Below are 57671 nucleotides of genomic sequence, written 5' to 3'. Positions count from 1 at the left end.
TGGTCGACGCCCGACGGCTGCTCTTCCTGCCGTCCGGCGCTCAACTACTACCTGCTCTGCGCGCTGCCCGGCGAATATGTGGACGACCAGCAGAGCCGCTTCGTCAACGAGCGCATGCACGCCAATATCCAGAAGGACGGCACCTATTCGGTGGTCCCGCGCATGTGGGGCGGCCTTACCAACCCGCGCGAACTGCGCGCGATTGCCGACGTGGTGGAGAAGTACGACGCGCCGATGGTGAAAGTGACCGGCGGCCAGCGGCTCGACATCTTCGGCATCAAGAAGGAAGACTTGCCCGCCGTCTGGGCCGATCTCAACGCGGCCGGAATGGTCTCGGGCCATGCCTATGGCAAGTCGCTGCGCACGGTGAAGACCTGCGTAGGCTCCGAATGGTGCCGCTTCGGCACGCAGGACTCTACTGGGCTGGGCGTGAAGACCGAGCGGATGACCTGGGGATCGTGGATGCCGCACAAGTTCAAGATTGCGGTCTCGGGCTGCCCGCGCAATTGCGCAGAGGCGACGATCAAGGACTTCGGCGTGGTCTGCGTGGACTCGGGCTACGAACTCCATGTCGGCGGCAACGGCGGCATTCACGTGCGCGCCACCGACTTCCTCTGCAAGGTCGCGACCGAGCAGGAGGCGCTCGATTACTGCGCCGCCTTCACCCAGCTCTACCGAGAGGAAGCGCGTTATCTTGAGCGCACCGCGCCGTGGATCGAGCGCGTCGGCGTGGAATACATCAGGCAGCGGATCGTCGAGGACGACACCGGCCGCGAAGAACTGCGCGCCCGCTTCCTCTACTCGCAGAGCTTCAGCCAGGAAGACCCTTGGGCCGAACGCGCGGCGGGTCACAAGGCCGAACTGCATCAGCACCTTGAACCTTTGGCACCCCAGGAACTGGCGGCAGCGGAGTAACGCATATGAACGACTGGATCGACATCGGCACCCTGTCCGACATTCCCCTGCGCGGGGCGCGCACCGTGCAGATCGCGGGCGAGAAGGAAATCGCGGTTTTCCGCACCGGCGACGACAAGGTCTTCGCGCTCGTCAACGAATGCCCGCACAAGAAGGGGCCGCTCAGCCAGGGCATCGTCCATGGCCACTCGGTAGCCTGCCCGCTCCACAACTGGAACATCGCACTCGCCAGCGGGGAGGCCCAGGGCGAGGACAAGGGCTGCACGCCGACGATTGCCGTGCGCCTTGAAGGTGAGCGCATCCTGATCGCGCACCCGGAAAGCTTGCGGGTGGCGGCCTGATGGCGGGCGATCCCATGGGGGGCAATCCCGTTAGGGCCCATCTGATCGAGAGGGGCGAGGTCTGGCTCGTCGGGGCCGGGCCGGGGGATCCGGACCTGCTCACGCGCAAGGCCCAGAAGCTGATCGAGGCGGCGGACGTGGTCTTCGTCGACGCCCTCGTCGGGCCCGGCGTGCTGGACCTGATCCCGGCCGGAACCGAGCGGGTGAGCGTGGGCAAGCGATCGGGCCGGCACAGCAAGGCGCAAGGCTCGATCAACGATCTGCTGCTGGAGGCGGCGCAGGCCGGCAAGCGCGTGTTGCGGCTGAAGGGCGGAGATCCCTCGATATTCGGGCGCTCGGCCGAGGAGATGGATCACCTCGTGGCAGCGGGCATTCCGGTGCGCATCTGTCCCGGCATCACCACCGCCAGCGCGGCGGCGGCGAGCGGGCTGGCCTCGCTCACCTTGCGCGGCGTGGCGCGCGGGCTGACGCTGGTGACGGCGCACCTCAAGGCGGGCGAGCCCCTGAAACTCGATTGGGAAACGCTGGCCCGGCCGGGCGGCACCCTGGGCGTCTACATGGGCCGCGCGGCGGCGGGTGAGATCAGCCGCTCGCTGATCGCCGCAGGGCGCCATCCGGATACGCCGGTGATGATCGCGGTCAATGTCTCGCTGCCAAACGAACGCATGATCCGCGGCAAGCTCTCGGCGCTGGCCTTCCTTGTCGCCGCGATCAGCGATGACGATCCGACTCTGCTGCTCATCGGCGAGGCCGTGGCGGCGCGCGATGTGCCTTTGCAGGTGGTAAGGGAAAGGATCGGCGCGATGCAGTGACCGCGCCGACCCTTTTCATGCTCAGTCCAGATAGGCCGCGCGCAGCTTGGCGATCTGCGGCTTGTCGAGACCCATTTCGTCCTTGAGGTAGCCCATGGCGCCGCCCCGATGGGCGTCGAGCGCCTTGAACGCCGCTTCGAAATAGGCCCGGTCGGCTTTCATGAAGGCGGCTTGCACGGCCGGTGGCAGCGACAGGAAGGCCTGCCCCGTGGCAGCGCTGGCGCCGGTCTTGGCCTTGGCAAGCGCGGCAGGAAGATATTGGTTGGTGAGCAGGTAGTCCTGGATCACCGTTTCGCGCGGCACGCCGAGCGCGGTAAGCAGGAGAGCGGACGATACGCCGGTGCGGTCCTTGCCTGCCGAGCAGTTGAACGCCAGCGGGGCATTGCCCGCCAGGAGCTGCGCGAACATCCGCTTGAACTGCGGTGCGAAAGTCTTGAGCATCGCCGGGTAAGTTTTGGTCATGACAGCCGTGGCCGCTTCCGGTGTGATCTTGCTCATGTCCTTGGGCATCAGGCCGACCGCCATGCCGTCGTAGTCGTCGGCGAAGATAGTGGGGCCAGTGCCGTCGGCCCAGGGCATCGGCTCGGCCTTGCGCTCGCCCCGGTCGCGGTAGTCGCAGATGGTTCGGATGCCCAGCTTGTTCAGATAGCCCAGATCCTGCGCCGTCAGGTCCACCATCGAACCCGAGCGGAACAGCAGGCCCCACTTCACGGTGTGGCCATCGGCGGTGCGATAGCCGCCGAGGTCGCGGAAGTTGCGGCCGCCTTCCAGCGGCAGGAGCCGCTGGTGCGCCGTTTCAGCGGCAGGAGCGTGCGCTGCGACTTTCGCCGCTGCATGGAGTGCCGGCTGAGCGAACAGGCCGAGCGCGATCAGGGCGCCGGCGGGGAAACGCCAGTTCATATTCTTTTCCAATGTCCTGAGCTTAGTACTTGACGGTCGCGGAGACGCCGACGGTGCGCGGATCGTTGAAGATCCCGTAGTAGCCGAGCGAGGAACCGCCATTGGCCTTCACGAACGTATAGGCCTCGTTGAACAGGTTGCGCGCCCAGACCGAGAGTTCCAGGTTCGGTCCGCTCGCCATGCGGATGTCGGCAAGGGCGACGCGGCCGTTGACGATGAAGGACGATCCGGTCTTGGTGGGATCGCTGGCCATCGAGTACTGACCGGTGGCGTAGTTGCCGTCGAGGTGGAAGCGCAGCATGGCGTCGGCCACCGGCAGTTCGTAGTCGATCGCGGCGCTGGCGGCATGGCTCGGCGTGTAGACGGCATAGACTCGGGTCAGTGCGTCACCGTTGAAGGGGTTCGGCGCCGGCGGCAGGTGGACGTCGGTATAGGCATAGGAGCCGGTGAGCGTCAGGCCCTGGAACGGCGTGATCGTGAGGTCGGCCTCGATGCCCTTGATCCGGCCATTGCCGCTGGCGTTGGTGGTTTCCAGCGTCGTGCGGGTGGTGTTCAGGACCGGCGCGATGAAGTCGATCTGCATGTCCTTGTAGGCGGACGTGTAGGCCGCGACGTTGAAGCGGGCATGATTGTCGAAGAACTCGGTCTTCGCGCCGATCTCGAACGTGGAGACCGATTCCGGATCGAACTTGCGATAAGTGAGCGAACGGCTGTTCGCGCCGCCTGCCTTGTAGCCGGTGCTCCACTTGCCGTAGACGTGCACGTCCTGGGTCACGTCGAAGGCGAGGTTCACCATCGGGTCGAAGCGATCCCAGGAGCCGTCCAGCGTGTAGTTCGTGGCGACGCCGTTCACTTCGTCGAGAGCACCGGTCTTCTTGTCATGCGTGAAGCGTCCGCCGGCCGTGAGGTGGACGCGGTCGTCCAGCATGGCCGGCGTATACGTCGCCTGGCCGAAGACGCCGATGCTCTCCGTGACTGCGTGGCTGGCGCGATCGGGGAAGGGGATCGAGGACGTCGGCGTGGGGAGGATGGTGTAGCTGGTGCCGTCCGCGTTCCACTTGTTGGTGTAAGGCGTCCAGGCGTTATCGCTCACCTTCTCGTGATAGTAGAAACCGCCGACCACGAAGTTCAGCTGCTCCATGGTGCCGATAAGCTGCACTTCCTGGCTATACTGCTTCTGCCAGACGTCGGCGAGGCTGAAGCGGGCGAAATTGGTGTTGTTGCTATAGCCCGGGATGAAGACGCCGAGGTTGCTGGAACCGTTGTCGTTCTGGGTCTGGGTGAGCTGGCGATAGGAACTGATCGACTTGATTTCGAGTTCGGGTGAAACCGTCCAGTCGAGCGTGAGCAAGTGGCCATGCGTCTTGCCGAGCGCCCAGGGCTGCGGCACGCCGATATTGGCGGTCTTGGCGCGGTCAGACTGCATCTGGAGCAGGGGGCCGGTGGTGCGGGTCAGCAGCTGCAGATAGTAAGGCGTGGTTTCGTCGCGCGAGATGTCGAAGGAATAGAGCGCGTTGAAGCTGCTGGAGGGCTCCCACAGCACGGCGGCGTGCAGGCCCTTCTTGTTGTAGGCGTTGAAATCGTGCTCGCCGGCCAGCGGATTGTCGACCGTGCCGCCGCGAGTGGTGATGAGGCCGTCCAGCTTGACGGAGATGTTGGCGAAGCTCGGCAGGTCGAGGTGCAGGCCGGCCTCGCGCGAATCGTAGCTGCCGACGCCGACCGTGGCGCGCACACCGAATTCGCCGCTGGGCTTCTTGGTGACGATGCTGATGGCGCCGCCTTCGGTGTTGCGGCCGAAGAGCGTGCCTTGCGGGCCCTTGAGAACCTCGATGCGCTCGACATCGTAGAGTGCCGAGCCAAGGCCCTGTGCACGGCCCATGAACACGCCGTCGATGTAGACGCCGACACCCTGGTCGCGGGCAGGCTGGTTGGCGTCACCCAAGGTGCCGACGCCGCGCATACCCACGGTGAGGGCCGAACTGCGCGAGAACATCGGCGCGATGCGCAGCGAGGGAATGGAACCGTCTGCCAGGGATTCGAGCGAAACGACGTGGCGGTTCTGGAGATCCTCGGCGCCCAGCACCGCGATCGAGATCGGCGTGGTCTGAAGGCTCGTCTCACGCTTCTGGGCCGAGACGATGATGTCGGTGAGGCCGGAACCGGCTTCGGCGCTTTCGGCAGCCGCATCGGCTGCGGCATCGGCGACTTCGGCGGCGTGAGCGGAACCGGCCGCGAGCAGCGCGCCGAGCGCGCTGCCGGCCAGGGCTATGGAACGGAAGGTGGAAGAGCGGCGGACGGACATGAAACGACCCTCATGGTGATGACGAGGCGTCGGCTAGAACGTCTGTATGTCAACTGTGTTACGCTTGTTGGGAATCGTGACAGGCGCTGGAACGGTTCGCTTGTCTGCGCATTCAGGCTTATGGCAAAGTCATCGAGTCCACGCCCGCGCCTGGCGTAGATCCTGGAACAAGGCTGTCGGCAAGACGTGATAGATCATGAAATTCAAGAGTTTTCGTCGCAAGAGAAGCTGATCCGGGCTGCCTTGGACGTCTGGGCGAATCAGGGCCATTCCGCGATGTCCGCGCGCACTTTGTCACGCGCGACTGGCCTGCCGACCTCCAGCATCTATCATCACTTCGGTTCGATGGAACAGTTGTTGCAATCGGCTCAGGCCTATGCGCGCGATGCTGCGCAGACATGGTGCGCCGATCGGCTGGACGATCTTGCGGGTTGGCCGGAAGGCCTCGGAGCGCAATCGATTGCCCGGGCGCTTGCGGTGCTGGTGGACGATTGGACGAGCGAGCGGAGAGAACTGGCCTTCGCGGCAAACCAGTGCCATCTGCTTGCCCAGCGCGATGAAGCCTATCTCGTCGCCATCAATTCGTGGCGTGACCTCTGGGCGGATTTCTGGCGCGAGGTCTGCGGGCGCGCAGGGCTCGGCCAATATGCCGCGTTGACGGCACATGTCTTTGAAGCGACGGTGCAGTTCCATCTCATTCGCTGGAACCGCACCATCGACCGCGCGGCGCTCGATGAATTCTGCACCGGCTGGGGGGAATGGCTGTCGGGCAAACTTGCCGAGGAAGGCCCGTGGCGCCGACACGCGCGTGAGATCGCCCTGGCCTCAGCGCCCGAAGTGCCGGCGCAGAACGGCGTTGCGGCCCGGATTTCGGACGCAGCGGCCGATATCGTCGAGGAAGGCGGCGTAAGCGCGCTGACTCACCGCGCGGTGGCGGCGCGCGCCGAAGTGACGCTGGGGGTGGCCTCCTACAATTTCCGCACGAGCGCGGATCTGGTGCGGGCGGCCTTCAACACGATCTATCGCCGGCTTACCGAAGTCTCGCGCGAGGGGCCGGTGGAGCAAGTGGAACGGAGCGAATGGACCGCGGCCTGGCGGGATTTCTCCTCGCAGCCGCGCCGGCTCGCCGCGATGGAGGAACTGATGCTGGCGGTTGCCCGCGATCCGGAGCTTCGCGATTTCGCACCGCAGCTTCGCTACTTGCGCGGCCGGAGCAGCGGGCTGCAGCTTCAGGCGCAGCTGGAGCCGGGTGCCCGGATTTCTCCGCTGGATGCCGCGCTCTATTCCAGCATGATTTCCGGGCAGCGGCGCGCGCTGATCGGCAGGCCGGAGGCGGAAATGCACGACAGTCTGGACCAGGCCGCGCGGATCGTCGCCGGGTTGCGCCGGGACGGATAGAGGCAAAGGTCGACGCCCGGGCGGCATGGCCGCGCCGGGCGTCTTTCCGAAGGCTCAGGTCAGGTCGAGATCAGAAGCTCGCGCCGACCGAGAACAGCACGGTCGAGCCGGCGATCTGCGAACCGTTCTTGGTCGAAGAGAAATTCGGCTGCAGATAGGCGCTCTGCGACTTCGAGATATCGGTGTCGACATAGGCGACACCCAGCGTGACCGGGCCGAGCGCGAGGTCGGCGCCGAGCATCCAGTCGAGATATTCGCCGGTGGGGGCTACGCTGGTGCCGTTCGGGCCAAGGCCCGAGTTGCCGTTCGAATAACCGAAGTGCCCCTTCACGGTGAGCGGGGTGTCCGGAATGGCGGTGTTGCCGTCCACCCAGAGGTAGATGTTGTCGGTCTTGGCACCGAAGTTGCCGATGCCGTCCGCATAGTCGGCGCCGCTGGCGTAGACTTTGCCGAGGGCCTGCTGCTTGGGGGCGTAGGCCACGCCGACGAGGAGGTTGGCCGGGCCGACGGCACCCGACAGCTTGACATAAGGCTCGGCAAAGTCGGTATCGTCCGCGCCGCCCGGATACATGTACCAGGTGAGGCCGACGTCCAGCTTCACGCCGCTGGTGATCTCGGTGGCGTAACCGGCCACGAGGTCGAGTTCCATGTTGGAGCCGCCGAAGGTGCCCCAGCCCGACAGGTTCGAGGCCCAGGTGCCGACGTAGATGCCGCTTTCATGCGATACGGTGAGGCCGCCCTGAACGGCCATTTCCTTGTCGCTCTGCGAAACGCCGCGGAAGCGATAGTCGGACACGAGCCCGACAGTGCCGGAAACGGTGATTTCGCTGGGAACCTCTTCTTGCGCCATGGCCGGTGCGGCGAAAGCAAGGCCGGAGGCAGCAAGGCCAAGCAGGCCTGCGGCAAGACGGATTTTCATATGGAACGCCCTCATGATTGTTGTCGCGTTCCATCCTGCGGCCTGCAGCCGAACTCTACTTACATGGCGAGTTCGTTTCATGCAGACAGGACCACCGATACGTCCAATCATTGTCCTTAGCGTGTCGCATCGGTGACAAAGTGTTTCTCGAACGAAGCGGCGCCATTTGCGCAAAAAGAAACCAGACGGTCCGCGGGGAACCGTCCGGCAAGGAGAGGGACGCGGACGTGAGGAGGTCCGCGTCTTACGAGATGTGAAACGTCGTCATGCCGCGACAGGCAGCGGCCGCAGGATCAGCTCGGGGCCGGTCACGCGGTCCGCATGGCCGCTCTGGCGGCGGCGGTTGAGCCATTCGCTGATGGTCTCGGCAGTGGTGTGGTCCATGACCTTCAGCTGGCCGAGGTCAAGGTGGACCGGGCGGCCATGCGGCAGCTTTTCCAGGACCTTGTTGAGGCGGGTGAGGCCGAGGAACGTCGCGCCGCCGCCGAGGGCGAGGCGGGTCGATTCGCCGGTATCGTGCTCTTCCACGTTCAGGCGCAGGTTCTTGAAGTGCGGAGCCAGCTCCAGCACGGTCAGAGCCAGGCCGACGAGGACGCCGGTGAGCAGGTCGGTAGTGACGACCAGCACGAAAGTCACGGCCCAGATCACGGCGGGGAAGGCGCCATAGGCATGGAACAGGTGACGGACGTGGCTGAGGCTTACCAGGCGGAAGCCGGTCACGACCAGGACGCCGCCAAGAGCCGCCATCGGCACTTCGCGCAGCAGCCAGGGCAGCAGCGCGATGAACGCGAGGATCCAGGCGCCGTGGAAGATCGTCGAAAGACGGGTCCGGGCACCGGCCTGGACGTTGGCAGAGCTGCGAACAATCACGCCGGTCATCGGCAGGGCGCCGAAGACGCCGCAGAGCAGGTTGCCGATGCCCTGTGCGCGCAGTTCCTTGTCGTACTTGGTGCGTACGCCGTCATGCATGCGGTCCACCGCAGCGGCCGAAAGCAGCGTCTCGGCACTGGCGATGAAGGCGATGGCAAGCGCCGCCACGATCAGGGCCGGATTGGCGAGCGGGGCGAACCAGCCGGTGCTGGTCGGCAGGGCGAAGGCCGCGCCGATCGATTCCGGCACGGCGATGCGTGCCACGTCGAGACCCATGGTCCAGGCCACGGCCGTTGCCGCCACGACGCCGAGAAGCGCGCCGGGGACGAGGCCCATGTTCTTCGGACGAACCTTTTCCCAGCCGATCATGACGATCATCGTCAGGACGCCGAGCATGACGGCCATTTCGGTGGAGGCCATGTTGGTGGGGTCCAGGCCGAGGACGCGGGCGGGCATCATCGCCATGTTCTGGAGCCCGCTCGACATCGGCTTCTCGTCGAAGAGGATGTGGAACTGGCCGATCACGATCAGCGCGCCGATGCCGGCGAGCATGCCGTGGACGACGGCCGGGCTGATGGCGCGGAACAGGCCGCCGAGGCGCAGCGCACCGGCCACGAGCTGGAACACGCCGGCCAGAAGCAGGACCGGGCCAAGGGCTTCGAGGCCGTGCTCGCGCACGAATTCGAAGACAATGACGGCAAGGCCGGCTGCCGGGCCGCTCACCTGCAGCGGCGAGCCTGCCAGCAGGCCGACGACCAGGCCGCCGATGATGCCGGTGACCAGGCCCTTTTCAGGCGGCACGCCGGAGGCGATGGCGATGCCCATGCAGAGCGGCATCGCCACCAGGAAGACCACGATCGAAGCCGTGAAGTCTCTGGCGAGGTGGGCGAAGGGCCCACTGCGGGTTTCCTCCGCAGAGGTGGCGGTTGCGGTCGTCATTCTGCTGCCTCTGCGAATTCGGTGGCGATGCGGGTCTTGGCCCGAAGCGCGACCGGAAGCGGTGCATTCTCGCGAAGCGGTTCGAACTGGCCGGTCTCGCCGTCGAGGCCGAGGACCTGGCCGGCGTGGATGTCCACGAACCAGCCGTGAAGCGTCACGTCGCCGCGGGCGATCGCGGCCGCGACCGACGGATGCGTGCGCAAGTGGGCAATCTGGGCAATGATGTTTTCGAGGCTGATGGCACGAATGCGCTCATTGCCGTCCAGTTCGCCGTGGCAGGTGCTGACGATGTGCTCGGCAGCCGCGCCGTGCTTGAGCCAGGCGGCCACGTTCGGCATGGCTTCGAGGCCGGTCGGGTCGCTGAGCGCCTTCATCGCGCCGCAGCCCGAATGGCCGCAGACGATGATGTCGCTGACGCCGAGGGCGGCCACGGCGTATTCCACGGTGGACGTGACGCCGCCGTTGAGCGTGGCGTAAGGCGGCACCATGTTGCCGGCGTTACGGCAGACAAACAGGTCTCCCGGCTGCGCCTGCATGATCTGTTCCGGCACGATACGCGAATCGGCGCAGGAGATCATGAGGGCCTTGGGTTCCTGGCCTTCGTTGGCGAGCTTGCCGAACAGTTCGCTGCTGGCGGGGAAGATGGTCTTCTCGAAATGGAAGACGCGTCCGATCAGTTCATTCACTCTCGTCACCTTTCCTTGATTTTAGGTGCTCCGCGCTCTCCGGAGGGGTGGGGGAACGGGGCGCGGAGCTTGATCGAGAAAAGTACGGATCGCTGTTTTCGGCTGTCGTGCGCCTTTGTCAGGAAATGTTGCTGCGCTGCAGCGTAAAGGAACGGCTTTCCGCCGGAATCCCCCGGTCTTCGGTGGTTTTACCGAAGACCGGATGGTGTTTCTGGCTATTGCGGAACGATAACAGGAGCTTGGCTGGGTAATTCTGAGGCGCGCCGAAGGCAGGCCGCGTCAATGGGCCACGATGGGAAGGCGAATCGTGGCGCGCAGTCCGCCTTCGGGGCGGTTCCTGAGATCGAGCGTGCCGCCCTCCAGCCTGACCGCCTTGCGCACGATCGGCAGGCCCAGGCCCATGCCGGCAGTGTCGCGGGCGCGCGCGGTGTCCAGCCGGACGAAAGGCTGCAGCGCGTCAGTGATGCGCTCTTCCGGGATGCCCGGGCCGTCGTCGTCCACGGTGATCTCGGCGGCTCCGCCGTCGCGCCGCAGACCGACGCGGACGTTGCCGCCATAGTGAAGTGCGTTCTCGATCAGATTGGACAGGGCGCGGCGGATGGAGACAGGGCGGGCCATGATTTCCAGGCTCGGAAGGCCGGAATAGGTCGCATCGGCGCCGCGATCCGCGGCGGTGTCGACCAGGGTTTCGGCCATGATCGCCAGGTCGATGCGCTCGGCCGGGATCTGGGTGCCGCCGGTATCGACATAGGCCTGGATCGAATCGAGCAGCATTCGCATCTCGTCGATGTCATGGTTGATGCCATCGCGCACCACGGGGTCCACGTCGCCGTCGTCCAGCCGCAGGCGCATGCGGGCGAGCGGCGTCTTGAGATCGTGGCCGATGGCCAGCATCGTGTGCGTACGATCGAGCAGCGACTGGTGGATGCGCTCCTGCATCTCGTTCATCGCGCGGATCAGTTCCCGCATTTCGTCGGGGCCGCGCTCCGGCACGAGGCGGGGCGGGCCGGCACCGAAGTTGCGGGTGGCGCGGATCAGGGAGCGCAGCGGGTGCAGCGCGGCGCGCAGCAGCAGCCAGGCGAGCGAAATGAGCAGGAGCGTCGGCAGGACCAGGCTGGCGAAACGGCCGATGCTGAGTTTCCAGGCGGAGCGGGCATGGGTGCGGAAATCGAGCACGGCGCCGTCGGCCAGCCGCAGCGAGCCGCCGATATTGCCGTCTCTCGGGATCGATTCCAGATGCAGTTCGAGATCGCTGTGGGCCAGTTCCGGCGCCATCTCGATCACTTGCGCGCGCAAGTTTGCAAGGCCCAGCGAGCCGCGATAGCGCTTGCCCTGCTCGTTCAGTCTCAGCGAAAACTGCGCCGTGCTGAGCGCGGAAGTCACGATCTGGCGATCGTCGGTCTTCGCATGGTCGATGGCGCGGCTTGCCAGCACCAGGTTTTCGGCGATGCGCTGGGCGTCGTCCCGGCGCAGCTCGAACGTATTGGCGCGTTCGAACAGCACCGTGTTGCAGATCACGTCGATGACGAAGACCAGCAGCAGGACGGCGATCAGTCGCTCGGGCAGGCCGAAGCGCCGGAACAGACGAAACCGGCGCAAGGACATCAGGCGCGCGTGACCTCGGCCTTGAACATGTAGCCGACGCCGCGAACCGTGACGATGGGCGATTCCCCGCCCTCGGCCTGAAGCTTGCGGCGCAGGCGGCTGACGAGCACGTCCACGCTGCGATCCGAGCTGTCGCCCAGGCGCGAGCGCGAAAGTTCGATCAGGCGTTCGCGGCCCAGAACACGCTGCGGATAGGCGAGAAAGGTGGCGAGCAGGTCGAACTCGGCGCCGGTCAGGTCGACCATGGCCCCGGTTGGCGAGCGCAGTTCGCGGCGGGCCATGGAAAGGTTCCAGCCTTCGAAGCGTATCGATTCCGGCGTGCGTCCGTCGGCAACGGTCTCGCTGCCGGTGAAATCTGCCGTGGCTGGATTGTTGCCGCCGCGGCGCAGCACCGCGCTGACGCGGGCAGCGAGTTCGCGGGTGCTGAAGGGCTTGGCGAGGTAGTCGTCCGCGCCCAGTTCCAGTCCGAGCACGCGATCTTCCTCGCTGCCGCGGGCGCTGATGAAGATCACCGGGATGTCGCATTCGCGGCGCAGACGGCGGAACAGGTCGAAGCCGCTGGTGCCGGGAAGCATGATGTCGAGCACGACCAGGCTCACCGGCCCTTCGCGCAGGGTCACCCACATTTCCGCGCCGGTTGCGGCGGTGAGTACGTTGAAGCCGGTCTGGCGCAGGGCCCGCGCGGTCAGCGTGCGCAGAGGACCATCGTCCTCCACCAACAGGATCGTCGGAGTGGGCATCGGGCCTTCGTCGAGATGGCGATAGATGGGGGCTGTTGTGTTGCTCATCGTCTCTTCATGCACAGGTGTAGTTTTTCACGCGCCGCTTTGCAAACGACGCCCGCGATTTGCCGGCAATGCGGCAAGGCCCGGCGGCGGCAGGATGTCCTTCAACCGCCGGGCTGCGAGGGGTTATCGGGTGCGAGGGGCTTCCGCTCTGGCCAGTGCCGGCGCGGCCGTCTTCGCTTCGGCCTGGGCATTGTGGTGACGGCAGGCGCGACTCTTCGAGGGGTCGGGATGGCAGACGGCGCGGGGCTTGGCCTTGTTCGTGGAAGGCTTCGCCGGTGCGGCGACCGCGGTGTGGCCCTTGAGGTGCGCAACCGTGTTGTTGGCAAGCGCGGCGCCAGGCAGGGCAAGGGCGCAAGTGGCGGCAATGGCGATGAGGGTGGATTTCATGTCGTTCGGGTCTCCAAGCTGTTGGAGCCGAATCTGGTCATGCCAGGTGTCTTGCTTTGTGCGCGATTGTTACGAAAGGTTTCTGGCGGGAAATAGTTCGAAACTATCGAGCAAGGTTCCCGCAATGGCGGTCCGCGCGATCAGGTTCCGCGTGTAAGGCACTGCGCGCGAACTGTACGCGCAAACTCGGCGCAGTTCCAGAGGGCCTGGTCCGCAGCGCCGGGGCGGCGGACGAAAGTGAAGGAAATGGCGTCCACCGAACCGCCGGGCAGGGGGAGGGCCTGGGCGCGGCGGGCCGGGTCGGTCCAACCGATGAAACGGCATTCTTCCAGCCCTTCGCAGCGCCGTTCGGCCAGTTCCGGGAAAGTGCCGGGCGCATCGGCGGGCAAAGTGACGAGGAACAGGCCGGGGTCCGGTGCCGCCCATGTGGCTTCGGGCAACGAGGGTTCGGGCGCTATGACGTCCGATACGGCCGGGGCCTTGCCAGCGGGCAGTTGGCCGAGATGGGCGGCGGAAAGCTGCGCCAGTTGCGCGATGCGGGGTTCGCCTCCAGCGTAGTGGCGGATGAAGGCGGCGGCCTTGCCGGCGGCTCCCGGCCAACCGAAGAACAAGTGGCTTTTGACGACGGCCAGCTTCTCCATGGTCCGGTCCCACGACGGGCTGACCCAGTCGGTATGGTAATGCGTGGCCTTGCCTACCCCGATCTCGACCCGGCCCAGCAGCATTTCGCCCGCCGTCTCGCGCGCTCTTCGCCAGTCGGCAGCCGAAGGGCGGCGGCGCGTGAGCGATCCGTCGCAGGTGAACGTGAACTGGCAGCCCGTCGCCCGCTCCGCCCCCGCAAAGACGACGCCGCAAACGGTGGCCGGAAAGGCCGCATGGCGCACGCGGTTGAGCACCACTTGCGCCACGGCGCGCTGGTCCGCAGGCTCCCGCCCCGCTTCGTAGTAGTCGGCGGCGGCAAGGCAGTCGATCGCTCTGGCCCGGTCCTCTGCACCTGTATCGAGATGAAAGGGCCGCGCCGGCGCCAGGAACCCTGTTGCAAGCGGTGCGGCGGCATTGATCGCGCGGGCCAGCGCGGCGGCCTTTGGCGCGCCGGAGGGCGGGGGCAGCGTCTCCGGAGCGACAGCGCGCGCCAAAGGCAGGCTGCGTCCGGAACCGTGACTTGCCGGGGCCAGCATGACCGCCGCGCCGAGCAGCAGGGCACCCGGCCGCATCACGAGACGCGGCCGGACGTCATGCGTTCTGGTTGGCGGCAGCGGGGTGGGCCGAATCCACCAGCCTCACCGCCTCCTCCACCGGGGCGCGGCACGATCCGCTGAACGTCCGCGTCGCTCGAAGCAGGGCGCTGGACATGACCAGCACCTCTTCCGGCAGGGGATGGCTGATGAAATGGACCGGGCTGGCGGTCAGCCCGTAAGCGCCGCTGTTATGGACGGCCAACAGGTCGCCCTCTTCCAGCCGGGGCAGTTCGATGTTGCCGGCAAGGCGGTCTATCGAGGTGCAGAGGGGGCCGACCACATCCACCGGCTCGACCGCATCCTCATTGCTCCGCCCGATCCGGTGCATCAGGTAGTTTCGCCGCACGACCATGCCGAAATGGCCCGAAGCGGGCAGGTGATTGTTCATCCCGCCGTCGCAAATGGCGATGCGCCTTCCGCGCGAGAGCTTGGTAGAGACCACGCGGGTAACGAAAAAGCCCGCCTCCGAGACGAGATAGCGGCCGAGTTCCAGCACCATTCTGGTGCGGGCAAATCGCGGATTTTCGCGCAGCACGGCCAGTTCGTGAAGGAGCGGCTCGGCTACTGCGGAAAGATCCAGAGGCGTGTCTCCTTCGTGATAGGGCACGCCCAGCCCGGAGCCCATGACCAGCATCTCGGGAATGACCGCATGAGCCGCGCAGAGCTGGCTGAATATCGCGATCAGGTGCCGGTATGTTTCCGCAATGGCATCGGCTTTCAGGCACTGCGTTCCGGCATAGATGTGGAAGCCCGCAAGGTGCAGGCCCGGCAGGGTCTGGACTTCCTCCACGGCGGCGGCCGCATCCTCGATGTCTATGCCGAAGGGCGTGGGGCGGCCGGCCATCTGGTCTCCGAAGCCCTTGGGAAGGCTGTCGGGCGAGATCCGCAGCAGCACCGGTTGCACACGCGCCGCCTGCCGTGCGATCCGGTCGGCAAGCCGTGCTTCCCGCAGGGATTCGATCACGAGGTGGCCAACGCCGGCGCGGATTGCGTCGCGGATCTCGGTCTCGCGCTTGCCCGGCCCCGTGAAGCTCAGAAGCGCGGGGTTCCACCCCGCCTCCTGCGCAAGATGCAGTTCTCCGATCGAAGAGATGTCGAGCAGATCGATCCCCCCGGAGAGCCAGGCCAGCAGCGTCGGGTTGGGATTGGCCTTGACCGCGTAGCTCAGTTCCAGCCTGTCTCCGAAATGGGCGCGCAGAAGGGCGATGCGCTGTTCGATCCGCTCGCTGAAATAGACGAAGCACGGCGTGCCGAAGCGTTCGGCCGCCTGCTCCAGAAGCCCGTCTTCGCCGTCTGGCGTCATGCCGCCAGCTTCCTCGCGAAATCGAGAATGCGAGCGGCGGTATCGAAGTTCTCCAGCGTCACGTCCTCGGCGCGGATCTCGGTGCCGGTCTCGCGCTCCACGAACATGATCAGATTGAGCATGGCCACGGAATCGAGTGTGCCGCAGGAGAACAGCGGGGTTTCGGCATCGACTTCGCCATGGAGCGCTGCGAACTCCTCGATGCTGCGGATCAGGCTGTCTTCGGTCAGGGCCATGACGGGGAGGTCCTCTTGAACGGGATGCTCAGCGAGCGGGATGAAGGCTGGAAGTGTCGCTGCAGCCGCGAATGACGTCGGGACGGGAGAGCTTGCCGCTGGCCGTGCGCGGCATGGGTTCCGGCCAGACGTGGATGCGCTGCGGCACCATGTAGGCGGGCATCGCCGCCCGGCAGTGCGCCAGCAGCGCCTCGCGGCTCGCCTCGCCCAACAACGTCACCGCGACCTGTACCGACTGGCCGAGCATGTCGTCCTGGACCCCGAAGGCGACGACATCGGCGGCAAGGCCGCTGCGATAGACCAGGTCTTCCACTTCGTCGGGACTGACGCGGTAGCCGCTGGTCTTGATCAGCGCATCGTTGCGGGAGACGAACCACAAGTCGCCGTCCTCGTCGATGCGCACGATGTCTCCGCTATAGACCACCGGCTCGTCGCCGATCCGGTCGCGCAGTTCGGGGCAGGGGCGGATCTTCTCGGCCGTCGCTTCGGGGCGGTTCCAATAGCCCTGGCTGACCAGCGGGCCGCGGTGGACGAGTTCGCCTTGCTCGCCGGGACGCGCGATGCCCTCGCCATGGCGGATGACGAAGACTTCGGCGCCGGGGATCGCCTGTCCGATCGAACCCATCTTGGCGGCGAAGCGATCAGGAGCAAGGTAAGTCGAACGGAACGCCTCCGTCAGGCCATACATCAGGAAAATCCGTGCCTTGGCGAAGATACCTGGCATACGTTCCAGAGTGCTCAGCGGGATCTTTCCGCCCGAGTTGGTGATGAAGCGCAGGCTCGGCAGCGGCGTGGGCGCGTTGGCCAGCAGGCGCACGATCTGGATCCACAGCGGCGGCACGGCCGCCAGGCCGGTGACTTCGTGGCGAAGGATGGCACGCACGATCTCGCTCGCCATGGCCACGCCTTGATGCACCACGCTGCCACCCACCAGCATCATCGTCGTCAGCTGGTTGAAGCCGTAGTCGAAGCTGTAGGGCAGCACGCTGAGCAGCCGATCGCTTTCGGCAAGTTCCAGATATTCGGCGACCGAACGCGCACCTGCCAGGACATTGGCGTGGCTGAGCATGACGCCCTTGGGTTTGCCGGTGGAGCCGGACGTGTAGATGATCGCCGCCAGGTCGTCGGCGCACCGGGGCAAGGCCTCGAACGGGAGCGCCGGCAGGTCGGAAAGGGAGGGAAGGCTCTCCAGCCCGCGCGCAGCCGACACCGGCAGGAGACGGACGGGGGCGATCCCCTGGGCAGCCAGGACCCGGGCCATGGCCGGCTCGACGATCAGGAGACAGGCTCCGCAGTCTTCTGCGACGAAACGGACCTGCTCGGCCGTCCAGGCCGTGCTGATGTCGACGAGCACGGCGCCTGCCCGCGTCACGCCGAGCAGGGCGGAGACCTCGGCGATACCTTTGCGCACCTGGACCAGCACGCGGTCCCCAGCGCCCACGCCGCGCGCCGCGAGATGGGCGCCGATCGCCCCGGCCAGGGTGTCGACTTCGCCGTACGTCGCCTGGCGGCCGGCATCGATGAGGAAGGTCTTGCCGGACCGCTGCGGCAGATTGGCCGCGAAAAGTTCGTGGAGCGTGTTCGCGCTCATCGCAGCGGCCCCAGTCGCGGATAGATGCGCGCGGGCGATCCGACGACGATGGAGTCCGAGGGCACGTCCGTGGTGACGGCGGTGTTGGCGGCGATCCGCACCCTGTCTCCCACGCGAATGGCGCCGAGCACGGTGGAATTGACGCCGATGAACACGTCGTCCCCGATCACCGGTGCGCCTTCGCGCATGTTGGAGCCGATGGTGACATTGTGCATCACGCCCAGCCGGTCGCCGATCACCGATTCCGGGTGGATCGAGAGCGAACCCTCGTTGTTGACGATGTGGAAGTCCCGCCCCAGCGTGGTGGCGGGCGGTATCCAGATCTTGGTGAGGTTCGCCACGAAGACGTGGGCAAAACCGTACGTCCTGGAGACCAGAACGCGGCCGAGTGGATTGCGCAGGCTGCGGCCCCAGCGGCCGTAGCGGTAAAGGCTCAACGCGATGAAGGCACCGCTCGTCAGCGTGCCGCCATGCCGCCGATAGTCCGCTTTCAACGTGGACCAGCCCCCCGGGGCCGCTGCAGCGGGCAGGCGCGGCACGGTGCCGTCAGACGAGGTCGAGCGTGCGCTCGATCTCGTCGATGTTCGCTGTGAAAGCATGGTTGGTTCCTTCCCCGACGACCAGCGCGTAGTCCTGCCCCTGCCGGTCGGTCAGGAGCTTGAGCGCCGCGACCGCGCGCAGCGGCGGTTGAATGACGAAGGCGCAGCCATCGGGCGGCATCATCGCCAGGCCGTGGACCAGATGGCTTCCCTCCACCCCCATGACGACTTTGGCGCCGCCGCAGGCCCGGACGATCTCTTCGAGACCGGCGTGGCTGGGATCGAGCACCTGAAAGCCGCGCCGTCTGGCAAGGGTTTCGGCAATTTCGCTCTCGTTCGTCAGGAACCGCGCATCGCCGCTGCGCCCGCGCAGCAGGAATACGCCGGGGTGCCGTTCGATCGGTCCGCGAATAAGCCGCTGCCGCATGGCCTCGGCCCGCAATCGCTTGTTCTCGTTGTGGGCCGCATCGTCGAACAGCACCAGTTCGCGGAAGAACGCCGATGGGCCCCTGACCGGCAGCATGTCCAGCGCGCGTTCGTAGTCGGGGACATGGCCGCTGGACCCATGGGTGGTGAAGGGAATGCCGGCGTTCTCTGCCAGGCGGTAGGTCAGGCAATCGTCGCTGAGCCAGTTTCCGAACCAGCGATTGCCGAGCCAGGATTCGAACAGGGCCATGCGTGTTTCCTCGCGCGGGGCGCGGGCGACAGGCAGGAACCGCGAACGCCGCTGCAAGTGCCGGAGCGTGCCCCCGGCATAGAGCACGCCGTCGTGAAGCAGCGCGTTCTTCAGCCGGTAACCGATGGTGGCGGACTGCTTGGCTTCGAAGTCGCCCTTGAACTGGCGCACCACCTCGCTGATCGAGGCGAACTCGCTGTCCGCAATGCGCTCGAACTGACCGGGCAGCACTTTCGCGCGCCTCACTTGCGTGCAGGAGCCCGGCGCCACCTGCCAGCGCTCGACGGCGGCCTGGGCGATGTCGGGGCGCGGTTGCCGCAGCAGTCTGGCGGCGAGCGCCATGGCCGGGCGCAGCGACAAGGCCTGCGGCGGCGCGGGGCGCGGGGCTTCCACGGTCAGGGGCCTGAAGAGGCCGGCGTTCATGACGGGGCCAATTCGCAAGAGCCCTGCTTGCGGGAAGGAGACAGCAGCAGGGGGCAGGATAGTGGCAAGGCATGTCTCCGCAAACTCTGCGCAAGTTCGCATGTCGTGCCCTTCCGGCGCATCCGGGCGATGGGGTTCCCACGCCCCACAGGTCAAATTCCATTGTGAAAACTCGCAATGCCGCGAGGCCTGGGGCTCGCCCATAGTCGAGGCATGACGGAGATTGCGGAACAGGCGGCCCCGAGGGCGTTCGCCTTTCGGGAGCGGGGAACCGGCGGCGCTGCGCCGAGCGCGGAGCGTGTCCCTGCGCGGGAGACGGCCGCGGACGATCACCTGAAAGTGGCCTATTTCACCAACGTCTACCCCAAGATCAGCCACAGCTTCATCAAGACCGAGATCGAGGCGCTGGAACGCCGCGGCTTCGTGGTCAGCCGCTTCACGGTTCGCCGGTCGGGCGAGCGCTTCGAGGATGTTTCGGATCGGCTCGAGGCCGCCTGCACCCATGCCCTGCTGGAGCATCGCGCCGCACTGGTGCTGGCGGCAATCTCTGCCTGCGTGGTCCGGCCGGGTGCCGCCATGGGTGCGCTCGCGCTGGCCTGGCGAACTGCGGGAGCCGGCGGGCGATGGAAGGCTCTTGCCTATTTCGCCGAGGCCGCCCTGCTGGCGCAGCGGCTGACGCGCCGGGGTATAAGCCATGTCCACGCGCATTTCGGCACCAACCCGGCGGCAGTGGCGCGCCTGGCGGCAAGACTGGCCCCGATCACGTACAGCTTCACCGTTCACGGCCCGGACGAGCTCGACGATCCTCGCGGGCTGGATTTACGAGGCAAGATTGCCGAGGCGGCTTTCGTGGCCGGTGTTTCCAGCTTCGGACGCGGGCAACTGATGCGCTGGGCCTCGCCGGGCGATTGGCAGCGCCTTCATGTCGTGCGCTGCGCTCCCTCTCCATCGTTCGTCCCGGCGTCCGAAACCGGGGCTTCTCCACTTGAGTTTCCGCCGGCGCCGCATTTGCTCTGCGTGGCGCGGCTCAGCGCGCAGAAGGGTTTGCCCTTGCTGATCGAGGCGATGGAACGGGTCGCGGCGCATCGCGCGGTCACGCTCGATGTGATCGGCGACGGCGAGGACCGCGCCGCGATAGAGCGCCAGATCGTGCGAGCCGGGCTGGAGCGCTGCGTCCGGCTGCTGGGCTGGGCCACGCCAGAGGCGATCCGCGCCGCCTTGCAGCAGGCTCGGGCGCTGGTGCTGCCGAGTTTTGCGGAAGGCCTTCCCGTCGTGCTGATGGAAGCGATGGCCAGCGGGCGTCCGGTCATTACCACCGCGATCGCGGGTATCCCCGAGTTGGTGGACGAGCGCGTGGGGTGGCTGGTTCCGTCCGGTTCCTCCGATGCCATGGCCGCGGCGATCGAGGCCGCGCTCGATGCATCGCCGCGAGAACTGGCGGCCATGGGCGAACGCGGGCGCCGGCGCGTGCTGGAACGGCATGATCCCGACCGCAGCGCTCATCAGCTTGCCGACCTGCTTGCGCCGCTCGTCCAGGCAAAGGCAGGTTTCAGTCGGGGGTCAGCCCAGATTCGACAGGATTGAGGACAGGATGTCTCCGCCCGTGCGCATGGCCAGGAACGTGGCGAAGCGCCGTGTCGACCCGCTTTCCTCGAACAGGCGGTCGTAAAGCGCGATCCAGCTGCGCAGGACGCGCGGCCAGTCGTAGCCTACGGTTTCGGCCTTGTGCCGGGCCTTGATGGAAAGTGTCTCGGCGAAGTCCGGATCGCGGGCGAGGCGGGTCATGGCGTTTGCCAGGCCCTTGACGATCGCTTCCTCGCTTTCGGGTGGGATCAGAATGCCGGTCTGGGCATCGAGCAGCATCTGCGGCCCGCCCCAGTCCACGCAGACCGCGGGGAGCCCCAGCATCATCGCTTCCTGGATGACCGTGCCGCTCGCTTCCGCCAGGGTTGGGAACAGGAAGCCGCGAAACTGGCGCAGATGCGCGAAAAGGGCCTCCCGGTCGGTGCTATAGGGTTTGAAGACGAGGCGCGAGGAGACGACCTGGCGCAAGGCGAGTTCGCGAAGCCTGCGGCTTTCGGGGCCGTCTCCGATCACTTCCAGTCTTGCCTGCGGCACCCTGGCCAGCGCACGGATCACCAGATCGCAGGCTTTGTAGCGTACCAGCCTGCCCAGGAACACGAAGTTCCAGTTCTGGCTCTGGTGCACGATGCGGCGATGGTCGCGCAGGCGCGGATCGACGCCGCTGTTGATGACCGTGACCATCCGGTCCCTGCGGCATCCCCCTAACTCCAGCGTGCGGGCCGTGCGTTCGCCGCCCGAGACGAACAGGCGTGCCTGCAGTTTGCCGCGAAACAGCACGCGGCTCGATAGCTGCACCGGCCGCGTCAGCATGGCGCCCAGCCGTTTGGTCCAGCTCTCTCGGAACATCAGGGTGGGAGGATGAAGGATACTGCCGTTGAGCGGGCCGATCACCACCGGCGCGCCGCGAATGGGGAAGCTGATGCCGCTGGGCGCGATCGGGGCGGTGAAGTGGACGATCCAGGGCTGCACCCTGTCCACCTCGCGCTGGACGGCGCGATGCAGCAGCCAGCTATCCACCAGCCCGAGCAGCCAGTGCAGCCGGTAGCGATCGAGGCCGCGCTGCAGCGGCCCGTCCTTCACATAGATCACACCGCTGTCGATGCCGTAGGCCGTCAGCTCCCCTCGCACGCGGGCATGCGTGACCTGGGTCACGTCGAAGCCCAGTTCGCGGTAGCCCAGGAAGACCGACAGGGCCTTGAGCGCTTCGCCGCCCATCCGCCGGGACAAGTTGGGAGAGGCAAGGACGATGCGGGGGCATTCGCATGGCGTGTCCGGCTGCGGCATCGTCATGAGTGCAGGCCCCGTGTTCACAGACTGGCGGGCGGGATCAGCTTGAGCAGCGGCGGCAGACGGCGGCGCCAGAGCGCTGCGCGCCGCTGCCGCTCCGGCAGACGGCGCACCATCCACTCGATGTCCGCGCGGGAAAGGCCGGTCCGCTCGCAAAGAAACGGGTGGCGCGGCGGGTCGGCGAAGTAGCTGTAGAACAGGGCGGCGCGATCGCGTGAGATGGCCGGCTTGCCGCGGTGGAAATAGCGAGCCGTGTCGCAGAAGACCACGGTGCCGCGCGGGCCTTCACAGCTCACCACATCGGCTTCATAGCCTGCGCCCAGGCGCTGCTCCAGTTCACGGTCGTCGGACAGGGCATAGGTGAAACCCTTAAGGTCGTCCTGCAGGGTATCGGGCCGCGAGATCTGCTGGAAGGGCCCGCCCGCGTCGTCGACGGCATGGAGATAGACGGCCACTTTCAACATGCGCCGGTCCTCCCAGTCGCGGTGCCACTTGCGGGTTGAGACGGCCCTGCCGTCGGCGACCGTGTAGTTGATGGCGACGCCGTCGTAGGCGGCCGGCAGGCCCAGGTAGGCTTCGGCAATGTCCAGCAGGCGGTCCTGGAGGCCCCATCGGAAGATCATGGCGCTCCGCACGATCTTTTCCGGCTGCACGATGATGAAGGAACGGCCCTCACGAGAGAGGGCACGGGCGGAATCCGCAAAGTTCTCCGCCAGCGCCGCGGCGCGCGACAACACGGCCTCTCCCCCCGGAATGCCGAGCGCGCCAAGCGTGGTGACGTGGATTCCCCGCGTGTCGAGGTCTTCGACGATCCCTGCGTCGGGCAGTGACAGCGGGGGCAGGGAGGCGCGGTGGCGCAGGACGGTGGTGTCGTAGCGATGGCCGAGCCAGTTGCGGACGTGGCGCTGGTTAAACAGCTTCAGCGTCGTGCGCGCGGGCAGGTCGCGCAGCCATTGACTGTCCTTGAGGCCGATCATGGCGCGTCTCCCCGGCGCATGGACGCCTGAACCCGAAAGCCATGTCGCGGCGACAAGGAACCGGCGCGGGCGATGGTCATGTCCGCTTCCGTCCGGTTGCGGGCGCCGTCCTGCCGGACATCTCGCGGTCCGTGCCGCGACCGGCGGGATAGCCGTATTCATTGCACCGCGCGGGCTGAGAAAGGGACATGTTGAGGATCGAACCGATGATCGGCGTGCCGCCCAGCGCGCCGGTCACTTCGCGCACGCCGCTCTTTCGGCTCCGGCCCTCCTGCGCGACCAGAAGCACGCCGTCGATGTTGCGGGCGATGTGGACGAGGTCGTCGCCAATCAGCGCCGGGGGCGTGTCGATGATGCAGATCGCCTCTTCCGCCTCGGCGGCGATGTGCCGCAAGGCATGGGCAAGGCGCGGGGAGGCCAGGAGTTGCTCGGCGCTCGGGTGAGCGCGGCGGACGCGGTGGACGGCCAGGTCGACCCCGTCGATGCGGGTCGCCGTGTCGCTCCAGGCAGCTTCTCCTGCCAGGTAGTCGTCGATCCCCGGCCCGGCGCCCGCCAGCCCGAGGCGCGCGCCGAGGGTGGGGCGGCGCAAGTCCAGTTCGACCAGTATGGTCGGCCGCACGCGGCTGAGTACGGCCGCGAGGTTCGTCGCGACATGGGTCTTGCCGTTCCCCGCCTCGATCGAGGTGATGGCGAAAGTGCGATGCCCGGTCGCCTCGACATGCGCCAGCAGCGTGGAGCGGATCATGAAGAAGGGATAGAGCTGCTCGCTCATCTGCCCGAAACCGCAGATGCGGTTCTCTGCAAGGTGCCGCGGATCGAGCAGTGCCGGGGCCTCGTCCGGAATGCCGGTCGTTCGCAACAGCGGCGGGATGCCGGGCTCGGCGTTCATCGGTTCGCCTCCGTGGAGAGGCCGGGCAGATAGGCGCGCAGCCTGGTGAGGGTCTCGTCCGCCAGACGCGAGAAGCGGCTCTCCTCGGTCACCAGCGGCACGACGCCGAAGGAGGGCACCTGCATGGTCCGCGCCAATGTGTCGGCGCCGTGGATGGTGCCGCTCAGCAGTTCGAAGCCCAGGATCATGCAAAGGCCCACTGCGGCCCCCCCGGCAATGCCCAGGGCCAGGAGTATCGCCGGTTTCAGCCCCAGCGGTTGCAGCGGCAGGCTGGGCTGGTCGACCACGGTAAAGCGCTCGCCCTTGTCTTCCGACTGGAGGTTGGCCGCGACTTGCGCCTCCAGCTGCTTTTCGCGCAGGGAATCGTACTGGCGCTTGATGTTGTCGTATTCGCGCTCGATCATGTTGAGTTCGTAGGCGGCCTGCGGGGCTTGCGCGGCGCGCTGGTCGAGGTCGGCCATGGTGTGCACCAGCTCGGCCCGCCGGCTGGCAAGCACGCCGATCCGTTGCCGCCCGGCGGCGATTTCGGTTTCGATGAGGTTGGTTCCGGCCGGGGGCAGGTGCGATTGCAGGGCCTTCTGCCGCTCCAGTTCGGCCCGCGCGGCCACGACGTCCGGGAAGACATCGGAATGGACCGCGAGCAGCTGCGCCAGGCGGTCCTCTGCCCGGCGCACACCGTCGGCGCCGCTGGGCGGGGCCTGTCGAAGCTCCTGCTGGCGGGCGGCGAGCAGGCCGTTCTGCTGGACCAGCCCCTGCGTTTCCGCATCCGTGCGCGAGACTTCGGCGCGCAGGGCCGAACTGGACTGCGCGCTGAGGGCCACGCTGCTGGGCAGGGCGCCGGCGTAATGTGCCTCCACGCTGCGCCGCTTGTCCTCAAGGTCTCGCAGCTGCCGCCGCAGTTCCTCCGAGCGGCTCTCCAGGAACGAGGCTGTTCCCGTCGCCTGTTCGGTGCGGAAGCGCTTGTCCTCGACCAGGAACATGCGCGTGAGCTGCTCGGTGACGTTGCGCGCCTTGAGCGCGTCGGGATATTTGAACGAGAGCGTGAAAGCGATCGTGCTGCCGCCGCCGCGTGCCTGGTCGGCACCGACCAGATCGACGCCGATGTCGCCGCGCATCACGTCCAGCAGGCCGGGGAAATCGATGCGAGTGCGCTTGTCGGGATAGAGGTCGTTGCCGCGGATGAGCCCGGCCAGGCTGTCGCGGCTGACGATCTGCTGCCGGATCTTCGCGATCCGCTCGTCCGCGATATCGGTCAGCGGCGAGGCGATGAGGCTGGTGGGGATCTGCGGGGAATCGATCAGCAGCGTCGCCGCCGACTGGTAGACCGGCTTGCGCAAGGCCACGGCAATGCCCGCGGCCAGAAGGCCCAGCACGATCGGCGCGATCATCCAGCGCCAGCGGCGGCGGAACATCGCCAGGATCTCGCGCGGGTAGATGCCGATGCTGTCGGGATCGACGCCAAGCGCCGAAAGGGCCTGGTCGCTGCTTCGTGCAGGTGCCGGGCCTCGTGAAGGCGAGGGTGAGGGTGAGGGCCGGTTCACGGCCGGGGTATCCGGTAGAGCAGCCCGGTGCGGAACGTCAGGGAGTTCAGCCTGATGTCGCTCAGTCCCGTCCTTTGCTGAAACTCCGCACCGCCATAGAGCAAAAACTGTCCGTCCAGCCGGTGCTCATAGCGGGAGGTGAGGCTGAGGACTTCGATGTCCGGCAGGTTGCCGCCCGGGCCGCCGCTTTGGGGAGAACGGCGATATTCCCCGCGCGCGATGAGCCGCCCTCGCTCGCTGCTGCGCCAGTCCAGGCTGGTCGCGGCGGAGACTTCGCGCTGGATGCCGCCGAAGCTGCTGACCACCGAGGCGACGGCGGCGGAAGCGCAGAAGCGGATATGTCCCGGCTCGTGGCAAAGGCTGCCGTTCCCCGAGAATTGTACCGGCCCGCTCTCGCGCCCGCTGCCCGGCGTGAGGCGCGAGAGCCGGGTTACGCCGATCTCGATCTCGGCATTCCAGGCACGGGGAAAGCGCCGGATCGCCTTGGCCTGGACGGCCCAGGCGTGCGGATCGCCGCCGCTGCTCGAGCGGCTCGACGTGATCTGTCCGCCCAGGCCGAGCGTGGTGGCGGCATCGATCCGGTTCTCCGCGCCGAAGTCGAGCGAAACGGCGTCGGTCGGCGTCAGCAGCAGGGAGCCGCGCGGATCGATGCGGCTCCAGCCCAGCCTGGCATTCAGTGCGGTGCGGGCGTCGGTATGGACGGTCACGCCTTGGGCCACCTCGTAGCGGTCCTGAAGGCTGACCGGGTCGATCGCGCTGTCGAGGCTGGAGGCCACGGCCTCCACCGGCAGGACACGCTCGAAGGAGAGCTCGGTGCGCAGCGACAGGTATTCGTTGCGGCGGTGGACCAGCGCCAGTTCGCCGCTGCCGGTCAGGAAATTTCCGTATTCGCGGGTATATTGGCGATAGGCCAGCGAACCGCCGGTCTCGATCCTGGTGCGGAAGTCGAGCGGCCATTCGGCGCTGGCCTTTCCGGCAATCTGCCCGCCCAGGGTGACGGCATCGTCACCGGGCAGCAGGAAGGGATTGCGGGCGGCGAACAGGCTCATGTCGACCTCGATACGGGGCTGGTTCTGCGCCGCAGACCGGGCCGGCAGCATTGCGGCGAGTGCGAGAGCGCCGATCGCGAGAGCAGGAAGCGGACCACGCTGCCGCGCCTTCACGGAATGACGAGAACGTCGCCGCTCGACAGGGTCGGCAGCGGCTTGGCGAGATTGCCGGGATCGAGGCTGCGACCGCCCTTCAGCAGGCGCTGGAGCTGCACGGGTTCCACAACCTGGCCTTGCGCCGTCTGCCGCAGGATCACGGCATGACGGACATCCGCGAACTCGGCGGTGCCCCCGGCCATGCTGAGGGCCTGAAGGACGTTCGGCGCGGTGCCGCTGGTGAAGCTGCCGGGCGTGCGGACTTTGCCCAGGACATAGAAGCGCATGCCCGTCGCCCCGCGCAGCGAAACGGTGACATCGGGCGGCGCCGTGCGATAGTTGAGGGAAATGCGCTCGCGCAGCTCCGCCGCGATGTCGGAGACATTGCGCCCGCTCGCCTTGATCGTACCGGCGAGAGGGAATGCGAAGGTTCCGTCGGGCTGGACCAGCACTTGCCGCTGCATCCGCTCCTCGCCCCACACGAAGACCTCGAGTTCGTCGCCCGCGTTCACGGTATAGCGGGTGGAGGCAGCGGACTGCGGCGCGGCTGCTGCTGCCGATACGGCCGCTGCCGTCACGGCTTCACCGGCCTCCTTGGCCGCAAGGTGACCGCACATGCTCCATGACAGGAGCGCCAGGCATCCGGCGAATGCGCGAAAGATGCGCGCGGCGCGGCGGCCTGACTTTCCGGAACGCATGGACGACGCGCGGGCAAAGGACACGATACCTCCCTGGACGCGGGCTCTCTCCCGCAGTCCGGTCAGGAGGGTATCGGTCGGGCCAAACGCCCGTAATCGTTCGATCGGGGGGCGGGCTTCACGGGTAGGAGAATTCGCCAGTGGCCTGATCGGCGCCTGCATCGACAGGACGGCGGAACCGGATCGGCAAATGCGGATGGCGGAAAGGGGGACCGGAATTTTCGCAGGCGGATGGACGGTCCCGGTAGCCACAAGAGATCGGCGACCGGCCCTGCGGCATATTCGTCCACGGGGAGAAACACCATGTACCTCGACAAGTTCCACAAGACTTCGGGAGAATTCGCGCCGGCTGACATGCGCGAGCTGGCTGCTCTGGTGGCGGCCACTTCTGCAACTCTGGCAGAGCCTCTTTCGGCACTTGAGCGGCCCGATCCCGGTCCCGTGGAATTTCTCGAACTGGCTTTCACGCGGATCGACATGGCAGGGGCGCTCGACGCCGTCGTTTCGCGCCCGCCGTCCTCACCGTTCGCTTATGTGGTGACGCCCAATGTCGACCATGTCGTGCGGCTGCAGCGCCGCCGCTCGGACCTCTGGCCCGCTTATCGCGGCGCCTGGATGACACTTTGCGACAGCAGGATCCTGGCGAAGATGGCCAGGGCCGTGGGGCAGGACCTTCCCGTCGTGACCGGCAGCGACCTCACCGCCGCCTTGTTCGACCACCACATCGATCGGAACGACAGGGTCGCGATCCTGGGCGGCAGCGAGGACATGGTGGCCCGGATCGCCGCCCGTTACGGGCTCTGCGATCTGCACCACTACAATCCGCCGATGGGCTTCATCCGTGATCCGCGCGAAGTGACGCGGGCCGTAAGGTTCCTGGCCAACACCAAGGCTCGGTATGTCTTCCTGGCGGTCGGATCGCCGCAGCAGGAGATCATTGCCCGGCGCCTCGCCCGGGCCGGTGCGGCTTGCGGTATCGGCTTCTGCGTGGGAGCGGGACTGGAGTTCCTCACCGGCGACCAGGAACGCGCGCCGCGCCTGATGCAGCAGATGTCTCTGGAGTGGCTCTATCGCCTGGGATCCGATCCGCAGCGCTTGTGGCGGCGCTACCTGATCGATGGGCCGCAGATATTCCGCATCCACCAGACCTGGCGGAGGATGACCCTTGGGCTCCAGAACGCGGCCGGGGGACTGACACCCTGAAACGGACCGCGATCGCGCTGTCGCTATGCGCGGTCGCGACAGCGGCCGTGGCGGTTTTCGGACCTCAGGCCGTGCGCCGCCATTCCCTCGTCGAGCAGGCACGCTCGGCGCAGGATGCGCTGCGGCCCAACATCGTTCCGGTAGCCGCACCTCCCACCGCCCTGGGCATCAATCTGTTCGGGCTTCAGACCTTCAATCGGCAGCAGGTCTTCTCCAACATGATCCTGCAAAGCGAGTGGTTCTCCTCGCGCGGGGATGGCTGGACGCCGATGCCCTCCCAGCAGCTCGATGCCGCGGGGTGGGTGCGCAGCCTGGAACCGGGGCAAACGGCGCCGCGTCCGCTGGTCCTGCCTGCTGCTCCGTTTCGGGCAATGGCGGTGCGGTGCACTTTTGCCGGCCGCGGCGGGCTGGAGGCTGGCGGTGTGGCACGCGTTCTCGGCGTTTCTGCCGGCGCGGTCGATCTGGAACTGCGGCCAACGGGAGCGGAAGGCGAGGGCGCCTGGGTCGAGCTGATCTCCACCGACCCGGCCGATCCCTTGCGCGAACTCGATTGCCGCAAGGCGGGCGTCCCGCGCAGCCAGCGGTTCGACCCGGAATTCCTCGCCTTCCTCTCCGGCTTCAAGGTCGTTCGCTTTCTCGACTGGCAGCGCACGAACGACAACGCGCCAGCCGCGTGGGCGACCCGCAGCCTTCCCGGCAGCGGGTCTCAGGTTGGCGTGGCGGGCGCCTCGGTCGAGGACATGGTCGACCTTGCCAATGCCGCCGGCGCGGACCCGTGGTTCCTCATGCCCTACGATGCCGACGCGGATTATCTGCGCGGCTTCGCGGTGCTCGTCCACGCCCGCCTCGATCCGGGGCGCAAAGTCTATGTCGAACTTGGCAACGAAGTGTGGAACGACATCTTCGATGCCTCGGGCCAGGCTGAGCGGGAGGGACTTGCCTTGGGGCTTGGCGGCGGCGATCCCATGCGGGCACGGATGGAGCGCTATTCCCAGCGCATGGTCGCGGCCATGCGCATCTGGACCGCGATCTATGCCGACCGGCCGCAGGCGCTGATCCGGGTATGCTCCACCCAGCATGCCAATCCCGAGCTTGCGCGCATGGTCCTGAACTATGGCCATGCGGACCGCTGGGTGGATGCTCTGGCAACCGCGCCTTATCTCTGGCTGGAACTTGACGGCTATCGCAAGCGGGATCTCGATCGCATTTTCACGCAGATGCCGGGTTCGATGGAGCGGACGCTGGCGATGGCGGCGGCCAATCGCGCCGTGGCGGCCCGGCATGGCCTGCGCTACATCGCCTATGAAGGCGGCCAGCATCTCGTCACCACCGATCTGGACCTCGCGCGCGCCGTGCAGCGCGATCCGCGCATGGGCGAGGTCTATCTGCGCTACCTCGAAGGCTGGCGCCGCCGTTTCGGCGATACCCTGGTACTCTACGCGGCGACCGCGCCGATCGGCGAATATGGCTCATGGGGCCTGCGCGAATATGCCGGCCAGCCTGCGGCCGAGACGCCGAAGCTCTCGGCCGTGCGCCGCTTTCAGGCGGAAGCGCCGTGAACCGCCACGCGGTTCAGTCGATGATGGGGACGGGCGGGCTCTTCGCCTTGCTGGCGGTCGCCTATTACAGCATCCATTCGGCGCTCTATGTCGCTTGTGCCAGCGGGGCGGGCGTCGCGCTGTTCCTGATTTGCCTGCGCCGCGTCCACCGCGAGGAAATGGCCATGCGCAGCCTGTTCTGCGTGATGGCGCTGCCGATGCTGGCCTGGTCGCTCCCGGCGGTGCGGCTGCTGCATCTGGCGATGTGTTTCTGGGTGCCGGTGGTGGCGGGGCGGCGCGAACGTATCGCTCCGCTCTATCTGTTCAGCATGCTGTTGCTGCCTCCGCTGGACGCCCCGGTGGAAATCGGCGGGTTGAAGCTGTTCGATTTCGGGGTGCAGGACGGGCTTGCCATTGGCGCGGCAGTGGCGATCTGGCTGAAGTTCCGGAAATCGGAAAGCGCGCCGCGGCGGCTGACCAGCGATGGATGGGTCGCCGCGTTCCTGCTCATGCTGGGCCTTGCCCTCTCGCGCGAGACCACGGCCACGAATTTCCTTAGAACGACGGTCAATCTCGTCCTCGACCTGGGCCTACCCTATTATATCCTCAGCCGCGGCGTGACGAGCACCGAGGGGCAACGCATGGCCCTGCGCTGGCTGGCCTGCGGGGGCGTGGCGCTGACGGCGGTGCTGGTCCTGGAAATCTGGCGCAGTTGGCCGATCTACAATGAGCTTTACGGCCAGTATAACGTGCCGATGATGCTTCTGGTGAAGGCCCGGGGCGGTTTGATGCGGGCCGGGGGACCGTTCGTGGAGCCGACCTCCATCGCGCTCGTCCTGGCCATGTGCTTCGCCGCCCTCAGCCTGCTGCGGGAGGATTTTCGATCTGCCCTGCGTCATTCCGGGCTGCTGGCGATCACGTTCCTTGGGGTATCGGCGCCGCAATCGCGGGGCGCCTGGATCGGCCTCGCGCTCGCATCGGTGGCCATGGCGATCTACCGGGGACGTTGGCGCTCGCTGCTGGCCTGTGCCGGTGGGATCGGCCTGGCGCTGGGCATCGTCTTGGTGACGGCCCAGCTTTCCCCCACTTTTGCCGAAGCGCTGGGGCTGTCCGACGGGGGCGCCAACGAGACTACGACCTATCGCCGCGATCTTTTCGAAAAGGGCAAGGAAGTGTTCTGGCAAAGCCCGATGTTCGGGCATTCGATGCCGCGGCTCAATGTGCTGCTGGCAGACTTGCGGCAGGGAGAGGGAATCATCGATTTCGTGAACACCTACCTCTGGATCGCGCTGATCGCCGGATCGGCAGGGCTGGCGATCTTCATCGGCAACTTCCTCGACCCTCTCGTTTCGCTGTGGAAGCGCCGCCGCGTTCTGCGGCGCACGCCGGGAGAGGCTCCCGCGGCCTTCGTGTTCGGGGTGCTGGTGATGCTGAGCGAGATGCTGTTCTTCACCTCCTTCGGCGGGCGTCCCGCTTTCCTGACGCTGGGGCTGTTCGGACTGTCTGCCACTATCCTGGCGAAACCGCAGGCCCGGCGTGCGCCGCTGCCATGGATGCCGGACAGCGCCCCGCTGCGCGCATGAACCGCGGATCGACTTTTTGCTGGACGGCACTTCTGGCGCGAAAACCCGGCAGCACCATGCGACTCTGCCGAGGGCGAGAAAAAGCCCATCGAAGTCAACGACGTTGATGGTGCGCTGCAAAAACATCGGCGAGCCACGCAACGAAGCGGCACCGTGATATTTCTACAACATTTCCGCCCGATCTTATTTCTGCAACGCAGCATCGAAAACAATGCGTTTGCGAGTGCACCCGCAAGTCCCTACTCCGCGCGACAAACAAGGTCTCAGGGTAATCAGGGTTTCATAAAAACATGACTCAGCGTCGATTCCGCCATCGTGCCGCCGTTTCGCTCATCGCTCTTGCTTGCGCCCTGCCGGCCGCTGCGCAGGCGCAGAGCATCGCCTCGCCTGCCAGCGAAGGCGCCAGCAGCACCGATATCGTGGTCACCGCGACCCGCCGCGAAGAACGCGCCGTCGACGTGCCGATCGCCGTATCGTCGCTGAGCGGAGACAAGCTCGCCGCGATCAATTCCAGCGGCCAGGATATCCGCTTCCTGTCCGGCCGCGTGCCCAGCCTCCTGGCGGAATCGTCGTTCGGCCGTACTTTCCCGCGCTTCTACATCCGCGGCCTGGGCAATACCGACTTCTCGTCGGACGCGGCCCAGCCGGTCTCGGTCGTATACGACAACATCGCGCTTGAAAGCCCGTTCCTGAAGGCTTTCCCGGCCTTCGACCTTGAGAACATCGAAGTGCTCAAGGGTCCGCAGGGTACCCTGTTCGGCCGCAACACCCCGGCCGGCGTGATCAAGCTGACCTCGGCCCGCCCGACCGACCATTACACCGGCCACGGCAGTGTTTCCTGGGGCACCTACAACACGATCAACAGCGAACTCGCGCTGAGCGGCCCGATCACCGAAACCCTGCGCTTCCGCGTTGCCGGCAACCTGCAGCACCGCGACGACTGGGTGAAGAACGACTACGCCGAGACGATCAACGAGCGCCGCTTCGACGGTTACGACGATCTCGCCGGCCGTGCGCTGCTGGAATACGACAACGGCCCGCTCAACGTCCTGGTGAACCTTCATGGCCGCCACTTGCGCGGTTCGGCCCGCGTGTTCCGCGGCAACACCATCAAGCCCGGCACCAACGACTTCGTGGACGGCTTCGACGTCGAGCATACCGCGCAGAACGGTTCCAACCCCCAGCGCCTCGACGGCTGGGGCACCAACGTCCAGGCCAGCTACGATTTCGACGGCCTGGGCACCCTGTTCTCGGTGACCGGCTGGGAAAAGGTGAAGGTCTTCTCGCGCGGTGACGTGGACGGCAGCTATCCCGCCGCCGTGCCCTTCTCGGTCGAGAGCGGCAGCAAGGCCAAGCCGCGCGAATTCACGCAGGAACTGCGCTTTGCCTCGGAAAAGTTCGGCGACGTCAGCTTCCAGGCCGGCGCCTACTACTTCAACCAGAACCTCGACACCGAGGCGCTGAGCTGGAGCACCACCAACGTCCAGACCAACGGCAACACCAGCCATCTCGACAACGAGACTTACGCGGTGTTCGGCTCGGTCGAATATACCCCGGTGGAATCGCTCATCCTGCGCGGCGGCCTGCGCTGGTCGCATGACCGCAAGTACGGCAACCTCAACGCCGCCGATGGCGTGCTGCTTTCCGAAGGCCGGGCCAAGGGCTCGAAGGTTTCCTGGGATGGCAGCGCCACTTACAAGCTGGACCCGGACCACTCGCTCTACGCCCGCGCCGCTTCGGGCTACCTTGGCGCTTCGCTGAAGAACGACGCCGTCTCGGGTGTCGCTTCGGAAGCCAAGCCGCAGACCACGACCTCGTTCGAAGTCGGCTTCAAGGGCGAAGAGCGCGGACTGGTCAGCTACTCGGCGGACGTGTTCTACATGAACACGCGCAATATCCAGCTCACCGCCGTGGGCGGCGCGTCCAACACGACCACGCTGATTAACGCGAAGAAGGCGATCGGCTGGGGCGTCGAGGGCGAAATGGCGATCACGCCGGTGGAGGGTCTCTCCCTGACCGCAGGTGGCAGCTACAACTTCACCAAGCTCAAGGACTCGGACCTGAGGGTCGAGCCCTGCTCGGGCGGCTGCACCGTGCTCGATCCGGTCGTCGCGGGCACCTCGCTCGTCTCGATCGACGGCAACCGCCTGCCGCAGGCGCCGCGCTGGATCGCCAACTGGACGGCCAGCTACACGGTGCCGATCAGCGAGAACCAGGAAGTCTTCGCTTACACCGACTGGGCCTACCGCAGCTCGGTCAACCTGTTCCTCTACGATTCGGTGGAATTCACCGGCAAGGCATCGCTGGAAGGCGGCCTGCGTGCAGGCTGGCGTGACAATGCCATGGGCATCGAAGTGGCCGCTTTCGCGCGCAACATCACCAACCAGATCCGCATCGTCGGCGCCATCGACTTCAACAACCTGACCAGCATGGTCAACGAGCCGCGCATCATCGGCGGCGAAGTGAAGTTCCACTTCTGATGTAACGGCCTCGCCGGTCCCGGTTCATGGAGCCGGCCGGCGAGGCTTTTCATCTGCGGTGCGGTTCACCGGCTGACCGCTTCGGCATGGACGACGTAGCGCCATGGGCCGCTCCGGATCGCGTCGAAGGGAAAACAGGTCACCAGATCCAGCCTTTCGCCGAGCGGCGCGTCGGCCACGGCGTAGCCGTCCCATCGCACCACTTCGGCACCGGTGACACGGTAGCGCCGTTCCAGGCCTTCGCGGGTCTGGGCGAAGATGAGATCGCCTTTCTTCATATCGCGCAGAAACCGGAAATGGGTGTCGCGATGGGCGGCGACCACGGCGGTTCCAGCCTGTCCCAGCGCCGCTCCACCCGGCAGCAGCGTCGGGCCGAAAGCCAGAGCCTGGCCCGATCCACTGTCCAGCACGATCCTTGAGATGCCAAGACCGGGAACCACCAGCCGGGCCGTGGGGGTCATGTCGGCCCAGGGCCAAGGCTTGCGCGGGGCGTGATCGACGCGACTGCGGTCGAAGGCGCGGTCCAGCAGGACCTGGGCCGCTGCGGCTTTGGCGGGGATATAGAGCCCGCATGCGATCTGCGCCAGGCCGGTCAGGCACAGCCCGAGCAGGAGGATGACCAGGAGGCCGCGTCCCCGCGCGACCTCCTTCAAACGGTTGGACCAGAGGGGCGCCGTTCGCAGGATTGCGACGTTCATGCCGCCCTCCGGCGCAGGAGCAGGGCGAAGCCGGTCATGCCCGCCAGCAGCAACGCCAGCCCCTTGCCGATCAGGCCGAGGAAGCCGGTCGAGGTCTGCGGCAGTTCCAGGGCCTGGGCCTGCATGGCGGCAAGACTGCCGGCTCCTTCCTGTCCGGGTGCTTCCTGCACGGCGTCCTGGCCGAAGAGGGCTTCGAAGTCCCAGCCGGCCGGCAGATTGATGGGCAATTCCTCGCGCGTCAGGCGGACGCCGGCAGGCCGCGCAGGCGTCTCGTCGACGGCGACCAGGCTGGTCTGGCGCGTGACGATCGCGTGCTCCATGCCGATCCGTTCGATCTCGGCATCGGCGCGGTCGTCCTCCAGCTTGCCGAGGGCGCGGTCGGCCTCGACATCGGTGATGCGGCGATGGGCCCAGAGCTTCTCGATGGCGGGGCTGGGCAAAGCAGCCGAGAGATCCACCCGCTGCACCCAGGACTTGCCGCCGATGTTGCCGGTGACGGTGAGGGTTCCGGAAAGCTTGTCGCTGCGGCCGACGAGCAACAGCGGCCGTCCGGCGTAGACGTCCGGCAGGCGCGAGGGGGTGAGATCCAGCGATCCGCCTTCGACCCGCACCGAGAGATCGCGCACCGCCGGATGGCTGAGCGCATCGAGTAGCGGCATCATCTTGGCAGCCACTTCGCTGGGCGCGCCGACATGGGTATAGACCCCGCCGCCGATGGTCGACATGCGCTCCATCAGGAAGTCGTTCGGTGCGGAGCCGATGCCGACCATGAAGACGTGGCTGCGGCCCCCGTCGTCCCCGATCGCGGCCATCATCTCGCGTTCGTTGGAAATCTCGCCGTCCGTGAGAAACACGATCTGGCGCAGCACCTCGGGACTGGTGCCGCCCCCGGTCCCGGCATCGTCCAGCGCGGCCTTGAGCGCGGGGAGCATCTCGGTGCCGCCCTGCGCCTGGAGCGATTCCGCGAAGCGGGTGGCGAGCGCGACCTGGTCCGAGGTGGCGGATACGCTGTGCTCGAACAGGCGCGTCATCGTGTCGTCGAAGCGGATCACGTTGAAGTGGTCTTGCGGGCGCAAGGTGCCGAGCGCGTGGATGAGGCTGGCCTTGGCCTCCTCCATGGAGTCGCCGCCCATCGAGCCGCTGTTGTCGATCACGAAGACCATCTCGCGCGGGGGGCGGGGAAGGCCGTCGAGATTGGCCGGCGGCGTGATTGCGGCCATGACGTAGTCGCCCTTGTCCGTATGCTGGGCGAACAGGCCGAGCGCGGGGTCGGCCGAAGCGGAGCGCCAGTCGAGCACGAAATCGCGGTTGGCGGGAACGGTGGTGTCGGCAAGGGTCACTGTGCGGTTGTCGGTGGCCCCGGCGACGTTGATCCGGTGATAGCGACTGATCAGGTTGGCAACCTCGAAGCCGGGCGCGAGATGGACCGAGATCGAGGTGGGATTGAGGCCGTCGCCCCGTCTGCCGCCCAGTCTGGCGCCAAGCGCGGGATCCAGAACCGGCGCGGCGGTCACGGCATGGGCGTCCTCGATAGCCGCGGCCGAGCGCAAGGTATGCGGCGGCGTATAGCGCGGCCCCACGACCAGTGGCAGGCGCAGCGAGAACGTACCGTTCGCCTGGCTGACCGGTGCCTGATATTCGATCGCGATCAGCACGGTCTCGCCGGGGGCGACATTGGCGACCATCGTGGTGAACATGTTGGGGCGCTGCTGCTCGACGAGACCGGCCTTGCGGCCGCTGGCCTTGGCGGCCTCATAAGTCTCGCGGGCTTTCGCGCGCGGTTCGATGTGGCCGACGATCACGCGTTGGCCGACCACCATCTTCAGCGAGTCCACCGCGCCGTCCTGAGGCAGTGGGTAGAGATAGCTGGCCTCCATCCACTTGTCAGAGGTGTTGCGGAAGGCCTGGGTTACGCGCACGCGGGCAACCTGTCCGGTCACGGTGACGTCCATGTCAGTGCCGAGGCGGACCGCCGGAAGGCTTTTCGCCGCGCCTTGTCCGCGCAGCATGAGCGTGCCGGCGGCGGGGCCGTCATCCGGAGCGGCATCGTCGACCGCGGTTTCGTCGGCGACGGCGGCCGTGGAATGGATCGCCACGGCAAGCGGCGCGCCGAGCGCCAGGACGATTGCCGGGACCAGGGCGCGGCGGATGGCCAGAATGCCGGGGCCGGAATGGCTGAGACCGAGAGGACGGGGGGCGGGGGACTGCGGCATGGCGGGGCTCCATCTGCTAGGGGAGCCCTTCGTCTATGCGCATGCCATGCCGCACAGCCACGAGCAGTTTCGGCCGGTTCCGGCACGAGATGTGCGGAAATGCGGAATGCATGTGTGGGAATGCGGAACGCGCACGAAATGATTGACGACATGTGCGGATTTGTGCGGAAAGAGACGCACGATGACAGTGACCGAAACAGAGCCCGCCGATTCCTCACCGCTTTCGGCCGAGGGCGCCGAAACCGCTCGCCTCGTGCGCGAGGAGATCGCCCGCCGTCGCATTTCGCGTCAGGCGCTGGCGGACATGGCGCGCATCAGCCTGTCCACCCTGGAAAAGGCGCTGGCAGGCAAGCGCTCCTTCACGCTGGCAACGCTGCTGCGCATCGAGGAGGCGCTGGGTGTCGACTTGCGCGCGGGCCGTCCTGCGCCTGCCGCGGCGCCGGTCCTGGGCGACGTGGCGCCGGAGTCCATGGGGGCCTATGCCCGCTCGGCCGTTGCCTGGCTCGAAGGTCGCTATCTGACGATCAGGCCGAGTTTCGGCACGCCGGGCGGCCTATTCGCCTATCTCACCACCGTGCGCTGGGTGCCGGAAAAGGCCTGCCTCGGCTTTGCGGAATCAGGCCGTTCGGATTCCCGGTTCGAGCAGGCCGGCCATGTCTCGATGCCGAACCTGTCCGGACACATCTATCTGGTGACGAACGAGCAGGGCCAGTACCGCCTGGCCATCCTGTCGCGGCCCACGATCGATGGTCAGCTCTTCGGGATACTGACAACGCTGGAAGTGGGCAGCGGGTCGCAGCTCGTACCCGCCGCCGCACCGCTCGCCTTGCGCAAGTTGCCGGAGGGAGAGGATCCGCCGCTGGGCCTCGTCACGGACGCGATGCCGCATTTCGCGGACTACCGCGCGATGCTGGGCCGCTCGACCGACGGGGACTTCGCGCGCCTCCATCTTCCCTGCTGATCTGGACGGCGCCGCTTAGCGCCAGAAGCGTTTTGCATCGACGAAAGTCTCGTAAGCCTCTGCGGCGGCTTCCAGAAGGTCCGCCTTCTTGTCGTGGCCCAGCAGGTGAGATGCCCCGGGCGCATCGGCGAGACCAAGGTTGTCGAGCAGTTCCGGGGCGCCGACAAGATCGTTGAGCAGACCCAGGCGATCCTGCAGTTCCTCCAGCGCGGAAACGAAGCGTTTGTGGCGGCGGCGCTCACGCTTCTCGGGGAAAAGCGCCACGAAGAAGTCCGTGGCATAGCGCAGCTTCTTGGCGGTCTTGCGCACTTCATGGCGCGCATGATCGTCCAGCTTCTCCAGCCGGCGCCCACCTTTCTTGACCTTGCGGCGGAAGCGTTCGAGGGCATTGGCGGCAAATTCGCGCGCCGTGGTTTCGCGTAAGGCGCGGCGATCCTCGTCGGTCAGCCAGTCTCCGGTAACGAGCCATTCCGACAGGTCCAGCATGAGCATGCGCGCGCGCCGGGAATCGAGCGCTGCGATGGCCCCCAGATAGGCATCGTCCCGCGCCGTCGTGATGCGGTCGAGAAGCGGCCCTTCGCTCGCCTGGTCCGCAAGCACGTCCAGGTCTCGCGCCTTGCCCAGTTCCCCGGCCAGCCAGCGCAGTTCGCCATTGAACCGGCGGCGCGTCTCGTCCGGGAACAGGGTCTTGAAGAGCGTCAGTGCGGAGCGCAGGCGGCGGATGGCGACGCGGGACTGGTGCAGGGCTGCGCCGTCGCGGTGATCCAGTACCAGTGGCTCGTTGAGCCGGAAATGGCGCAGGCAAGCCGCTGCAATCGCCTGGAATGCCTTGCCGGCGTCCATCTCGGTTTCCAGCCCGACACGGGGCGCCTTGGTTGCGGTGGGGGCCGGGCCGAGCAGCCGATAGCCGCGCTCGGCCTTGCTCGATACGCCGATGCGAACGGGAGCTATCGCATCGATCCGGCGCGCCAGGGCGAAGAGCGCGGCGGCGCTGCCTTCCTTCAGTTCCAGTTCGACTTCGCAGACCGGGGTTTCACGCTCGGCCGCAATGACATGGCCGCGATCGAGCGTGATCTCGATGCCGTCCCGGACCCAGAGGCGGCGCTCGTTGTCCACCGTGAACACCGGGGCGAGCGAGGCAATGCGGTCTCCCAACAGCGCCGGGATCGGCGTGGTATGGTCGATGATCGGCTCGTCATCCGGAACGGGACGCTCCCATTCGGGCCGGATGAACATGCCGGCCGAGGGGCCGTCGGCTTTGACCGTCTGCACCCGCTTCGAACCGTCGCGACGCACGCGCAGCGATAGCCCGGCCTTGGACAAGTCGTGATCGGGGGTGTCGAAATAGATGGCATGTTGCGGGATGAGGGCGGGCTCGCCCGCGAACAACCCCGAGGCTTCGAGCTGATCGGCGCTGTCCGGGGCCAATTCCAGCTTGAGCTCGGCTTCCTCGTTCGCGACCGCTGTCATGGCAGGCCCTCCGGTTGACAGGCCGCGGCCGGCGGCTCGGGAGACGGCGCGCTGTCGGAGAGGAGGATGTCCCGTCCGGCGACTGCCATCGTGATGGGGATAAACGCATGAGGGCACCGATCGTTCTCGAAGCGGGCGATGGTGCGGGGAATCGGAAGGGTCACAGCCGCCTTATGGCCTGTCGAAGTGACTGCCCGACGACACCGGCGGCACGGATGAGACGCCCTTGTAAAGATAAGGGCGCTTGACGGGATTGCTAATACGGATATCTAATATCCGTATTAGCAATCCCGAAGGATGAAGCGAATGTCCCAGCGTATCGATTATGCGAAGCAGGCTCCCGAACTCGTTCGCAAGATGATGGATCTCTCGGCAGCGGTGAAGAACGGCTCGATCGAGCAGAACACGTTGACGCTTGTCGACATCCGCGCATCGCAGTTGAACGGATGCGCGTTCTGCCTCGACATGCACGTCAAGGAAGCGAGAATTCACGGCGAGCGGGACCTGCGCGTCCATCACGTCGCGATCTGGCGGGAATCGCCGCTGTTCAATGCGCGCGAAAGGGCGGCTCTGGCCTGGACCGAGGCGGTGACCCGACTGGGTGAGGGCGGCGTCCCGGACGCGGTCTATGCCGAGGTTCGCGAGGCGTTTTCCGAGAAGGAGATCGTCGACCTGAACTTCGCGGTGATGACGATCAACGCCTGGAACCGACTGGCCATAGCGTTCCAGGCCGTGCCCGGTTCGGCGGACAAGCTCTATGGCCTCGAAAAGGCCAATCTGGCCTGAATTGCGCGGGCAGCCTTGCGCGAAGGGGCGGTTTTCGCCCCTTTCAGCCTGCCCGCTCCATCAGCCAGTCGAAGCTGCGCTTGAGCAGGTCGGCGGGCACGTCCTCCTGCAAAGTTTCCTGCAGGTCTGCCAGCGTCACGGCCGCCAGCGTCTGGCGCCAGGCCTCGTCCGCGCGCCACATGATGCGGGCGACGGCACAAGGCTTGTCGTCGCAGAGGCCTTTCGGACGGCAGGGGTTGTTCGCCCTGATCTCGTTGCACTGGAATGTCGACTTGCGGCCTTCCACCGCCTCCACCACTTCGAGGAAGGTGATGGCTTGTGCCGGCCTGGCGAGGCGGTAGCCGCCGCTTGGACCCAGCGTCGTATGCACAAGCCCGGCCTTGGACAGGCCCTGCAAGGCCTTGCCGAGATATTCCTTGGGCACGCCGTGAAATTCGGAAAGGCTGCGGGTCGAGAGATAACGGCCTTCGGGCAGACTGGCCATCACGGAGCAGCAATGGAGCGCCCATTCCACCTGGTTCTTGAGATTCATGCGCCGGCCGGGTCAATCATGGACATTCGATATCCTAGATTGACCCGGCCGATTGCGCAACGAAAAGGCGTCGCCTTTCAGGCAGAGGCGCTTCCGCGCCTGGTCAGTATTTCACGCCCAAGGTGAGACCGTAAGTGATCGGATCGGCCCAGATGCTGCCTACGCCGAGCGAGGCGTAGTTCACGGCGGCGCGGTAGCGATGGTTGGTGACGTTCTCGCTGAACAGAGCGACCGAGATCTTGTCCGAAGGATCGACCCATTCCGCGCGCACGCCGAGGAGCGCGTACTGGCTCTGCTTGAACTGCTCCGCGATGCCGAAATAGAAGGAGGACGTGTAGTAGAGGTTGCTGGACAGGTTCAGCCGGCCGCCCGCCAGGTCGATGCCGTAGGACACCGCCAGGTTGCCGGTCAGCGCAGGGGTACGCTGCATCTTGAAGCCGCTGGCATCCGTGGTGGTCTCGACCAGGGCACCGGGACCAAGGCCGCCAAGGCTTGGCGGCGTGCAGGCCACCGGCGAGGTACCGAAGACGGCCGCGGGGTCGCAGAATTGATAGAACGGTGCGTTGGGGAAGGTCTTGTAGCGGGCGTGAGTCCAGGCAAGCCCGCCGCTGACGGTAAGGTCGTTGGTGACGCGGGCGCTCGCCTGGCCTTCGATGCCGTAGATCTCCGAGCTGGCAGCATTGGTGATGCGGGCGGTTCCGGCTTGGAAGCTCGACACCTGCAGGTTCTTATAGTCGTAGTAAAATCCGGAAAGTTCGGCGGTGAAGCGGCCGTCGCCGTACTTGTAGCCCAGTTCGTAGGCATTGATCTTCTCGGGCTTGACCGGGCGGTAGGAATAGCCGCCGACGTTCAGCAGCCCTGCCTTGTAGCCTTGCGTGAAGGAAGCGTAGACGCTGGATTCCTCGTTGGGCTTGTAGCGCAGGACGAAGCGCGGGGTGACGCGGTTGTTCGTCAGCTTGGGCACGTCGAAACGGGTGTAGAGAGGGGTTGTCGCGAAGGATCCGAAGGGCACGGCGTTGCCGTTCTCATCCTCGTAGACCGAGGCGGTAAGCGCGCGCAGGAAGTAGGCCTGGTCGACCCAGTCGTGGCTGTAGCGCGCACCGGCCGTCACGAAGAACTGCGGGGTGACCTCGTAGGTGGCGTCCCCGAAGACGGCGATGGACTGAGATAGCGTCCCGGATTCGCCGTTACGCGCAAAAGGTGCGGTGCCCAGCTTGGCGTCGGTGGGCCAGGTGTCCCGGTTACGGAAGTAGTAGACGCCGGTGGTCCACTGGAGCGGCGATCCGGCCTTCGAACTCAGCAATACCTCCTGCGTGAAAGTCTTGCTGTTGGAACCGATGCGGATCGTGAAGATCGGCAGGGCCGTCGCGTCGAGGTCCTGCACGCTGGTGACGCGTTCGTCGCGGAACTGGGTGTAGGAAGTGAGGTTGGCAAACCCGAGATCGGCCTTGATCGTGCCCTGGATCACGTCGGTGTTGGTACGGGCGCCGATGCCGTCCGCAGGATTGAGCGCCACTTCGTTGGGTTTCGTGGCGTAGAGACCCGCAGGCGTGAACTGGTAGATCCACGGTGTGCCCTGTTTGTCCACGAAGGCATTGTGCATCAGCGATGAGGGATCGTCCGTCTGCGCATGGGTGTAGCGCAGCAGCACGCTGATATCCGGTGTCAGATCGGCTTTCAGGCCGGTGCGGATCGACCAGCGGTTGTATTTGCCGACCTGATCGTTGCCGTCGATGATGTTGCGCTGGAAGTTGTCGCTGCGCCGATAGAGGCCCTCCACATCGAAAGCGACGCCCTCGGTAATGCCCGAGGTTGCATAGGATTGGACTTCGACCGTATCGAACCGGCCGTAGGACACGCGGAATTCGCCCGCTGCGTCCTGGCTGGGCTCGGCCGTGGTGACCAGGATCGCGCCGCCGGTGGTATTGCGGCCGAACAGGGTACCCTGCGGCCCTTTCAGAACCTGGATGTTCTGGACCTTGAGTAGCTGGAAGTCCGTTGCGGCGGCGCTGGGCAGGAAGAAGCCATCGACATAAGTCGCCACGTTGGGGCCACCGCCGGACGTGGTGATCGCCGTTCCGACGCCGCGGATCGTGGGCTGGGTGTAGACGCCCGCCTTGTCGAAGCGCAGGGCCGGGACGACCTTGGACATGTCGGAAAGCTGCCGCACACCGGTTTCCTTCAGCGTTTCCTCGCTGAGCGTCGTCACCGTGATCGGCACATCCACGGACCGTTCGGCACGGCGTTGGGCCGTGACGATGATTTCGCCGTTCTGGCCCAGGGGGTTGGAACCAGCCGAACCCGGTGCGGCAGCGGGGGCGACTTCGCTTCCTGTTTGCGCGCTGGCCGATCCCGCGACCAGGGCCGATGCAAGCGCCCCCAGCGACGCCATTCGTTTCAGCTTCGAAATTCGCGGCATATGTGTCCTCCCGTTCCCCATCCGGCTTTCCTGCCGGTTGCCGCCATTTTCCACGATCCTGCGGGCAGGTGAAATCTCTCCTGGGCATCATATCGCGGTGGCGGTTCGGAAACGTTCCGGCGACGCACGGCGGGATTGCGAACGGGGCTGGCGGGAAAGTTCCGATCTCCACCGTAAATTGAAAAGGCGGATTGAAATTTCGCTGCGACATTGTGCAAGTAACGCTTCTGCGAATCATTAGCATTAGGATCTTGCATCAATGACTTCTCCCAAGCGGCGTGCGCTTTTGCGCGCGCTGAAACAGACTTCCGCCCTTGCCGCCGCGGCGATCCTCTGCGCCGGTGCACAGGCCCAGGCGGCCGACGGTGCCGCCACTTCCAGCGAAGACACGGTCAAGCTCGGTTCCGTCCGCGTCGAGGATACGGCGATCGGCAATCAGCAGCAGGGCGTCGACCGCAATGCCGCCGGCAAGCCGGCCGTCCTCACCACCACCACCACGGCCGAAACGCTTCGTGAGCGCATGGTCGACAATATCGCCGATTACGCCCGGCGCGTGGATGCGGGGGTGAACTTCAACACCAACAACCAGAGCATCAACATCCGCGGCCTCGACGCCAATCGCGTGCTGACGACGGTGGACGGGATCCGTCTGCCGTGGATGAGCGACGGGGCGCGGGGCGTGCAGGGCGGCGTCGCGGCCTTCGATTTCAACTCGCTGAGCGCGATCGATGTCGTGAAGAGCGGGGATTCCAGCTACTTCGGCCAAGGCGCACTCGGCGGGGTCTTTGCGGTCCGCACGCTCGATCCGGAGGACCTGCTGACGGATGGCAAGAAGCAGGGCGCGCTCGGCAAGGCGACGTATGACAGCGCCAGCGACAGCGTCTATCTCAACCAGGCTGCCGCCTTCCGTACCGGAGACACGCTGGTCCTGATCCAGGGCGGCTACCAGAACGGCCACGAGACCGAGAACCAGGGCAAGATTTATGGTACCGGCACGACGCGGACCGCCCGGAACCCTGCGGCCTATGACCAGGAAAACCTGCTGGTAAAGGTCCACCAGTACCTGGGCGGCGGCCACCGCATCGGCCTGACGGGTGAGACCTTCAAGCGCAGCTACGACGAGGACACGCTCACCAGCATCGGGTCGACCTATTCGTCCTATGGCACTCTGGAGCAGAACAAGCGCAAGCGCATTGCCGGTACCTACGATTATCAGGCCGAAGGCGAGGGCTTCGTTCAGGAGGCTCACCTCGTAGGCTATTGGCAGCGCCTGAACCTGCGCACGTATACGCAGGCCATGCGCAAGACCGCGCCGATAGGGCAGTACGACCGCGACAGCGATCTTCAGGACGAATCCTGGGGTGCGAACGGCTCCATCGTCGGGCGCGCGGCCACCGGCGCGGTGCAACATGCGATCAGCCTCGGCGGCGAAGTCTATGCGACCAGGACGACGCAGTATGCGTCCGGCGTCGATAACTGCACGGCGGCGATCTATTCGTGCTCGTTTCTCCATGTGAACCAGTCCGACATGCCCGATGTCGACGGCATCGATCTCGGCCTGTTCCTGCAGGACCGGATGACGTTTGGCGCCTTCCACCTGACGCCGGGCCTGCGTTTCGACTGGTATCGCCGCACACCCCAGGACACGCCGAGCTATACGGTGAATGCGGCCTATGAGGGCCTTCCCGAACGCTCCAGCGACTCCCGCTTTTCGCCCAAGATCATGGCCGAATACGATGTCGTGCCGGGGCTGACGGCCTATGCGCAATATGCCCAGGCCTTCCGCGCGCCTTCCGCCACGGAACTCTACCTGACCTATGGCGGCACCGGCAGCTACGTCAGCATCGGAAACCCGGACCTGAAGCCGGAAACGAGCAAGGGCTACGAACTGGGCCTGAAATTCGGCGATGCCAAGCGCGGCGCCAAAGTCAGCTTCTACGACAACTACTATCGCAACTTCATCGACACCATCACCACGACGGCCTCGGCCGCCGGGCTTAGCGGCAGCTATCCCTTCGGTGTGTTCAAGTACGTCAACCGCGCCCATGTCCGCATCTACGGCATCGAGGCCAGTGCCCAGTGGGCGCTGACGGAAAACTGGCGCGTCTGGGGTTCCATCGCCTATGCCCACGGCAAGGACACGGATGAGGACACTTACCTGAACTCGATCCCGCCACTGCGCGGCATCGCCGGGTTCGGCTATAGCCAGGAGCGCTTCGGGGCCGACCTTTCCGCCACCGTGGCTGCCAAGCGAAACAAGGTCGAAGACCCGACATCGGCCATCAACAAGACGCCGGGCTACGGCATCGTCGACTTTACGGCATGGGTTAAGCCGGGGCTGTTCGAGGGCCTGCGCCTTCAGGGCGGCGTATACAACATCCTCGACAAGACCTATTACAACGCGCTCGACATTTCGGACAGCGCCACGGTCTCGCAGAGCTATTACAGCCAGCCGGGACGGACCTACAAGGCCTCGATGATACTGGCGTTCTGACATGACATGCCGGGGCGCTGAGGCCGCGCCCCGGTTTTCATGTGGCAATCGAAGAAGGACTTCCCATGAATACGACACTTCAGACCCCGGCTGAAACCGGCCCCGAAATCGGAGCCGGTAGCGGATCCGAAGTCGGAAGGGCGAAGCGTCTCAAGGCGGCTACCATGCAGGCGCACGACCAGCTCGACAAGCGGATCATGGCGGGCGAGCCCTTCGCGGCATTGGCCAATTACGGTCGCTTCCTGGCCGTGCAACACGCCTTCCACCGCGACATCGACGCGCTCTACGACGATCCGGCAATCGCGGCCCTGGTGCCCGATCTCGCCGAGCGTCGGCGCTTTGCCCAGATCGGGCAGGATCTGGCGGACCTGTCGCTTGCGCCGGCAGAGCAGACCGAGGCACCGCGCTTCGCGGGCGGAGAGATCGACGTGCCGACGGCACTCGGCTGGCTCTATGTGGCCGAGGGATCCAACCTCGGCGCGGCCTTCCTGTTCAAGATGGCCCGCGCGCTGGGGCTCGACGAGAACCACGGCGCGCGCCATCTGGCCGGTCATCCCGATGGCCGAGCCCAGCACTGGCGCTCGTTCACCGGGGCGCTGGACGAGGTGGCGCTGGACGAGGCGGAAGAAATGCGGGTGATCGAGGGTGCCAATGCCGCGTTCCGCCGCGTTCATGGGCTGGTGGAACAGCAATACGGGTGATGGAGGAAGGGGGGCTCAGCGCTGCATCAGCAGTCTGCTGACGCTCCTGGAGACGAGCGGCAGCCGGGCCGCGGCCCTCAACCCGGCATGGCGCGCCGCGCGTGCCGCGGGATGCTCGGCCGTGTAGAGCCCGACGATCAGATTGGTCGCGGTATAGATCGGCCGGGTGGCCAGCCGGTGCGCGGCCTCGTAGCGGCGGAGCAGCATGCCGCCCCCGATGTCATCGCCTTGCAAGGCCGCCTGAGCGACCAGCTTGCCCAGAGAGCAGGCGCTTGCCAGGCCCAGATTGAAGCCGTGAGCGGTCACCGGGTGCATGCCGACGGCGGCATCGCCTATCAGCGCCGCGCGCCGGGCCGCGAAGTGATGGGCATACGTGGTGGCCAGGGGATAGACATGAGGGCTGCCGATGGCCTGCATCCGTCCCAGTCGGCTTTCGTAGCGGCGCGTCAGCTCGGCGCCCAGCGCCTCGGCATCGAGCGCGGCCAATTGCGCGATCTCGGCCGACGCCAGCGTCAGCACGGCGGAAGACCGGCGGCCGTTCAGTGGCAGCATCGCCATCGTCTGGCCATGGTCGAACCATTCCGTCGCGATACCCTGATGCTCGCCTTCATGCGTGACCCGGCAGACCAGCATGGAGCGGCCCAGACGGTTCACTTCCGCGCCGATGCCCAGCTGCTCGCGCACGAAGGAGAACCGGGAATCCGCGCCCACCAGCAGGCGTGCTTCGAGCCGGTTGCCATCTTTCAGGCTGACGGATACGCCTTGCGCGCCGTTGCCGATTGCGCCGTCGATGGACGCAACACTCCGGCCTGCCAGCACCTCGACCTCTGGCAAGTCCGCCACGACCCTGAACAGCGCCCGGCGGATGAGGTGGTTGGGGACGAGCTGCCCCAGCCTTTCCGCATCGCCGCTCCCGAAGGAGAGCGCGAAAGGAGAACCGCCGTTCAGCACACGGGCTTCGCGCAGCGGCGCGATCGCCTCCGCGTCGATGAGCGGCCAGGCGCCCAGTTCCTGCAAGGCGCGGATCGAACGATGGGTCAGGGCGATCTCGCGCCCGTCCATGGGCGGATCGGCCAGTACCGAGGCGGGCTGTCGCTCGATCACGGCGATGCGCAGTCCCGATCCCGCCAGCGCGGCGGCGAAAGCGAGGCCTGCGGGACCGGCACCCACCACCACAACGTCATGCGTCATCATCGCGCTTTCTCTTTTCCATTCCTCGCCGGGAGTGCCTGCACTATTGGAAGGCAGGGCACCATGATCGAGGTCAATTCGTCAGGCGTGCTCTTCCCGGCGCTCGGGCTGTCCGGTTTCGGCGTGACCGCTGATCTCGGACCCGGCGTCGGGCGCGAAGCGCAGGTTCCAGAACGAGGCCGTCAGCGAGATCGCCGTCACCACCCAGAAGGCGATGGAGAAATCGGCCAATGACGGCGCGGCGTGATCGTTGGCCATCATCGCGAGGTGCAGCGCAAGTGCGGCCACGCAGATGCCCAGCGAGAGCATGAGCTGCTGGAAGGTGGAGTAGAACGCGGTGGCGCGGCTCATCTGCGTCTTGTCGATGCCGTCATAGGCGATCGTATTGTAGGCGGTGAACTGGAACGACATGAAGAAACCGGACAGGCCCAGCACGCAGAACATCGCCCAGACCGGCCAGCTCGGATTGAACAGGCCGCAGATCGCATAGCCGGCCGTGGCGATCACGCCGTTCCACACCAGCGCGCGCCGGAAACCGAAGCGGCGCAGCACGCGCGGGGCGAAGCTTTTCATGGCCAGCGAGCCGATCGCCGTGGCCACCGTGATGGTGCCGCTGCGCGCTGCCGAGAAACCGAAACCGACCTGCATCATCAGGGGCAAGAGGAAGGGCTGCGCGCCCTGGGTGATGCGCGTGATCGAACCGGCGATCACCGACAGGCGAAACGTCTCGTCACGCAGCAGCGAAAGGTCCAGGATCGCGCTTTCCCGCTTGCGCACGTGGAGGACATAGAACGTCCCCGTCACGAGGCCCACAACGATGAGCGCGGCCGCCAGCGCGCCTTCGTTCGGACGACTGGCCATCTCGAAACCGAACAGCAGGCAGCCCAGCGAGAGCCCGCTCAGCAGGAAGCCCAGCGCGTCGAACGGCGCGGGCTGGTCCTCGCGGATGTTGGCGATGAAGCGGCCGACCAGCCAGAAGCCGAGCACCCCCATCGGCAGGTTGATGTAGAAGATCCAGCGCCAGTCGAGGTAAGTGACGATGAAGCCTCCCAGCGGAGGGCCGATGATCGGGCCGATCAGGGCCGGCACCAGCAGCCAGGACATCGCATTGACCATGTCCTGCTTCGCCACCGATCGCAGCAGGACGAGCCGGCCGACGGGGATCATCATGGCCCCGCCAACGCCTTGGAGAAACCGCGAGACGACCATCATCTCCAGCGTCCAGGACTGGCCGCAGGCAAGGCTGCCGAGAACGAAAAGCAGGATGGCGGCGCGGAACACCGTTCGCGATCCGAAGCGGTCCGCGATCACGCCCGAAGCCGGGATGAAGACCGCCAATGCCAGCAGGTAGGAGGTGAGCGCCACGCTCATTTCCTGCGGTCGCACCCCGAAGTCCCGCGCCATGGTCGGCAAAGCGGTTGCCAGAACGGTTGCGTCCACGAATTCCATGAACAGGGCAGAAGCGATGATGAGCGCCACCAGCCGATAGTTCGCGCCCGAAACCGCGGGGCCTTCGTCGCGTGTCTTGGCGAGCGAACCGGCGGCGGGGACGATACCGTCGCGCACTTCCGCATTGACCGAGGCCATGCCGCGACGGCGCGGCCTCAACATGGGGCCTGCGAGCTGGGGAGGGGAAGGGACATGGGCAACTTTCGAATTCGCGGACTTGTAAGATCCCCTCCGTCGAATTGGCCGTCCATCTGTCACGCGGGCGTGCCGACAGCAGGCATATAGGCATTCGGCCGCGAAATGAAACCCGCGGTTTGCCTTTCCAGCCTAGTCCGCCAGCTTGCCGAACGGCAGCAGCTTGCGGGCGAGCCGGGCGGCGGCCTTGCCGTCGTTGGCGCGAAGGGAGGGAAGAATGGCTGCCGCGGCGCGCTTCATCTGGGCGTCGAGCGGTGTCGGCGCGGAAGCGCCCGCCGCAGCCTCGGCCCAACGGCGGGCCTGCGCGACATCGGCGGGGTCCTTGCGGATGTGCATCATGGCGGCCAGGCCGAGGTAGAACGCCCTGTCTCCCCCCAGCGAAACGGCGCGGGAAAGCGCGGCCTCTCCGGCATCGGCCCTGGCACCGACCATGGTGCGGGCCATGAGCCCGCCAAGCTGGTCGATGGCGTCGAGATGCCAGCCGGCGATGACCATCTGTGCTTCGGGATCGCGGGGGTTCTGCGCGGCGAGGCGCTGGAAGATCTCCAGCGAGGTGCGTGCGTCGGTTCGGCTGCGCGTGAGCTTGGCGCGGTAGCCGATGGCGACGCCGCGCTGGAGCGTGGCTTCCCGGTCACCCGGGCGCGCGGCGAGTATCCGGTCCGAGGCGGCGATCGCCTGTCCTATGAGCGCAAGCGCCTTCTTCTTGTCAGGGGCCTGGAATGCCGCGGCGGTCAGGATCTCGCGCGGTGTATCCGCCAGCGCGGCCGGAGCGGCGGCGGTAGCGGCGATCATGGCGCCCACGGCAAACATCGTCGGTTGGTACACGCAGTCTCCTGAAAGAACCGGGCCTGAAAGGACCGGATCCGCAGGATGACCGAACATGCCGGACAAGACCAGAGCCTATCTCCGATCCTCAGGCAGCACGCCGGTCAGCGCAGTTGGTTTGTCGTACTTTCCGGGTCATCCGGCGATGCCACCCGGTTAGAAAATGCCTTTCAGAGCAGCCAGCCGATCGGAAGATGGCTCGCCACGCCGACCAGCAGGTGATCCAGCGAGCCCATGCCCGGCTCGTTCCGCTGGACGGTGCGTTCGCTCCCGGTGCCGCAGCTCCACGTCAGGGCGCCATCCGGCCCGAGCGTCACGGCATAGGCGGCATCGGGCACGATCGTTTCGAAGGCGTCCGCAACCTGTCCCGCGATGAGCGGGCTGTGGATGATGAAGCCCAGTTCGGTGTTGAGCTTCAGCGACCGCGGATCGAAGTTGAACGATCCGATGAAGACACGCTCGCGGTCGGCCGTGAAGGTCTTGGCGTGGATCGTCGAGGCACCCGAGCGCAAGGCCGCGAAGGATCCGCTGCCCGATGCCCGCAACCGGCTGCCGATGCCGAGCCGATTACCCTCGCGGCGCTGTTTCTTGGACGGTGCATCGCGGACCTGGGCCGCCGTTTCGAACAGGCGCACGCCCGCTTCCAGCAGCGCCTTGCGCCAGGGTGCGTAGCCCGCGTGCACGAGCGCCACGTCGGTCGCCGAATAGCCATTGGTGAGCACGGTCACCTGGACGCCGTCACGGGCGAGGGCACAGAGCTGCTCGGCACCCTGTTCGCCGGGGACGAAGTATCCCGAGACGATGGCCAGCTCGCGGTGCGGATCGCCGATCGCGCCGTCCAGCTTGCCTGCAAGCAGGCGCTCGTGATCGAGGTCCGCAAGGGTCTTGGCGGGATCGTCGCTGATCAGCTCGACCTCGGTCCATTCGAAATCAAGCTCGCCGGCAACGAATTCACGAACCAGCGGCAGGCTGCGCAGACGTTCGACATAGCGGCGCGCCGAAGGGTCGCGCTCGACGATGGAAGCGCGCGACCGCAGCTTGGCAAGCTGGCGTGCGCCGACGCGTGGCAGGATCTGCCGGGCGGGATAGGCGGACTGGCAGTCCCAATAGCGCTGGAAATCGGTTTCCACGTCGCGGGCGACCGGCCCGATGGCCAGTACGTCCATGTCCGCGAACAGCGCACCGTCGCCTGCGCCAAAATACTCGTCGCCGATATTGCGCCCGCCGACGATGGTGACCGCCCCGTCGACCGTGAAGCTCTTGTTGTGCATCCGGCGGTTCAGCCGGCCGAAGTCCACCGCGAAACCGATCGCCTTGGGGTAGCGGATGCGGAAGGGATTGAAGAGGCGCACTTCGATGTTGGGATGGTCGTTCAGTGCGGAGAGTACGCGGTCGAGCCCGGCGATGCCGTTGTCGTCCAGCAGAAGGCGCACCCTGACCCCGCGCTGGGCCGCCTCGAAAGCCGCTTCCAGCAGGAGGGTGCCGGTACGGTCGCCGTGCCAGATGTAATATTGCAGGTCGAGCGTGCGCTCTGCGGCGCGGGCGAGGAGCAGACGCGCGGCAAAGGCATCGACCCCGTCGGTCAAGAGATGGACGCCGGACTGTCCCGGATTGCGCGCGGCGCGCTCGCTGGCCGCGCGGGCCAGCGGCGGTTCGCCACGATGGCGGGCAGGGGGCTCGGAAGGTACGTCGCGCCGTGGCAGCCGGTTGGCGCGCATCAGGGCGAACCCTGCCGCCGCCACGCCCAGCGCGGTCGGCAATACCGTCTTCCACCGTTTCGCGCGGGACATCTTCACTCCTGGATCCTGAAACCCTGAGAGCCTTTCAGGCGCCGGGCAGCTGCGTTTCGATCAGGTTCACGCCGTTACGCTCGCAGGCGCTGCGCAAGTCGGGATCGGCAATACGGTCGCAGACGAAAAAGTCGATGGCTTCCATGCCGCAGACCCGCACCGGGGCGGAACGCCCGACTTTCGAGGAATCGGCCACGAGGATCACCTTGCGGGCGTTGCGGATGATCGTCTGCGAAACTTCGACCTCGTCGATGGCGAAGTCCAGCAGGCTGCCATCGGCGTCCAGTGCCGAAATGCCGATCAGGGCATAATCGACGCGGAAATTCTCGATGAAGCGCATGGCGAGCGCGCCTACCACGGCCCGGTCGCCGGTCCTGACCTTGCCGCCCACGCTGACCAGTTCGAGCGCGGGGTGGCTGGAGAGGGTGTCGATCACGTTGAGATTGTTGGAGATCACCATCAGGTTGCGATGGTGTGTGAAATTGGCCGCCACGGCTTCGGTGGTCGTGCCGATGTTGACGAAGAGCGAGGCCCCGTCCGGGATCAGCGCTGCAGCGGCAGCGCCGATCCGCGCCTTGGCATCGGAGGCGACATCCCGGCGCTTGTCATAGGCCAGATTGTCCACGCCGGAAGTGATGAGCGCGCCGCCGTGAACTCGCGAGAGCAGAGATTGCCCGGCCAGGACGTTCAGGTCCTTGCGGATGGTCTGCGGGGTCACGCTCAGGCGCTCCGCAAGATCGTCCACGCTCACGCTGCCGGCACCGCGCGCGATCTCCAGGATATGTGCGCGGCGCTGGGCCACGATGTCGCCGTTGCTCTCCGCCGTGCTCTCGATCATTTCTTGCGGTCTCGCCCCTGGATGGATCGAACCCTTAGCGCGGCCGGGCCGCATCGATCAATCGCGCGCGAGCCAGGTATCGATCGCTTCGGCGGCGCCCGGCGGCACATGAAGGCCCAGCTTGCTGCGGCGGAACAGGATATCCTCCGCGTCGCGCGCCCATTCCGCGTTCGTCAGATAGTCGATCTCCCGGGCATGGAGGCCGCCGCCGAAGTCCTGGCCCAGATCGGCAGGGGTGCGGGCATCGGCCAGGATCGTGCGGGCACGCGTGCCGTAAGCGCGGGCGAGGCGGCGGAGAAGCGCAGACGGCATCTGGGGATAAGTGCTCTCCAGTTCGCCAAGGAAGCCCTCGAAATCGCCTTTCGCAATGTCTCCGCCCGGCAGCACCGCGCCTGCGGTCCAGGGCTTGGCGGCCTCTGGGAAGAGTTCGGCGATGTGCTCCATCGCATGTTCGGCCAGTTTGCGGAACGTCGTGATCTTGCCGCCGAAGATCGACAGCATCGGGGCCTGTCCCGCATCGCCCTTCTCGAAGTCCAGCACGTAGTCGCGCGTCACGGCAGAGGCGTTGGCGGCGTGGTCGTCATAGAGCGGCCGGATTCCGGCATAACTCCAGACGATGTCCTGCGGGGTCACGCCCCGGTCGAAGTAGCGGTTGACGGTTTCGCACAAGTAATCGACCTCGCCCGGGCTGATCGAGGGCTTGCCGGGGGCTTCGGTCCAGGGCTCGTCGGTCGTGCCGATCAGCGTGAAATCCTGCTCGTAAGGGATTGCGAAGACGATCCGCCGATCGGGGTTCTGCAGCATGAAGGCATGGTCGCCCTCGTAAAGGCGCGGCACGACGATATGGCTGCCCTTGACCAGGCGCACGCCCCGGTCGTCCCTCGCCCGGCCGAGGTTGCGCAGGACCGCATCCACCCAGGGACCGGCCGCGTTGACGAGCATGCGCGCGCGGACCTGGCGCGGGCCGTGGGCATTCTCGACCGTGGCCAGCCACTCGCCGTCCTGCGTGACGGCGCCGGTCAGGCGCGTGCGGGTCTCGATCCGGGCCCCGCGCGCGGCGGCGTCCATCGCGTTGAGCACGACCAGGCGGCTGTCTTCCACCCAGCAGTCCGAATAGACGAAAGCCTTTCCTTTGCCTTTCGAATTTTGCGTTTTCAGCCCATTGCCCTGCGTGCCGCGATCGAGGTCGATCGTCTCGGTGCCGGGCAGGTTCTTGCGGCCGCCGAGGTGGTCGTAGAGGAACAGGCCCAGGCGGACCATCCAGGCCGGGCGCGGCGAAAGCGATTGCGGCAGCACGAAACGAAGCGGCCAGATGATGTGCGGCGCCATGCCCAGCAGGCGCTCGCGTTCGATCAGTGCTTCGCGCACGAGCCGGAACTCATAATATTCCAGATAGCGCAGTCCGCCGTGGATGAGCTTCGTGGAGGAAGAGGAGGTGTGGCTGGCGAGATCGTCCTGCTCCACCAGCAGCACCGAGAGGCCGCGCCCCGCGGCATCGCGCGCGATCCCCGCGCCGTTCACGCCGCCGCCCACGATCAGAAGGTCATAGACATCGTCCGGGGCGGGGGGCTGCATGGCGACTTCTCCCTGGGGCTTGGGCATTTCGGTTCTCTGGCAACTTCACGGGATGACTTTCGTTTTCTGAAAATAGAGTTCGAAATACGAAAATGCAAACGAAACTGTTGACGTTCGTTCGAAAGCGTGTGCAGATGCCCGAACCAAGCAGAGTTGCGAGAGGATCCATGGTGGCAGATGACCTGCGCGCGCTGCGCGGCGAACTGATTTCCGAAATGCTGGCAGTGATCATCATCATCACGATCGGCGATTCCGCCGCTGCCATGATCACGCTCTACGATCCCAGCCCTTACGCCCAGGCCTATTGGGGCGTCTGCATCGCCTGGGGCCTTGCCGTCACCATGGCGATCTATGTGACGGGCTCCGTCTCCGGCACTCACGCCAACCCGGCCGTCACTCTGGCGCTCATGCTGTTTCGCGGATTTCCGAAAAGGAAAGTGCTGCCCTACTGGGCCGCGCAAGTGCTGGGCGGGATGATCGGCGCGGCATTGGTGCTGCAACTCTATCATCCCGTGATCGACGCCTATAATGCCGCCCACGGCATGACCCGCGCCACCGGCGGCGCGGCGGGCGTGTTCTTTACGCATCCCGGTGAACACATCACGCCGATCCACGCGTTCTGGGATCAGGTCATCCTCACCGGCATGCTGCTCCTGGGCATTTTCGCCATTACCGATGAGTTCAACGACATGGCACCACGCGCCAATTCGGGCGCCTTGATGATCGGCCTGCTGGTCGCCATGATCGGCGCTTCGGGCGGTTACCTCGAAGCCTGGGCGATCAATCCGGCCCGCGATTTCGGCCCGCGCCTGTTTGCCTACTTCGCCGGTTGGGGCAGTTCGGCGCTGCCCAGCCCCGGCAATTACTGGTGGGTTCCGATCGCGGGGCCCCTTGTGGGCGGCGTGGCCGGAGCGGGCCTCTACCAGATCGCCATAAAGCCCTACCTGCCCTCGGGTCGCAAATCGAGGCAGGACGCCGCCGCATCTGACGCTTGACTGAAACGACAAGATACCCTCGGAGAGTCCCCGCTATGACCCAGCCCCGCCACGTTCTCGCCATCGACCAGGGCACCACTTCGACGCGCGCGATCGTCTTCGATGACGCCGCTCGCCCGGTCGCGACTTCCCAATGCGAGTTCGAGCAGCACTACCCCGACCTGGGCTGGGTCGAACACGATGCGGAGGACATCTGGCGCGACACCGTGAAAGTGGCGCGTGAGGCTATCGAACGTAGCGGCGTCGGTGCGGCGGCCATCGCCGGGATCGGCATCACCAACCAGCGGGAGACCGTGGTCGTCTGGGAGCGCGAAAGCGGCAAGCCGATCCATCGGGCGATCGTCTGGCAGGACCGGCGCACGGCCCGGCTCTGCGCCGAGCTCAAGGCCGACGGCGCCGAACCCGACGTGCGCGCCCGCACCGGCCTGCTGATCGATCCCTATTTCTCTGCGACCAAGCTCGCCTGGATTCTGGACAATGTCGACAATGGCCGTGCGCGCGCCGAACGCGGAGAGCTGGCCTTCGGTACGATCGACAGTTTTCTGCTCTGGCGCCTGACGGGCGGGAAAGTCCACGCCACCGACGTCACCAATGCCGGGCGGACATTGCTCTACAACATTCGCGAACAGCGCTGGGACGAGGAACTGTGCCGCCTGTTCAGAGTGCCTGTGCAGATGCTTCCGGAAGTGCATGATAATGCACATATCTTCGGGATGACCAGCAAGGACTTGTTCGGCGTGGAGATCCCGCTGGCCGGTGTCGCCGGGGACCAGCAGGCCGCGCTCTTCGGACAGGCCTGCTTCGAAGCCGGCATGGCCAAGTCGACCTACGGAACCGGTTGTTTCATGCTGCTCAACACCGGATCGGAAGCGGTGGCATCGGAGAATCGCCTGCTCACCACCCCGGCCTACCGCCTTGGCGGCAAGATGACTTATGCGCTGGAAGGCTCGATCTTCGTGGCTGGCGCTGCCGTGAAGTGGCTTCGCGACGGCATCGGCGTCATCACCCATGCCCGCGAAACCAACGATATGGCCACGCAGGTTCCGAGCAACCACGGCGTCTACATGGTGCCCGCCTTCGTCGGTCTCGGGGCGCCCCACTGGGACCCGGACGCGCGCGGCGCGATCTTCGGGCTGACGCTTGGCGCCACCCAGGCCCATCTCGCGCGCGCAGCGCTGGAGGCGGTGTCCTACCAGACCATGGACCTCGCCCGCGCCATGGTCTCGGACGGCGGCGAGGAGCTTGCAAAGCTGCGCGTGGATGGCGGCATGGCGGCGAACGACTGGCTCTGCCAGTTCCTGGCCGACATGCTCGACGCCCCGGTGGAACGGCCGGTCCATCTGGAAACGACCGCGCTGGGCGCCGCCTTCCATGCCGGTCTGGCGACGGGTGTCTGGCCTGACCTCGACGCATTGGCGGCAACCTGGACTCAGGGAAGCCTGTTCACCCCGCAGATGAGCTGCCAGACCCGCAAGGTGCTGATCGACGGTTGGCACGATGCCGTGCGGCGGACCTTGAGCAAGTAAACCGCGGGCAGCTGAGAGAGGGAGTTGCGCGAGCGGGGCGCGCCTGCGATAGGCGCGGCGCTCCGTTTTTTCGCGTTTGCAGCAAGGACCTCCCAGATGCCGGCCAGCACGGTCACTTCCCGTTCCGATGGTCCTCGCTCGGTCGGTATCGACTTCGGGACCACCAATTCGGTCATCGCGCTGGCAGACGATGCCGGAGGGGCCGAACTCGTGGAGTTCGCTGCACCGGGTGGTCCCGGCTCGGTGTTCCGTTCGGCGCTTTGCTTCTGGCAGGAAGAGGGCGTGCCCGGCGGGCTGGCGCATGAGGCCGGCCCCTGGGCGATCTCGGAATTCCTCGAATTCCCGCAAGGCTCGCGCTTCCTGCAATCCTTCAAGTCGGTAGCGGCCAACCCGGCTTTCGAACAGGCCACGCTTTTCGAGAAGCGCCTGCGTTTCGAAGAGTTGGGCCAGGTATTCCTCAAGCACCTTGTCGCCCATGCCGGGGATGCCCTGCGCGCCTTGCCCGAGCGCGTGGTGGTCGGCCGGCCGGTGCGCTACGTCGGCTCCCGGCCGGATGAGGCCCTGGCGCGGACACGCTACGATGCGATGTTCAAGCTGCTCGGGCGTCAGGTTCACTACGTCTACGAGCCGATCGGTGCGGCATTCAGCTTCGCATCGCGCCTGACGGAACCCGCGACCCTGCTGGTGGCCGACTTCGGCGGCGGTACCAGCGACTTCTCGATCGTGCGCGTGAACGCACCGGGCACGGTGCGGCGCTGCGAGCCGCTGGGCTCTGCCGGTATCGGCATCGCCGGCGACCGCTTCGACTACCGCATCATGGACCATCTGGTGCTGCCGCTGCTCGGCAAGGGCGGCACCTATCGTTCCTTCGACAAAGTGCTGGAAATCCCGCCCGGCCACTTCGCCGACTTCGGCGACTGGTCACGCCTGGCGATGATGCGTAACCGCCGCACGCTGGAGCAGTTGGCCAAGCTGAAGCACGGGGCGACCGATCCGGCCGCCATCGATCGCATGATCGCCGTGGTGGAGCACGAACTCGGCTTCGGGCTTTACGAGGCTGTCGGCCGCTTGAAACGAGCGCTATCAGGCGCGGACCACGGTGCTTTCCACTTCGAGAGCGAGGCACTGACCATCTCGGCCGATGTCAGCCGCCAGGAATTCGAAAGCTGGATCGCGCCGGATCTCCAGCGCATCGGCGAGACGGTCGATGGTGCTCTGGC

At 66.3% G+C, this 57671-nt stretch carries 47 protein-coding genes (2 of these 47 only partly in view); 16 read left to right on the top strand and 31 right to left on the bottom strand.

Features of this window, described 5'->3' with window-relative positions; genetic code table 11:
• The 3 genes in view from nirB to cobA are tightly spaced (at most 5 nt apart) and all read left to right on the top strand, a layout consistent with a single transcriptional unit that may run on beyond the window.
• A protein-coding gene (gene nirB, locus EDF57_RS20405) for a nitrite reductase large subunit NirB (protein ID WP_134095575.1) crosses the window boundary here: on the top strand, positions 1–915 show its 3' end. Its footprint begins 1602 nt before the window's first position; 915 of the gene's 2517 nt are visible here — the last part of the coding sequence; its start codon lies beyond the left edge, outside the window; the stop codon is at positions 913–915.
• Positions 916–920: 5 nt separating this feature from the next.
• Complete coding sequence (gene nirD / locus EDF57_RS20400) at positions 921–1256, top strand: nitrite reductase small subunit NirD (RefSeq protein ID WP_132265797.1); 336 nt, start codon at positions 921–923, stop codon at positions 1254–1256.
• Entirely contained in the window at positions 1256–2068 is an 813-nt protein-coding gene (gene cobA, locus EDF57_RS20395) for a uroporphyrinogen-III C-methyltransferase (protein WP_243841169.1), read from the top strand. Before nirD ends, cobA begins: the two co-directional genes overlap by 1 nt.
• 21 nt (positions 2069–2089) lie before the next feature.
• Here cobA and EDF57_RS20390 read toward each other — a convergent pair whose 3' ends face one another.
• Together EDF57_RS20390 and EDF57_RS20385 are read right to left on the bottom strand one after the other, a co-directional pair.
• On the bottom strand, positions 2090–2968 hold the full coding sequence (locus EDF57_RS20390; protein ID WP_134095574.1) for a tyrosine-protein phosphatase: 879 nt from the start codon (positions 2966–2968) through the stop codon (positions 2090–2092).
• A gap of 22 nt (positions 2969–2990) precedes the next feature.
• Entirely contained in the window at positions 2991–5270 is a 2280-nt protein-coding gene (locus tag EDF57_RS20385) for a TonB-dependent receptor (RefSeq protein ID WP_134095573.1), read from the bottom strand.
• Positions 5271–5456: 186 nt separating this feature from the next.
• On the opposite strand from EDF57_RS20385, the gene EDF57_RS20380 reads away from it, so the two are divergent.
• Entirely contained in the window at positions 5457–6668 is a 1212-nt protein-coding gene (locus tag EDF57_RS20380; RefSeq protein WP_279587450.1) for a TetR family transcriptional regulator, read from the top strand.
• A gap of 70 nt (positions 6669–6738) precedes the next feature.
• Here the strand turns inward: EDF57_RS20380 and EDF57_RS20375 are convergent, their stop codons facing one another.
• From EDF57_RS20375 to EDF57_RS20320, 12 genes are all read right to left on the bottom strand, one after another.
• The gene (locus EDF57_RS20375) at positions 6739–7587 is read right to left on the bottom strand and encodes a TorF family putative porin (RefSeq protein WP_134095572.1); all 849 of its coding nucleotides are present in this window, start codon (positions 7585–7587) and stop codon (positions 6739–6741) included.
• Positions 7588–7851: 264 nt separating this feature from the next.
• The gene (locus EDF57_RS20370; RefSeq protein ID WP_132265788.1) at positions 7852–9396 is read right to left on the bottom strand and encodes a SulP family inorganic anion transporter; all 1545 of its coding nucleotides are present in this window, start codon (positions 9394–9396) and stop codon (positions 7852–7854) included.
• Positions 9393–10082 (bottom strand): carbonic anhydrase, encoded by a 690-nt coding sequence (locus EDF57_RS20365; protein ID WP_132265786.1) that lies wholly within the window; start codon positions 10080–10082, stop codon positions 9393–9395. Before EDF57_RS20365 ends, EDF57_RS20370 begins: the two co-directional genes overlap by 4 nt.
• Before the next feature lie 279 nt (positions 10083–10361).
• Positions 10362–11681, bottom strand: coding sequence for an ATP-binding protein (locus tag EDF57_RS20360; protein WP_243841167.1), 1320 nt, complete (start codon positions 11679–11681; stop codon positions 10362–10364).
• A 5-nt stretch (positions 11682–11686) separates the two neighbouring features.
• The gene (locus tag EDF57_RS20355) at positions 11687–12427 is read right to left on the bottom strand and encodes a response regulator transcription factor (RefSeq protein WP_132266225.1); all 741 of its coding nucleotides are present in this window, start codon (positions 12425–12427) and stop codon (positions 11687–11689) included.
• A 171-nt stretch (positions 12428–12598) separates the two neighbouring features.
• Positions 12599–12862, bottom strand: a complete 264-nt coding sequence (locus tag EDF57_RS20350; RefSeq protein ID WP_134095571.1) for a hypothetical protein — start codon at positions 12860–12862, stop codon at positions 12599–12601.
• 140 nt (positions 12863–13002) lie between these two features.
• Positions 13003–14076, bottom strand: a complete 1074-nt coding sequence (locus tag EDF57_RS20345) for a cell wall hydrolase (protein WP_134095722.1) — start codon at positions 14074–14076, stop codon at positions 13003–13005.
• 19 nt (positions 14077–14095) lie between these two features.
• On the bottom strand, positions 14096–15403 hold the full coding sequence (locus EDF57_RS20340; protein ID WP_134095570.1) for a type III PLP-dependent enzyme: 1308 nt from the start codon (positions 15401–15403) through the stop codon (positions 14096–14098).
• Complete coding sequence (locus EDF57_RS20335; protein ID WP_134095569.1) at positions 15400–15639, bottom strand: acyl carrier protein; 240 nt, start codon at positions 15637–15639, stop codon at positions 15400–15402. Before EDF57_RS20335 ends, EDF57_RS20340 begins: the two co-directional genes overlap by 4 nt.
• A 28-nt stretch (positions 15640–15667) precedes the next feature.
• Complete coding sequence (locus EDF57_RS20330; protein WP_134095568.1) at positions 15668–17230, bottom strand: AMP-binding protein; 1563 nt, start codon at positions 17228–17230, stop codon at positions 15668–15670.
• Entirely contained in the window at positions 17227–17829 is a 603-nt protein-coding gene (locus EDF57_RS20325; RefSeq protein WP_134095567.1) for a serine acetyltransferase, read from the bottom strand. The genes EDF57_RS20330 and EDF57_RS20325 overlap by 4 nt, the downstream gene beginning before the upstream one ends.
• Positions 17777–18868 carry a glycosyltransferase family 61 protein gene (locus EDF57_RS20320; RefSeq protein WP_208324910.1) on the bottom strand — a complete coding sequence of 364 codons (1092 nt, stop codon included), beginning with the start codon at positions 18866–18868 and terminating at the stop codon, positions 17777–17779. The genes EDF57_RS20325 and EDF57_RS20320 overlap by 53 nt, the downstream gene beginning before the upstream one ends.
• A gap of 213 nt (positions 18869–19081) precedes the next feature.
• Here EDF57_RS20320 and EDF57_RS20315 point away from each other — a divergent pair, with 213 nt between their 5' ends.
• A complete protein-coding gene (locus EDF57_RS20315; RefSeq protein ID WP_134095566.1) occupies positions 19082–20452 on the top strand; it encodes a glycosyltransferase family 4 protein in 1371 nt (456 codons plus the stop codon).
• On the opposite strand, the gene EDF57_RS20310 is transcribed toward EDF57_RS20315, so the two are convergent.
• The 6 genes from EDF57_RS20310 to EDF57_RS20285 form a co-directional block, all read right to left on the bottom strand.
• Positions 20429–21742, bottom strand: coding sequence for a glycosyltransferase family 4 protein (locus EDF57_RS20310; RefSeq protein ID WP_134095565.1), 1314 nt, complete (start codon positions 21740–21742; stop codon positions 20429–20431). The genes EDF57_RS20315 and EDF57_RS20310 overlap by 24 nt on opposite strands.
• 17 nt (positions 21743–21759) lie before the next feature.
• Positions 21760–22716, bottom strand: coding sequence for a hypothetical protein (locus EDF57_RS20305; protein WP_134095564.1), 957 nt, complete (start codon positions 22714–22716; stop codon positions 21760–21762).
• Positions 22717–22792: 76 nt separating this feature from the next.
• Entirely contained in the window at positions 22793–23605 is an 813-nt protein-coding gene (locus EDF57_RS20300; protein WP_134095563.1) for a CpsD/CapB family tyrosine-protein kinase, read from the bottom strand.
• Positions 23602–25146 (bottom strand): lipopolysaccharide biosynthesis protein, encoded by a 1545-nt coding sequence (locus EDF57_RS20295; protein WP_134095562.1) that lies wholly within the window; start codon positions 25144–25146, stop codon positions 23602–23604. Before EDF57_RS20295 ends, EDF57_RS20300 begins: the two co-directional genes overlap by 4 nt.
• Positions 25143–26246 (bottom strand): hypothetical protein, encoded by a 1104-nt coding sequence (locus EDF57_RS20290; RefSeq protein WP_134095561.1) that lies wholly within the window; start codon positions 26244–26246, stop codon positions 25143–25145. The genes EDF57_RS20295 and EDF57_RS20290 overlap by 4 nt, the downstream gene beginning before the upstream one ends.
• 59 nt (positions 26247–26305) lie before the next feature.
• Positions 26306–26989, bottom strand: a complete 684-nt coding sequence (locus tag EDF57_RS20285; RefSeq protein WP_134095560.1) for a polysaccharide biosynthesis/export family protein — start codon at positions 26987–26989, stop codon at positions 26306–26308.
• Positions 26990–27292: 303 nt separating this feature from the next.
• Here EDF57_RS20285 and EDF57_RS20280 point away from each other — a divergent pair, with 303 nt between their 5' ends.
• The 4 genes from EDF57_RS20280 to EDF57_RS20265 all read left to right on the top strand — a co-directional run bounded on the left by EDF57_RS20280 (position 27293) and on the right by EDF57_RS20265 (position 33793).
• Positions 27293–28192: a WecB/TagA/CpsF family glycosyltransferase gene (locus EDF57_RS20280; protein WP_243841166.1), complete on the top strand. Its 900-nt coding sequence runs from the start codon at positions 27293–27295 to the stop codon at positions 28190–28192.
• A 71-nt stretch (positions 28193–28263) separates the two neighbouring features.
• Positions 28264–29751, top strand: coding sequence for a hypothetical protein (locus tag EDF57_RS20275; protein ID WP_134095559.1), 1488 nt, complete (start codon positions 28264–28266; stop codon positions 29749–29751).
• Positions 29748–31313: an O-antigen ligase family protein gene (locus EDF57_RS20270; protein WP_134095558.1), complete on the top strand. Its 1566-nt coding sequence runs from the start codon at positions 29748–29750 to the stop codon at positions 31311–31313. Before EDF57_RS20275 ends, EDF57_RS20270 begins: the two co-directional genes overlap by 4 nt.
• 290 nt (positions 31314–31603) lie before the next feature.
• Entirely contained in the window at positions 31604–33793 is a 2190-nt protein-coding gene (locus EDF57_RS20265) for a TonB-dependent receptor (protein WP_134095557.1), read from the top strand.
• 65 nt (positions 33794–33858) lie between these two features.
• On the opposite strand, the gene EDF57_RS20260 is transcribed toward EDF57_RS20265, so the two are convergent.
• Together EDF57_RS20260 and EDF57_RS20255 are read right to left on the bottom strand one after the other, a co-directional pair.
• Positions 33859–34491 (bottom strand): class GN sortase, encoded by a 633-nt coding sequence (locus EDF57_RS20260; RefSeq protein ID WP_134095556.1) that lies wholly within the window; start codon positions 34489–34491, stop codon positions 33859–33861.
• Entirely contained in the window at positions 34488–36704 is a 2217-nt protein-coding gene (locus tag EDF57_RS20255) for a marine proteobacterial sortase target protein (RefSeq protein ID WP_134095555.1), read from the bottom strand. The genes EDF57_RS20260 and EDF57_RS20255 overlap by 4 nt, the downstream gene beginning before the upstream one ends.
• Positions 36705–36885: 181 nt before the next feature.
• On the opposite strand from EDF57_RS20255, the gene EDF57_RS20250 reads away from it, so the two are divergent.
• On the top strand, positions 36886–37665 hold the full coding sequence (locus tag EDF57_RS20250) for a helix-turn-helix transcriptional regulator (RefSeq protein ID WP_134095554.1): 780 nt from the start codon (positions 36886–36888) through the stop codon (positions 37663–37665).
• Between the two features lie 15 nt (positions 37666–37680).
• Here EDF57_RS20250 and EDF57_RS20245 read toward each other — a convergent pair whose 3' ends face one another.
• Positions 37681–39135, bottom strand: a complete 1455-nt coding sequence (locus EDF57_RS20245) for a CHAD domain-containing protein (protein WP_134095553.1) — start codon at positions 39133–39135, stop codon at positions 37681–37683.
• A 306-nt stretch (positions 39136–39441) separates the two neighbouring features.
• On the opposite strand from EDF57_RS20245, the gene EDF57_RS20240 reads away from it, so the two are divergent.
• On the top strand, positions 39442–39921 hold the full coding sequence (locus tag EDF57_RS20240) for a carboxymuconolactone decarboxylase family protein (RefSeq protein WP_134095551.1): 480 nt from the start codon (positions 39442–39444) through the stop codon (positions 39919–39921).
• A gap of 43 nt (positions 39922–39964) precedes the next feature.
• Here EDF57_RS20240 and EDF57_RS20235 read toward each other — a convergent pair whose 3' ends face one another.
• Together EDF57_RS20235 and EDF57_RS20230 are read right to left on the bottom strand one after the other, a co-directional pair.
• Positions 39965–40453 (bottom strand): Rrf2 family transcriptional regulator, encoded by a 489-nt coding sequence (locus tag EDF57_RS20235; protein WP_134095550.1) that lies wholly within the window; start codon positions 40451–40453, stop codon positions 39965–39967.
• A gap of 103 nt (positions 40454–40556) precedes the next feature.
• The gene (locus EDF57_RS20230; RefSeq protein ID WP_243841165.1) at positions 40557–42845 is read right to left on the bottom strand and encodes a TonB-dependent receptor; all 2289 of its coding nucleotides are present in this window, start codon (positions 42843–42845) and stop codon (positions 40557–40559) included.
• Between the two features lie 286 nt (positions 42846–43131).
• Here EDF57_RS20230 and EDF57_RS20225 point away from each other — a divergent pair, with 286 nt between their 5' ends.
• Together EDF57_RS20225 and EDF57_RS20220 are read left to right on the top strand one after the other, a co-directional pair.
• Positions 43132–45366 carry a TonB-dependent hemoglobin/transferrin/lactoferrin family receptor gene (locus EDF57_RS20225; RefSeq protein ID WP_134095547.1) on the top strand — a complete coding sequence of 745 codons (2235 nt, stop codon included), beginning with the start codon at positions 43132–43134 and terminating at the stop codon, positions 45364–45366.
• A 65-nt stretch (positions 45367–45431) separates the two neighbouring features.
• The gene (locus EDF57_RS20220; protein WP_134095545.1) at positions 45432–46067 is read left to right on the top strand and encodes a biliverdin-producing heme oxygenase; all 636 of its coding nucleotides are present in this window, start codon (positions 45432–45434) and stop codon (positions 46065–46067) included.
• A gap of 15 nt (positions 46068–46082) precedes the next feature.
• Here the strand turns inward: EDF57_RS20220 and ubiM are convergent, their stop codons facing one another.
• The 6 genes from ubiM to EDF57_RS20190 form a co-directional block, all read right to left on the bottom strand.
• Positions 46083–47258 (bottom strand): 5-demethoxyubiquinol-8 5-hydroxylase UbiM, encoded by a 1176-nt coding sequence (gene ubiM, locus EDF57_RS20215; protein WP_243841164.1) that lies wholly within the window; start codon positions 47256–47258, stop codon positions 46083–46085.
• Positions 47259–47339: 81 nt separating this feature from the next.
• Positions 47340–48869: an MDR family MFS transporter gene (locus EDF57_RS20210; RefSeq protein ID WP_134095542.1), complete on the bottom strand. Its 1530-nt coding sequence runs from the start codon at positions 48867–48869 to the stop codon at positions 47340–47342.
• 165 nt (positions 48870–49034) lie between these two features.
• The gene (locus EDF57_RS20205; protein WP_134095719.1) at positions 49035–49712 is read right to left on the bottom strand and encodes a hypothetical protein; all 678 of its coding nucleotides are present in this window, start codon (positions 49710–49712) and stop codon (positions 49035–49037) included.
• Between the two features lie 185 nt (positions 49713–49897).
• Positions 49898–51517, bottom strand: coding sequence for a phospholipase D family protein (locus tag EDF57_RS20200; RefSeq protein ID WP_134095541.1), 1620 nt, complete (start codon positions 51515–51517; stop codon positions 49898–49900).
• Between the two features lie 34 nt (positions 51518–51551).
• A complete protein-coding gene (locus EDF57_RS20195; protein WP_132265732.1) occupies positions 51552–52355 on the bottom strand; it encodes a DeoR/GlpR family DNA-binding transcription regulator in 804 nt (267 codons plus the stop codon).
• A 57-nt stretch (positions 52356–52412) separates the two neighbouring features.
• Positions 52413–53957 (bottom strand): glycerol-3-phosphate dehydrogenase, encoded by a 1545-nt coding sequence (locus EDF57_RS20190; RefSeq protein WP_243841163.1) that lies wholly within the window; start codon positions 53955–53957, stop codon positions 52413–52415.
• A gap of 143 nt (positions 53958–54100) precedes the next feature.
• Between EDF57_RS20190 and EDF57_RS20185 the strand changes: the two genes are divergently transcribed.
• From EDF57_RS20185 to EDF57_RS20175, 3 genes are all read left to right on the top strand, one after another.
• Positions 54101–54925, top strand: coding sequence for an MIP/aquaporin family protein (locus tag EDF57_RS20185; protein ID WP_243841162.1), 825 nt, complete (start codon positions 54101–54103; stop codon positions 54923–54925).
• Between the two features lie 35 nt (positions 54926–54960).
• Complete coding sequence (gene glpK / locus EDF57_RS20180; protein WP_134095540.1) at positions 54961–56451, top strand: glycerol kinase GlpK; 1491 nt, start codon at positions 54961–54963, stop codon at positions 56449–56451.
• Positions 56452–56547: 96 nt separating this feature from the next.
• On the top strand, positions 56548–57671 hold the 5' portion of the coding sequence (locus EDF57_RS20175; protein ID WP_134095539.1) for an Hsp70 family protein. The gene runs 208 nt beyond the window's last position; 1124 of the gene's 1332 nt are visible here — the first part of the coding sequence; its start codon is at positions 56548–56550; the stop codon falls past the right edge of the window.

Source organism: Novosphingobium sp. PhB55 (assembly GCF_004368805.1).
Classification (GTDB): Bacteria; Pseudomonadota; Alphaproteobacteria; order Sphingomonadales; family Sphingomonadaceae; genus Novosphingobium.
This window is presented reverse-complemented; position numbering and strand designations above follow the sequence as displayed.

Excerpts from the sequence above, each read along its gene's own strand:
- EDF57_RS20325 (WP_134095567.1), bottom strand. The coding sequence starts at position 17,829 with ATGCTTTCACAGCGAACATCGACGAGATCGAGCGCACGCTCGACCTCG.
- EDF57_RS20315 (WP_134095566.1), top strand. The coding sequence starts at position 19,082 with ATGACGGAGATTGCGGAACAGGCGGCCCCGAGGGCGTTCGCCTTTCGG.
- EDF57_RS20320 (WP_208324910.1), bottom strand. The coding sequence starts at position 18,868 with ATGAACGCCGGCCTCTTCAGGCCCCTGACCGTGGAAGCCCCGCGCCCC.
- EDF57_RS20335 (WP_134095569.1), bottom strand. The coding sequence starts at position 15,639 with ATGGCCCTGACCGAAGACAGCCTGATCCGCAGCATCGAGGAGTTCGCA.
- EDF57_RS20375 (WP_134095572.1), bottom strand. The coding sequence starts at position 7,587 with ATGAAAATCCGTCTTGCCGCAGGCCTGCTTGGCCTTGCTGCCTCCGGC.
- EDF57_RS20220 (WP_134095545.1), top strand. The coding sequence starts at position 45,432 with ATGAATACGACACTTCAGACCCCGGCTGAAACCGGCCCCGAAATCGGA.
- EDF57_RS20200 (WP_134095541.1), bottom strand. The coding sequence starts at position 51,517 with ATGTCCCGCGCGAAACGGTGGAAGACGGTATTGCCGACCGCGCTGGGC.
- EDF57_RS20385 (WP_134095573.1), bottom strand. The coding sequence starts at position 5,270 with ATGTCCGTCCGCCGCTCTTCCACCTTCCGTTCCATAGCCCTGGCCGGC.
- EDF57_RS20285 (WP_134095560.1), bottom strand. The coding sequence starts at position 26,989 with ATGCGTTCCGGAAAGTCAGGCCGCCGCGCCGCGCGCATCTTTCGCGCA.
- EDF57_RS20245 (WP_134095553.1), bottom strand. The coding sequence starts at position 39,135 with ATGACAGCGGTCGCGAACGAGGAAGCCGAGCTCAAGCTGGAATTGGCC.
- EDF57_RS20290 (WP_134095561.1), bottom strand. The coding sequence starts at position 26,246 with ATGCTGCCGGCCCGGTCTGCGGCGCAGAACCAGCCCCGTATCGAGGTC.
- EDF57_RS20260 (WP_134095556.1), bottom strand. The coding sequence starts at position 34,491 with ATGAACGTCGCAATCCTGCGAACGGCGCCCCTCTGGTCCAACCGTTTG.
- EDF57_RS20255 (WP_134095555.1), bottom strand. The coding sequence starts at position 36,704 with ATGCCGCAGTCCCCCGCCCCCCGTCCTCTCGGTCTCAGCCATTCCGGC.
- EDF57_RS20350 (WP_134095571.1), bottom strand. The coding sequence starts at position 12,862 with ATGAAATCCACCCTCATCGCCATTGCCGCCACTTGCGCCCTTGCCCTG.
- glpK (WP_134095540.1), top strand. The coding sequence starts at position 54,961 with ATGACCCAGCCCCGCCACGTTCTCGCCATCGACCAGGGCACCACTTCG.
- EDF57_RS20235 (WP_134095550.1), bottom strand. The coding sequence starts at position 40,453 with ATGAATCTCAAGAACCAGGTGGAATGGGCGCTCCATTGCTGCTCCGTG.
- EDF57_RS20210 (WP_134095542.1), bottom strand. The coding sequence starts at position 48,869 with ATGTTGAGGCCGCGCCGTCGCGGCATGGCCTCGGTCAATGCGGAAGTG.
- EDF57_RS20265 (WP_134095557.1), top strand. The coding sequence starts at position 31,604 with ATGACTCAGCGTCGATTCCGCCATCGTGCCGCCGTTTCGCTCATCGCT.
- EDF57_RS20370 (WP_132265788.1), bottom strand. The coding sequence starts at position 9,396 with ATGACGACCGCAACCGCCACCTCTGCGGAGGAAACCCGCAGTGGGCCC.
- EDF57_RS20340 (WP_134095570.1), bottom strand. The coding sequence starts at position 15,403 with ATGACGCCAGACGGCGAAGACGGGCTTCTGGAGCAGGCGGCCGAACGC.
- EDF57_RS20205 (WP_134095719.1), bottom strand. The coding sequence starts at position 49,712 with ATGTTTGCCGTGGGCGCCATGATCGCCGCTACCGCCGCCGCTCCGGCC.
- EDF57_RS20355 (WP_132266225.1), bottom strand. The coding sequence starts at position 12,427 with ATGCCCACTCCGACGATCCTGTTGGTGGAGGACGATGGTCCTCTGCGC.
- EDF57_RS20330 (WP_134095568.1), bottom strand. The coding sequence starts at position 17,230 with ATGAGCGCGAACACGCTCCACGAACTTTTCGCGGCCAATCTGCCGCAG.
- EDF57_RS20190 (WP_243841163.1), bottom strand. The coding sequence starts at position 53,957 with ATGCCCAAGCCCCAGGGAGAAGTCGCCATGCAGCCCCCCGCCCCGGAC.
- ubiM (WP_243841164.1), bottom strand. The coding sequence starts at position 47,258 with ATGACGCATGACGTTGTGGTGGTGGGTGCCGGTCCCGCAGGCCTCGCT.
- EDF57_RS20310 (WP_134095565.1), bottom strand. The coding sequence starts at position 21,742 with ATGACGATGCCGCAGCCGGACACGCCATGCGAATGCCCCCGCATCGTC.
- EDF57_RS20305 (WP_134095564.1), bottom strand. The coding sequence starts at position 22,716 with ATGATCGGCCTCAAGGACAGTCAATGGCTGCGCGACCTGCCCGCGCGC.
- EDF57_RS20230 (WP_243841165.1), bottom strand. The coding sequence starts at position 42,845 with ATGGCGTCGCTGGGGGCGCTTGCATCGGCCCTGGTCGCGGGATCGGCC.
- EDF57_RS20345 (WP_134095722.1), bottom strand. The coding sequence starts at position 14,076 with ATGCGGCCGGGTGCCCTGCTGCTCGGCGCGGCGGTCATGCTGGCCCCG.
- EDF57_RS20390 (WP_134095574.1), bottom strand. The coding sequence starts at position 2,968 with ATGAACTGGCGTTTCCCCGCCGGCGCCCTGATCGCGCTCGGCCTGTTC.
- EDF57_RS20225 (WP_134095547.1), top strand. The coding sequence starts at position 43,132 with ATGACTTCTCCCAAGCGGCGTGCGCTTTTGCGCGCGCTGAAACAGACT.
- EDF57_RS20240 (WP_134095551.1), top strand. The coding sequence starts at position 39,442 with ATGTCCCAGCGTATCGATTATGCGAAGCAGGCTCCCGAACTCGTTCGC.
- EDF57_RS20300 (WP_134095563.1), bottom strand. The coding sequence starts at position 23,605 with ATGAACGCCGAGCCCGGCATCCCGCCGCTGTTGCGAACGACCGGCATT.
- cobA (WP_243841169.1), top strand. The coding sequence starts at position 1,256 with ATGGCGGGCGATCCCATGGGGGGCAATCCCGTTAGGGCCCATCTGATC.
- nirD (WP_132265797.1), top strand. The coding sequence starts at position 921 with ATGAACGACTGGATCGACATCGGCACCCTGTCCGACATTCCCCTGCGC.
- EDF57_RS20250 (WP_134095554.1), top strand. The coding sequence starts at position 36,886 with ATGACAGTGACCGAAACAGAGCCCGCCGATTCCTCACCGCTTTCGGCC.
- EDF57_RS20195 (WP_132265732.1), bottom strand. The coding sequence starts at position 52,355 with ATGATCGAGAGCACGGCGGAGAGCAACGGCGACATCGTGGCCCAGCGC.
- EDF57_RS20280 (WP_243841166.1), top strand. The coding sequence starts at position 27,293 with ATGTACCTCGACAAGTTCCACAAGACTTCGGGAGAATTCGCGCCGGCT.